The sequence below is a fragment of the Gloeothece verrucosa PCC 7822 genome, assembly GCF_000147335.1.
Lineage (GTDB): Bacteria > Cyanobacteriota > Cyanobacteriia > Cyanobacteriales > Microcystaceae > Gloeothece > Gloeothece verrucosa.
The window spans coordinates 4493869-4549471 of record NC_014501.1 but is presented as its reverse complement, the minus strand read 5'-3'; the positions used below and the strand labels follow the sequence as shown (position 1 = coordinate 4549471).

The 55603-nt window shown below is 39.7% G+C and carries 60 protein-coding genes and 1 tRNA gene (1 of these 61 cut by a window edge); 25 read left to right on the top strand and 36 right to left on the bottom strand.

Annotated features, from left to right (window positions below):
• The first annotated feature begins 276 nt into the window (after positions 1-276).
• Both CYAN7822_RS20250 and CYAN7822_RS20245 read left to right on the top strand, forming a co-directional pair.
• Entirely contained in the window at positions 277-465 is a 189-nt protein-coding gene (locus CYAN7822_RS20250) for a hypothetical protein (RefSeq protein ID WP_013324119.1), read from the top strand.
• Between the two features lie 274 nt (positions 466-739).
• Positions 740-1087, top strand: a complete 348-nt coding sequence (locus CYAN7822_RS20245) for a hypothetical protein (protein WP_013324118.1) — start codon at positions 740-742, stop codon at positions 1085-1087.
• 131 nt (positions 1088-1218) lie between these two features.
• Here CYAN7822_RS20245 and CYAN7822_RS20240 read toward each other — a convergent pair whose 3' ends face one another.
• The 4 genes from CYAN7822_RS20240 to CYAN7822_RS20225 all read right to left on the bottom strand — a co-directional run bounded on the left by CYAN7822_RS20240 (position 1219) and on the right by CYAN7822_RS20225 (position 9073).
• Positions 1219-1638, bottom strand: a complete 420-nt coding sequence (locus tag CYAN7822_RS20240; RefSeq protein WP_013324117.1) for a hypothetical protein — start codon at positions 1636-1638, stop codon at positions 1219-1221.
• A 787-nt stretch (positions 1639-2425) separates the two neighbouring features.
• Positions 2426-6010, bottom strand: coding sequence for an AAA-like domain-containing protein (locus tag CYAN7822_RS20235; protein ID WP_013324116.1), 3585 nt, complete (start codon positions 6008-6010; stop codon positions 2426-2428).
• A gap of 40 nt (positions 6011-6050) precedes the next feature.
• Positions 6051-7469, bottom strand: a complete 1419-nt coding sequence (locus CYAN7822_RS20230; protein ID WP_013324115.1) for an AAA-like domain-containing protein — start codon at positions 7467-7469, stop codon at positions 6051-6053.
• A gap of 629 nt (positions 7470-8098) precedes the next feature.
• A complete protein-coding gene (locus tag CYAN7822_RS20225) occupies positions 8099-9073 on the bottom strand; it encodes a bestrophin family protein (RefSeq protein ID WP_013324114.1) in 975 nt (324 codons plus the stop codon).
• Positions 9074-9618: 545 nt separating this feature from the next.
• On the opposite strand from CYAN7822_RS20225, the gene CYAN7822_RS39555 reads away from it, so the two are divergent.
• The 3 genes from CYAN7822_RS39555 to CYAN7822_RS34725 all read left to right on the top strand — a co-directional run bounded on the left by CYAN7822_RS39555 (position 9619) and on the right by CYAN7822_RS34725 (position 12052).
• The gene (locus CYAN7822_RS39555; RefSeq protein ID WP_049802601.1) at positions 9619-10701 is read left to right on the top strand and encodes a pentapeptide repeat-containing protein; all 1083 of its coding nucleotides are present in this window, start codon (positions 9619-9621) and stop codon (positions 10699-10701) included.
• Positions 10685-11299 (top strand): pentapeptide repeat-containing protein, encoded by a 615-nt coding sequence (locus tag CYAN7822_RS39545; protein ID WP_083786937.1) that lies wholly within the window; start codon positions 10685-10687, stop codon positions 11297-11299. Before CYAN7822_RS39555 ends, CYAN7822_RS39545 begins: the two co-directional genes overlap by 17 nt.
• A gap of 387 nt (positions 11300-11686) precedes the next feature.
• On the top strand, positions 11687-12052 hold the full coding sequence (locus CYAN7822_RS34725; RefSeq protein WP_013324113.1) for a hypothetical protein: 366 nt from the start codon (positions 11687-11689) through the stop codon (positions 12050-12052).
• A 69-nt stretch (positions 12053-12121) separates the two neighbouring features.
• Here CYAN7822_RS34725 and CYAN7822_RS20210 read toward each other — a convergent pair whose 3' ends face one another.
• Together CYAN7822_RS20210 and petJ are read right to left on the bottom strand one after the other, a co-directional pair.
• A complete protein-coding gene (locus tag CYAN7822_RS20210; protein WP_013324112.1) occupies positions 12122-13045 on the bottom strand; it encodes a tetratricopeptide repeat protein in 924 nt (307 codons plus the stop codon).
• A 134-nt stretch (positions 13046-13179) separates the two neighbouring features.
• Positions 13180-13518, bottom strand: coding sequence for a cytochrome c6 PetJ (petJ, locus tag CYAN7822_RS20205; RefSeq protein WP_013324111.1), 339 nt, complete (start codon positions 13516-13518; stop codon positions 13180-13182).
• A 255-nt stretch (positions 13519-13773) separates the two neighbouring features.
• Between petJ and CYAN7822_RS20200 the strand changes: the two genes are divergently transcribed.
• From CYAN7822_RS20200 to CYAN7822_RS20190, 3 genes are all read left to right on the top strand, one after another.
• Positions 13774-15009 (top strand): molybdopterin molybdotransferase MoeA, encoded by a 1236-nt coding sequence (locus tag CYAN7822_RS20200; RefSeq protein WP_013324110.1) that lies wholly within the window; start codon positions 13774-13776, stop codon positions 15007-15009.
• Between the two features lie 431 nt (positions 15010-15440).
• Complete coding sequence (locus CYAN7822_RS20195) at positions 15441-15851, top strand: DUF29 domain-containing protein (RefSeq protein ID WP_013324109.1); 411 nt, start codon at positions 15441-15443, stop codon at positions 15849-15851.
• A gap of 145 nt (positions 15852-15996) precedes the next feature.
• Positions 15997-17274: a tyrosine-type recombinase/integrase gene (locus tag CYAN7822_RS20190; protein ID WP_013324108.1), complete on the top strand. Its 1278-nt coding sequence runs from the start codon at positions 15997-15999 to the stop codon at positions 17272-17274.
• A gap of 52 nt (positions 17275-17326) precedes the next feature.
• Here the strand turns inward: CYAN7822_RS20190 and CYAN7822_RS20185 are convergent, their stop codons facing one another.
• The 8 genes from CYAN7822_RS20185 to CYAN7822_RS20150 form a co-directional block, all read right to left on the bottom strand.
• On the bottom strand, positions 17327-17578 hold the full coding sequence (locus CYAN7822_RS20185; RefSeq protein ID WP_013324107.1) for a hypothetical protein: 252 nt from the start codon (positions 17576-17578) through the stop codon (positions 17327-17329).
• Between the two features lie 23 nt (positions 17579-17601).
• Positions 17602-17820 (bottom strand): hypothetical protein, encoded by a 219-nt coding sequence (locus CYAN7822_RS20180; RefSeq protein ID WP_013324106.1) that lies wholly within the window; start codon positions 17818-17820, stop codon positions 17602-17604.
• A gap of 73 nt (positions 17821-17893) precedes the next feature.
• A complete protein-coding gene (locus tag CYAN7822_RS39540; protein ID WP_013324105.1) occupies positions 17894-20161 on the bottom strand; it encodes a hypothetical protein in 2268 nt (755 codons plus the stop codon).
• 4 nt (positions 20162-20165) lie between these two features.
• On the bottom strand, positions 20166-20507 hold the full coding sequence (locus CYAN7822_RS20170; protein WP_013324104.1) for a hypothetical protein: 342 nt from the start codon (positions 20505-20507) through the stop codon (positions 20166-20168).
• A gap of 298 nt (positions 20508-20805) precedes the next feature.
• Positions 20806-21105, bottom strand: coding sequence for a hypothetical protein (locus CYAN7822_RS20165; protein ID WP_013324103.1), 300 nt, complete (start codon positions 21103-21105; stop codon positions 20806-20808).
• A 333-nt stretch (positions 21106-21438) separates the two neighbouring features.
• Positions 21439-21762, bottom strand: a complete 324-nt coding sequence (locus tag CYAN7822_RS20160; protein ID WP_013324102.1) for a hypothetical protein — start codon at positions 21760-21762, stop codon at positions 21439-21441.
• Between the two features lie 4 nt (positions 21763-21766).
• A complete protein-coding gene (locus CYAN7822_RS20155) occupies positions 21767-21997 on the bottom strand; it encodes a hypothetical protein (protein ID WP_013324101.1) in 231 nt (76 codons plus the stop codon).
• A gap of 13 nt (positions 21998-22010) precedes the next feature.
• Positions 22011-22295, bottom strand: coding sequence for a helix-turn-helix domain-containing protein (locus tag CYAN7822_RS20150; protein ID WP_013324100.1), 285 nt, complete (start codon positions 22293-22295; stop codon positions 22011-22013).
• Between the two features lie 699 nt (positions 22296-22994).
• Between CYAN7822_RS20150 and CYAN7822_RS20145 the strand changes: the two genes are divergently transcribed.
• The gene (locus CYAN7822_RS20145) at positions 22995-23567 is read left to right on the top strand and encodes a TetR/AcrR family transcriptional regulator (RefSeq protein WP_013324099.1); all 573 of its coding nucleotides are present in this window, start codon (positions 22995-22997) and stop codon (positions 23565-23567) included.
• 15 nt (positions 23568-23582) lie between these two features.
• Here the strand turns inward: CYAN7822_RS20145 and CYAN7822_RS20140 are convergent, their stop codons facing one another.
• Complete coding sequence (locus tag CYAN7822_RS20140; RefSeq protein WP_013324098.1) at positions 23583-24281, bottom strand: iron-containing redox enzyme family protein; 699 nt, start codon at positions 24279-24281, stop codon at positions 23583-23585.
• 341 nt (positions 24282-24622) lie between these two features.
• On the opposite strand from CYAN7822_RS20140, the gene CYAN7822_RS37810 reads away from it, so the two are divergent.
• The 7 genes from CYAN7822_RS37810 (at position 24623) to CYAN7822_RS20110 (ending at position 29906) form a co-directional block, all read left to right on the top strand.
• On the top strand, positions 24623-24775 hold the full coding sequence (locus CYAN7822_RS37810) for a hypothetical protein (protein WP_013324096.1): 153 nt from the start codon (positions 24623-24625) through the stop codon (positions 24773-24775).
• 100 nt (positions 24776-24875) lie between these two features.
• Entirely contained in the window at positions 24876-25364 is a 489-nt protein-coding gene (locus CYAN7822_RS20135; protein ID WP_013324095.1) for a helix-turn-helix domain-containing protein, read from the top strand.
• On the top strand, positions 25361-26008 hold the full coding sequence (locus CYAN7822_RS20130; protein ID WP_013324094.1) for a hypothetical protein: 648 nt from the start codon (positions 25361-25363) through the stop codon (positions 26006-26008). The genes CYAN7822_RS20135 and CYAN7822_RS20130 overlap by 4 nt, the downstream gene beginning before the upstream one ends.
• Before the next feature lie 40 nt (positions 26009-26048).
• Entirely contained in the window at positions 26049-28421 is a 2373-nt protein-coding gene (locus CYAN7822_RS20125) for a VapE domain-containing protein (RefSeq protein ID WP_013324093.1), read from the top strand.
• The gene (locus CYAN7822_RS34715; protein WP_013324092.1) at positions 28418-29353 is read left to right on the top strand and encodes a deazapurine DNA modification protein DpdA family protein; all 936 of its coding nucleotides are present in this window, start codon (positions 28418-28420) and stop codon (positions 29351-29353) included. Before CYAN7822_RS20125 ends, CYAN7822_RS34715 begins: the two co-directional genes overlap by 4 nt.
• A complete protein-coding gene (locus tag CYAN7822_RS20115) occupies positions 29326-29676 on the top strand; it encodes a hypothetical protein (protein WP_013324091.1) in 351 nt (116 codons plus the stop codon). Before CYAN7822_RS34715 ends, CYAN7822_RS20115 begins: the two co-directional genes overlap by 28 nt.
• Positions 29677-29687: 11 nt before the next feature.
• Positions 29688-29906, top strand: a complete 219-nt coding sequence (locus CYAN7822_RS20110) for a hypothetical protein (protein ID WP_013324090.1) — start codon at positions 29688-29690, stop codon at positions 29904-29906.
• A gap of 90 nt (positions 29907-29996) precedes the next feature.
• On the opposite strand, the gene CYAN7822_RS34710 is transcribed toward CYAN7822_RS20110, so the two are convergent.
• From CYAN7822_RS34710 to CYAN7822_RS20065, 10 genes are all read right to left on the bottom strand, one after another.
• On the bottom strand, positions 29997-31148 hold the full coding sequence (locus CYAN7822_RS34710; protein ID WP_013324089.1) for a C39 family peptidase: 1152 nt from the start codon (positions 31146-31148) through the stop codon (positions 29997-29999).
• Between the two features lie 68 nt (positions 31149-31216).
• Positions 31217-31387, bottom strand: a complete 171-nt coding sequence (locus CYAN7822_RS37805; RefSeq protein ID WP_013324088.1) for a hypothetical protein — start codon at positions 31385-31387, stop codon at positions 31217-31219.
• Between the two features lie 8 nt (positions 31388-31395).
• A complete protein-coding gene (locus CYAN7822_RS20100; protein WP_013324087.1) occupies positions 31396-31722 on the bottom strand; it encodes a hypothetical protein in 327 nt (108 codons plus the stop codon).
• Positions 31722-32096, bottom strand: coding sequence for a hypothetical protein (locus tag CYAN7822_RS20095; protein WP_013324086.1), 375 nt, complete (start codon positions 32094-32096; stop codon positions 31722-31724). The genes CYAN7822_RS20100 and CYAN7822_RS20095 overlap by 1 nt, the downstream gene beginning before the upstream one ends.
• Positions 32097-32101: 5 nt before the next feature.
• Entirely contained in the window at positions 32102-32479 is a 378-nt protein-coding gene (locus CYAN7822_RS20090) for a hypothetical protein (RefSeq protein ID WP_013324085.1), read from the bottom strand.
• A 46-nt stretch (positions 32480-32525) separates the two neighbouring features.
• A complete protein-coding gene (locus CYAN7822_RS20085; protein WP_013324084.1) occupies positions 32526-32894 on the bottom strand; it encodes a hypothetical protein in 369 nt (122 codons plus the stop codon).
• A gap of 119 nt (positions 32895-33013) precedes the next feature.
• A complete protein-coding gene (locus tag CYAN7822_RS20080) occupies positions 33014-33847 on the bottom strand; it encodes a hypothetical protein (RefSeq protein ID WP_013324083.1) in 834 nt (277 codons plus the stop codon).
• A 1-nt stretch (position 33848) separates the two neighbouring features.
• Entirely contained in the window at positions 33849-36569 is a 2721-nt protein-coding gene (locus tag CYAN7822_RS20075) for a hypothetical protein (protein ID WP_013324082.1), read from the bottom strand.
• A complete protein-coding gene (locus CYAN7822_RS20070) occupies positions 36569-37381 on the bottom strand; it encodes a hypothetical protein (protein ID WP_013324081.1) in 813 nt (270 codons plus the stop codon). Before CYAN7822_RS20070 ends, CYAN7822_RS20075 begins: the two co-directional genes overlap by 1 nt.
• A gap of 1 nt (position 37382) precedes the next feature.
• Positions 37383-37712, bottom strand: coding sequence for a hypothetical protein (locus CYAN7822_RS20065; protein ID WP_013324080.1), 330 nt, complete (start codon positions 37710-37712; stop codon positions 37383-37385).
• 213 nt (positions 37713-37925) lie between these two features.
• Here CYAN7822_RS20065 and CYAN7822_RS37800 point away from each other — a divergent pair, with 213 nt between their 5' ends.
• Complete coding sequence (locus CYAN7822_RS37800; RefSeq protein ID WP_013324079.1) at positions 37926-38075, top strand: hypothetical protein; 150 nt, start codon at positions 37926-37928, stop codon at positions 38073-38075.
• Position 38076: 1 nt separating this feature from the next.
• Here the strand turns inward: CYAN7822_RS37800 and CYAN7822_RS20060 are convergent, their stop codons facing one another.
• The 4 genes from CYAN7822_RS20060 to CYAN7822_RS20045 all read right to left on the bottom strand — a co-directional run bounded on the left by CYAN7822_RS20060 (position 38077) and on the right by CYAN7822_RS20045 (position 39613).
• Positions 38077-38268: a hypothetical protein gene (locus CYAN7822_RS20060; protein WP_013324078.1), complete on the bottom strand. Its 192-nt coding sequence runs from the start codon at positions 38266-38268 to the stop codon at positions 38077-38079.
• Positions 38269-38447: 179 nt separating this feature from the next.
• A tRNA-Arg gene (locus tag CYAN7822_RS20055) sits at positions 38448-38520 on the bottom strand.
• A 140-nt stretch (positions 38521-38660) separates the two neighbouring features.
• Positions 38661-39050 (bottom strand): alr0857 family protein, encoded by a 390-nt coding sequence (locus CYAN7822_RS20050; protein ID WP_013324077.1) that lies wholly within the window; start codon positions 39048-39050, stop codon positions 38661-38663.
• Positions 39051-39103: 53 nt separating this feature from the next.
• A complete protein-coding gene (locus CYAN7822_RS20045) occupies positions 39104-39613 on the bottom strand; it encodes an HNH endonuclease (RefSeq protein ID WP_013324076.1) in 510 nt (169 codons plus the stop codon).
• A gap of 443 nt (positions 39614-40056) precedes the next feature.
• On the opposite strand from CYAN7822_RS20045, the gene CYAN7822_RS20035 reads away from it, so the two are divergent.
• On the top strand, positions 40057-40392 hold the full coding sequence (locus CYAN7822_RS20035) for a hypothetical protein (protein ID WP_013324074.1): 336 nt from the start codon (positions 40057-40059) through the stop codon (positions 40390-40392).
• A gap of 43 nt (positions 40393-40435) precedes the next feature.
• Here the strand turns inward: CYAN7822_RS20035 and CYAN7822_RS20030 are convergent, their stop codons facing one another.
• Entirely contained in the window at positions 40436-42154 is a 1719-nt protein-coding gene (locus CYAN7822_RS20030) for a hypothetical protein (RefSeq protein ID WP_013324073.1), read from the bottom strand.
• A gap of 165 nt (positions 42155-42319) precedes the next feature.
• Between CYAN7822_RS20030 and csaB the strand changes: the two genes are divergently transcribed.
• Together csaB and CYAN7822_RS20020 are read left to right on the top strand one after the other, a co-directional pair.
• Positions 42320-43369 (top strand): polysaccharide pyruvyl transferase CsaB, encoded by a 1050-nt coding sequence (csaB, locus tag CYAN7822_RS20025; RefSeq protein WP_013324072.1) that lies wholly within the window; start codon positions 42320-42322, stop codon positions 43367-43369.
• A 49-nt stretch (positions 43370-43418) separates the two neighbouring features.
• On the top strand, positions 43419-44360 hold the full coding sequence (locus tag CYAN7822_RS20020) for a phosphoribulokinase (protein ID WP_013324071.1): 942 nt from the start codon (positions 43419-43421) through the stop codon (positions 44358-44360).
• Between the two features lie 38 nt (positions 44361-44398).
• Here CYAN7822_RS20020 and CYAN7822_RS20015 read toward each other — a convergent pair whose 3' ends face one another.
• Positions 44399-47125 (bottom strand): CBS domain-containing protein, encoded by a 2727-nt coding sequence (locus CYAN7822_RS20015; protein WP_013324070.1) that lies wholly within the window; start codon positions 47123-47125, stop codon positions 44399-44401.
• A gap of 241 nt (positions 47126-47366) precedes the next feature.
• On the opposite strand from CYAN7822_RS20015, the gene CYAN7822_RS20010 reads away from it, so the two are divergent.
• Positions 47367-48317, top strand: coding sequence for a DNA integrity scanning protein DisA nucleotide-binding domain protein (locus tag CYAN7822_RS20010; protein ID WP_013324069.1), 951 nt, complete (start codon positions 47367-47369; stop codon positions 48315-48317).
• Between the two features lie 36 nt (positions 48318-48353).
• Here the strand turns inward: CYAN7822_RS20010 and CYAN7822_RS20005 are convergent, their stop codons facing one another.
• The 3 genes from CYAN7822_RS20005 to tnpA are packed head-to-tail and all read right to left on the bottom strand — an operon-like array spanning position 48354 to position 49861.
• A complete protein-coding gene (locus CYAN7822_RS20005) occupies positions 48354-48827 on the bottom strand; it encodes a DoxX family protein (RefSeq protein ID WP_013324068.1) in 474 nt (157 codons plus the stop codon).
• Between the two features lie 30 nt (positions 48828-48857).
• The gene (locus tag CYAN7822_RS20000) at positions 48858-49397 is read right to left on the bottom strand and encodes a DUF4385 domain-containing protein (RefSeq protein WP_245602610.1); all 540 of its coding nucleotides are present in this window, start codon (positions 49395-49397) and stop codon (positions 48858-48860) included.
• Between the two features lie 53 nt (positions 49398-49450).
• Positions 49451-49861: an IS200/IS605 family transposase gene (gene tnpA, locus CYAN7822_RS19995; protein ID WP_013322995.1), complete on the bottom strand. Its 411-nt coding sequence runs from the start codon at positions 49859-49861 to the stop codon at positions 49451-49453.
• Between the two features lie 46 nt (positions 49862-49907).
• On the opposite strand from tnpA, the gene CYAN7822_RS19990 reads away from it, so the two are divergent.
• Together CYAN7822_RS19990 and CYAN7822_RS19985 are read left to right on the top strand one after the other, a co-directional pair.
• Positions 49908-51200 (top strand): RNA-guided endonuclease InsQ/TnpB family protein, encoded by a 1293-nt coding sequence (locus CYAN7822_RS19990; protein ID WP_013322994.1) that lies wholly within the window; start codon positions 49908-49910, stop codon positions 51198-51200.
• Positions 51201-51464: 264 nt separating this feature from the next.
• Positions 51465-52655 (top strand): DUF4336 domain-containing protein, encoded by a 1191-nt coding sequence (locus tag CYAN7822_RS19985; protein ID WP_013324066.1) that lies wholly within the window; start codon positions 51465-51467, stop codon positions 52653-52655.
• Between the two features lie 163 nt (positions 52656-52818).
• Here CYAN7822_RS19985 and CYAN7822_RS19980 read toward each other — a convergent pair whose 3' ends face one another.
• Positions 52819-53133 carry a hypothetical protein gene (locus CYAN7822_RS19980; RefSeq protein WP_013324065.1) on the bottom strand — a complete coding sequence of 105 codons (315 nt, stop codon included), beginning with the start codon at positions 53131-53133 and terminating at the stop codon, positions 52819-52821.
• 310 nt (positions 53134-53443) lie between these two features.
• Between CYAN7822_RS19980 and dacB the strand changes: the two genes are divergently transcribed.
• Both dacB and CYAN7822_RS19970 read left to right on the top strand, forming a co-directional pair.
• Positions 53444-54361 (top strand): D-alanyl-D-alanine carboxypeptidase/D-alanyl-D-alanine endopeptidase, encoded by a 918-nt coding sequence (gene dacB / locus CYAN7822_RS19975; protein ID WP_013324064.1) that lies wholly within the window; start codon positions 53444-53446, stop codon positions 54359-54361.
• 99 nt (positions 54362-54460) lie between these two features.
• Positions 54461-55285, top strand: coding sequence for a hypothetical protein (locus CYAN7822_RS19970; RefSeq protein ID WP_013324063.1), 825 nt, complete (start codon positions 54461-54463; stop codon positions 55283-55285).
• 5 nt (positions 55286-55290) lie between these two features.
• Here CYAN7822_RS19970 and CYAN7822_RS19965 read toward each other — a convergent pair whose 3' ends face one another.
• Positions 55291-55603, bottom strand: the end of a protein-coding gene (locus tag CYAN7822_RS19965) for a hypothetical protein (RefSeq protein ID WP_013324062.1). 1130 nt of this gene lie beyond the right edge of the window; 313 of the gene's 1443 nt are visible here — the last part of the coding sequence; the start codon falls outside the window, past its right edge; it ends in the stop codon at positions 55291-55293.

Below are 55603 nucleotides of genomic sequence, written 5' to 3'. Positions count from 1 at the left end.
ATCGAAGTCTTTCCTTGTTTCGACCTCAGAGGCTTCTGTAATTTTCTCCCCACACACAAATTATTTAAATTTGTCTTTTTAATATAACTATATGTCACGCTCCCACCTGGGTTCCTCAAGGTGGACAGTTTTTCAACTGTCCTAGTGATGAGCGGCTCCCAAACCTCTCCAAAAGGAAACAGTTGTTTCATCTGATTGGGTGAAACATAAGGAGGAAGTAAAAGCTTTTATTTTATTTTAATGTGATAATTAGCAGCTAATTAGAGGTTGATGAAAATGCCAATTGTTAATGAGTACGAAGAGGAAATGATAGCTATTTTACTTCAAGAGGAGAATTTTTATCCCTGGAATCCTGCCGATCCCGAAGCGGAGGATTACTTCGAGCAACAGCAAAAAAGTTGGCCTCCTTTTGAAAGTTTAGAGTTAGAGCAACTGCCTAAAATTGAACTTTGGCAAAGTATTTAAACATCTATAAAATTCAGGCTTCCGGGTAAATTCCTTTCCCCATCCCCAGCAAGAGTGCAGATTGCCTTTTGCTTTTTGCCGTAATTGACTCAGGATGACCTATAATAACGAATTGTTGCAATTTTCGATTAAAGCAGAAAAATTTTGCTATACCTAGTAAGTATCTGTATACCAATTCTTAAATAGGTGAGGTACGACTCTGTTATTGGCTGTTCTCTAAAACATTAGATCTGTATTTCATCGAATTGAGCAACGCGATATCTGGATAAACTAAATGGTTCTCGATGGACTTAAAACCCTATGGGGAGGAATGACTGAAATGATCAACACCACTGAAGACTTAAGAAAACATCTGCGTTATACATTAGAACAGGGAGGAGTAACTCAAATAGATTTACTCGATGCTAATGAAAATACTACTTGTTCTTTATTTGCTTTGATTATTAATAGCTCAATTGGCGGCAATGAATTATTAATAAACAGTAATTCTTCTCCTTTTCCTGGTCAAAAAATTAACGTCACATTTCCTCAATTAGGAATTTTACAGGCTCAAATTATTTGGACTAAACATTTAGAAAAAAATATTTATCGCTTAGGAATTGAATATCTTAAGGACAAATAATACTATAATTAGTCGGACATAAATACATATCTCTATAGGTAATCAATAGGGAAAGCGAGAGATTAACTTACTTATGATTAAACTCTCGCACTAACATACTCAGCTAAAAAATATAACCCAGTGATGTGAGTTTAATTAAACTCACGATACTCGTCGACTTTAATGACGGAAATAGTTACATTTCCCGCGTTATCTTTAACTTCGGTATCAAAGAAAAACGCCGTAACTTTTGCCGGTTCTGATACAGCTAAGGTAATGGTATCGTCATAACCATTTAAACTTGACCAAGAGGCCTTAACTTGCTTATTAGTTTTTAAGTTCTTGAACTTACCGCCATAAATCCAAAGTAGAACTAGAGGTTCATTCTCTACATCGTTAGTATCTTTCACATAATCAAAATAACCGTCTTTAATGCGAATAACGTAAATTCCTTTTTCTAAATCGGCTGTTGCACCCTTACGCTCGATTTCTTGAATTTGGTTTTGGTTAAGCTGATAGGCATTTTTAACACTATCGACAACTAAATCTGTATTAGCTGCTAAAGTAACCATTATTTGATTCTCCTCTTATATATTCTCGTGAATTGTGTGATGGTTCTAACGAAAATTGTGACTTGTGATCCTAGAATTAACAAAAAAAATTTAATTCTAGAATTGATCGATTAATTTAGACAGTCACAAAATAGTTCAATGCAGTTACTCCTGTCATCAACAACTATTTGTAGAAGGTTTTTCCAGGCTCAAGAATCTTCAATTCTTGCAGGGTGTCGTTGATAGCATCTACCAGGCCGATATCTGGCGGCGTGCTTAATACTCGACGTAGGGATAGATAAAAGCTAATCTATCCAAAGGCAAGTTCATCAGATTTTTAGCCGCCTGTGACAATTTTTTGGGCGTATTTGTTGAACTTACTTTCAATAAAAGTTGTTAGGTCCATACAATTTTCTAGCTGATGTAAAGGTTAGAGTTTTTGACATGGGTAAATAAGAATGCAGTAGGGTAAGTTTGACAGAATGATTAGCCTGAACTGCCTAAAATATGCCAAGACAAATCACTAAAAGCGATTGCTCGGCTTACTGTACCCTACGCATACTTAATCTGCAAGAAAGTAGAGCCTGTTAATCATTATTTGACTGTCTGAAAAGCGCGATAGCAAAGCATAAATTGATTGCTTAATCGCTCCTCTCAAGATGCTGTATCTATCATCTCTCCCTCATCGGAAAAAAGCAAGGAAAGATAAGACATTTAAGAAATTTTTTCAGAGGACAGTTAAGACAGTTAAGCTCAAAATCATTGTTATATCTTAACTAGGCAAGAAGTTAACTATAGTTTTGTCGACCTACTGATGGCATATAGCCCGCTCACTGGGTTCGAGTGTTAAATTAGTTTTTAAATAATCCTGTACTAAGTGGCAAGCCGCTCTAAGCGGCTCTAAATGGAGAATTCGCGGCAAATTCCAGAGAATGAGGCTGTTATCATCTCCCACTGAGGCGAGAAAAGCCCCATCTGGACTGATAGCGATGGCTCTAACGGCAGCAGTATGGCCGCTGAGGGTGGTTAATTCTGTACCATCCGGTTTCCAAAGTTTTATTGTCGTGTCAACGCTTCCAGAAGCAATAATTTTTCCGTCGGGACTAAAATCCACCCCCCAAACCGCCGCCTGATGACCGATGAATGTTTTCAAGAGTTTGCCCTCTAGATTCCAGAGTTTAACTCGATTGTCCCCACTGCCGGTGGCGATCATTTGACCATCACGACTAAAGGCCACTCCCCAAACCGCAGAGGTATGACCGGCCAGGGTTCTGAATAATTTTCCCTCCCGAGTCCATAGTTTAGCGGTACCATCGCTACTCGCTGAGGCCAATAGGCGGCTATCTGGACTAAATTTCAGTTGCCAAATTTCTGCTTGATGTCCTCTGAGAATTTTCGGTTTTGAGCGAGAAAAATTGCCCTGCCTGAGTTGAATGGTTCTATTCAAATAGGCTGTAGCTAAGGTTTTTTGGTCCGGACTCAAAGCCACTGTCAACAGATTTTTATTAGGGTCTTGATAAGTAGCCGCACTCGTTCCGTCCGGCTGCCAAAAGTATACGGTATTATCTTCGTCAGCAAAAGCGATCACTCTGGACTCCTCAGTAAAGGAAATCCCAGAAATGGTGGCTCGCAAACTGGGAAAAGTTTTCAGTAATTGACCGGAGCGGCTCCACAGTTTAGTGGTATTTTCGTGACTGAGGGTAACTATCATAGAACTGTCGGGACTGATGGCCACTGACCAAGTTCCGGCTTGATGAGCGACCATCGTTTTTTGGAATGGGTTCTCACTTTGCCACAATTTAACGAGATTTTCTGTTCCCGCCGAGGCGATAAAACTCCCATCAGGACTCCAGGTCACGCCCCAAACAGATGTACTGTGTCCTCGGAGGGTTCTAAGTTCTGTGCCATCGATGCTCCAAAGTTTAATGGTTTTATCGAGACTCGCAGAAGCCAAGGTGCGCCGATCTGGACTAAAGGCCACGCCCCAAATACCGGCCGTGTGGCCGCTGAGGGTTTTCAAGAGGTGATAAGTTTTGTCTGTGTCGTCTCGCTGCCAAAGCTTGACGGTTTTATCTTCGCTCGAGGAAGCAAGCATCTTGCTGTCAGGGCTAAAAGCCACACCGGCCACCCAACCGTTATGACCAGAAAGCGTTTGCAAGGGTTTGGCTTGCCAACCGGTGCTGTCTCGTTTCCAGAGTTTTACGGTTCTATCTAGACTAGCGGCAGCCACGATCTGATTATCTGGACTAAAGGCCACTCCCCAAAACGGTGATCTGTAACCGGCAAAGGTGATGACTAAGCTACAGTCTCGCTTCCAGAGTTTGACGGTTTTGTCGAAACTCGCAGAAGCGATAGTTTTACCATCTCCACTCCAGGCAATTCCCCAAATCCCTCCTTGATGAGCTTGAATGGTCTTAAAAAGATGGTATGTCCGGTCTGGGTTTCGTTTCCAGAGGAGCATTTTGCCGTTGTCGTCTCCAGAAACCAGCAGTTGACCGTCAGGGCTAAAATTGACGGCTCTAACAATGGCGTGATGACCGCTTAAGCTGGCGTATAATGTTCCATCCCTTCCCCAAAGCTTGACGGTTTGGTCCACACTGGCTGAGGCAATGATAGAACTGTCAGGACTGACGGCCACGGCTAAAACCGCCGCTTTATGTCCCCAAAAACGATTATATTCATCGGCTCCATATATCGCATCGCGCAATACATGGGTTACCTGACTATCAAGCTTTGGGCTGACGCTGCCGAGTTTTTGTAATCTTTCTTTGGCTTTGATGGCTTCGATCAGAGCATCTAAGCGGCGATTCGAGGCAAATAGCCCCTCTGAAGAGGAAACTAGCGCTTTAATTTCGCTAACTCTAGCTTGTTGTTCACTTTTTAAGGTTTGACTATAGAGTTGAAAAATTACTAGGCTTAAGGCGCTAGAAACGATTAAGCCGATTCCTACAGCAATTAGGATAAGTCTTTGGAATTTAGCCGTTTTTTTTTCCTGCGCGAGCCGATATTCAGCTTCTTGAGCGCGAGCGGCTTCTAAGGCCATTTGGATTTGTCGTTGTTGCCATTGCTGACTAGCGGCTAAAAACTGATAATCTAAATCGCTGAGACTTTTACCCTGTGACCAGTTTTGAGCATCGATTAATGCCTGCCCTCGCAGCAGACGGGATTCATCTTGGAAGTTTGAGGCGACCCAAGCATTAAAGGTTTGGGAGTAAGGGCGGAGGTTGTCGAGTTGTTTGGTCACCCATTCGCTATTAAAAACCAGTCGGTAGATGGGATTTTTGATACGTAGATAACCTTTATGCTTCTCGACTAAGCCGGATAATAGGAGGTCGCTTTGTTCTTTACTATCATCGGCGACGACGGAAAGATAAGCCGATGAAAGCTCATGGAGATTATTTTTAAGGTCGAGACTTACCCCGACCTCAGCTTGTAATATGCGCTGATAAAGTCCTAATAATCGTCCGGCTTTGGCTTCATTAAACAGGATACGGTCGCGGATGGTGCGTAGGTGTTCAGGTTCGTCTTGTGATTCCCAGTGTTGAATAATACGCTCTTGTACCAGTTGCTCTACCCAAAAATCTTCTGTTCCTCGAGGTAGAATAATACTTCCGTCTTTGGCTTCTAAAGCGGCTTGAACCACTAAGCTACAAATTTTTTGCGTGAGAAAGGGCTGTCCGCCACTCCAGTGTATAATCTTTTGCAGCACGACTTGCGGCTGGCTAACCACTCCTTGTAACCCTTGTAATAAAGAATAGGTTTCATGGGGTTGAAAACCATATAGTTCGATGGCTTTACCAATGTTAAAGGGGGTTCGGCGTTTGTCGGCGATCAGGTCCGAAGGACTCGCGACTCCAAATAAGGCAAAGCTCAAGCGCTTAAAGTTGGGGTTTTGTGCCCGTAAGTTATAACAATGACGAATCCAAGCAAAAAAGTCATTGACAGAAAATTTTAAACTGAGTAAACTATCAATCTCATCGATGAAGATGAAAATGCGCTCGCTGTTCACCCCAGGTAGTAGAAGATGTTCAACGAATTGATGGAGGCGTTGTACAGGAGAAAGTTCGGTTTGTTGTGCCCACCAGTCTTTAAAATTGATTTGTTCTGCTAGATTTAAGCTATAAAATAAACTGATAATAATTCCTTTATACCATTGTATCGGGGTTGTTTCCTCGCTTCCCAAGCGCGTGATATCAAGATAAGCACACCGATAACCTTCTTTTTCTAAACGATCACTGGTTCGTTGTAATAAAGATGACTTACCCATCTGGCGGGAGTTTAAAACATAACAAAAATCTCCTGCTTTCAGGGCAGTATAAAGTTGCTCGTCTGAGGAACGAACAACATAAGTCGGATCATCACATCGGAGACTGCCACCAACCTGATATCTCATTGTTCATTGTGATTAAAAAAAAGTAAGAGATAACGATAAACTAATTTTTCGATAATTGCCTTAGAAAATAATTACGGTAAAGTTCACAACTTGGTATGACATTATTACCTTTATATGTGATTAATCCTAAACTTTCAAGTTTGTAAGTTTCAAGCGGATTTAGAGAAATACTGGTTTGTGCCCTGACAACTTTGGCATAAGCTTCAAGGAGAGAAGGATTTTCTTGCAGTTTCACCCAATGTCGCCATAAATGATAACGGTAAATCCCTCCGTTGACAAGCGCCTCCTGGAGTATATTATTTAAAGGGATTTGTTGAGAACAGATGTAATATAAGGTAATTTGAATCAATAATGGATGTCCTCCTACTACTGACATGAGTTGAGAAGCCTCTTGAGTGGAATACCAGTCTAGTCCATATCGTTTCGCTAATTCTTGTATCTGTTGCCGCGTAAATTCTGGCAAACGCAAGGGTAAACCGACGTTAAAGGGAGAGCGGTTGAGGTCTATCGATATATAAGCTTCTGTAGAATAAACGACAATTAATCTTAGTTTTTGCCAGTCTGTATCTCGTCGGGCTTCTTCATACCATGAGCGTAACAAAGGAAAAAATTCTTGAGCCAGTTGAGGATATTCAAAAAGGCAATCTACTTCTTCTAGTACCAAAATTAGGGGATGATTGATCTGCTTGAGCAAGTAGTTTTTGAAATAAAAAGTGCAACTTAACTTACTGCCAATTTCTTCATCCCAATTGTCATCTAATTTAGGTTCAATCCCTAATTCCTTGGCAACTCCGTTACAAAAACACCGTAAAAATTTATTTAAATCGGTGAGATGATTATAATCAATTTGATTACAATTAAGTTTTACTGTGTAATAGTGTTGCTGTTTTGCCAAAGCTAATAGTCTTACTACTAAAGAACTTTTTCCCATTTCTTTTGGGGCCCGAATTCGCAGCACACAGCCTCTTTGATTGATTTCTTGATAAGCTAATTTTTCAATAGGTGGGCGTTCGATATATAGAGGAGAATCGAAAGCAATGGGCCCATCGGGGAATGATACAGTATAAGTTAAATTATCAGATTCTTTTACACTAAAAGAGTGTTCACGCCTAGATTCAAAAAAGTCTATGTCTTGTTCGTCAAGAGAGTTGCCCCAAATCAGATCATCTGTACTGATTTTATCGAGATCGCTGCTAATATTGTAATCTGCACTCTCCAATTCCAAATTAAAGGCGCTAAAACATAATTTCAGCGTTCTGTGATCCACACTGGCTTTTAATGACCATAATCGACTTAAGGTTTTGGGAGAAATATTAATCCGTGCGCTTAGTTCTTCGAGTGTGAAGCGCTGACCATGATTTTCTGCTATCTCTACAGCTAGAATTGCCGCTTGCAAACGCTTTAAACCCGCAGAGGTCAGAATAACTCCCCGTTTTCGTTTGGTTTTTGCTCGTTCCATCTCCTCATTATACTGCTTAGTCTTTTGTGTCTTAATTGTCTTCTATTTACTAAATTTTCACAATGAATTATTTTAATGTCTCCTTAAGTGTCTTATAATTACCTTGAGTTTTCTCTCTAAAAACGAGATGATATTTAAGGTTATACTTGAAAGCCGATCATTATATCACAATGTCAACCCAACTGATATAAAGAATTTCAGGTAATCATATCTATATATCCTTTAAACTTCCAGGCCTGTTATTAAACAAGATGGCTTTGGCAAGACTAAAGGAAGATATATACATGGCTAGAAACGCTTAATAAGTATGTTCTTAGGAGGAAAGCCACCGTTAATCCCTACGGAAAATCTTATTCTCCCTAATTTTTTAGCATTTGTCAATTATCTCATCATTCAAGGCCAAGAAACTCAAATAAAAAAATAAATTATTTTTATCTACTAATCACTATCTTGAAAATCGAGCCAGAAATTCTGCGAATTTTTTTAAAAATCTATTTTATTAGTTATTAAATCATCAAGCCTGTCTATCAGAATTTCAAAAAATCAAAGCTTTATATCTCATAAATAAAACATTAAGTTCCCCTCTGCTAACATACCCAACAAAATGTACCTCATTAATGTGAGAAAGGCTATAGACTTTTATCTATCATTTCAACCGAGAGATTTTCAGAAAGGTGAGGGAGACAAAAATCTTGGTTTTTGTACTGGTTTTCTCCAAAAGCGATCACACTGTTAATATTATTGAGAATAGTTTGACAAATCTCATCAAGCGGTAAATCTGGGTCATCATTGCCAAAAGGATTTTCTATTTGAGTAGCGATTTCTTCTACACTGAGTAAGATTAAACTAATAAAGATGACAGTGAAACCGGTCCACCAATGAATTTTATCGACTAAACTAAATGGTAAAAATCCGCAATAAATCAGCAGTAATTTTTTGATAAAGCTACGGTAGAAAAAAGGAATAGGTGTTGTTCTGATGCGGTCACAACTGGTTAAGCCAGCCACCAATTCATTGAGTAAGCTAATCATCATTACCTGTTGATTGCTATCGATTTTTTGTTGTTGATAGGCTTGCTGAAGATAAGTGCTAATCCAGAAGCAAATTTCTAAAGGTGGATTGTTCGCTTTTTCTAAGGCGATAATCTGATGTTTCTCCATCAAATCATCTAGTTCATGATTGATACTTTGTCGTCGTAAATAGAGTTTAGTCGTTATAACAAAAGCTCCTAATAGCTTCAAAATAGCTTTTTTATCGGGTTTTTGGGGTTCAATTTCTTCACTAATCTGAATTTGAATTTCTCGAGCCAGGTTACGAACATTAACGGTAATTTTTCCCCAATGGTTGCGCCCTTGCCAAAAACGCTCATAGGCAGTATTTGTGCGAAAAACTAACAATAAACCTAAGACTAAATTACAGGCTACATTAGTGGTTATATCGCCAATTCCTTGCCAGGGCTTCCAGAGTTCCCAAAAATCTAAGATAGTGACACTTACTCCGATAAATCCAAACACTAAAACTGACGGTAATATATTTAGCCAAAACTTGCTATCTTTTAGTTCGATTGCATCCTTAAACCAACTGAACCAGCCCCAAGAAAACATATAAATCGACAACCCTATCGCTATTTGTGTTAATTATCTCAACAAAGGGACTTTTTAGCATCGGTGAAACCGGCATAAAACCTGTCTATTTTAGCTTTTTTGGCATATTTACCCTTTTTTAGGCTAATGGATTTCACTTTTGCCGCTCTTTTGGCTTCTGGGAGATAACAGCCTAGCGGGGAGGGCGGAGTTGATAATTAACATAAAAGTTGTGTACAAAATTTTTCTGGATTTCTTCACATTTTCAACACCTAATTGTGGGCCTTCAATTTGTTAGAGGATCACATCTCGGCTGTAACATCACTACATATTTACCATTACAATCATCCGTAAGTTTCTCAAGTTCCTTATTAGCCGGAAATAGTGCGATCACCCACTCACCTGCTCAAAAACCTATAGAGCAACCTGAAAAGCCTTAAAAACTAATTCATCCTTAATTTATGTTAAATTACACCAAATAAGATTGCCGCTAGTGAAATTGTAGATTATCTTGGAGTCAGCTATAGAGTAAGTATTACCCACTAATACTTTTAACAATAAAGGCGATGAAAGTCAGTGAGGTTTTAAAACGTTATGCAGCAGGAGATAGGGATTTCCGAAGGGTAAACCTAAGAGGACAATCCTTTAAAGGTGCTGATCTAAGCGGTGCAGATTTTAGTCACGCAGATATTGAAGGAACGAATTTTCAAGGTGCTATCTTACGGGGAACTAAGTTCTGTGGGGCAAAGGCAGGACTACAAAAGCACTGGACTCTTATACTACGATTAGTTTCATGGATAATATCAGGAATAGCAGGATTTATATTGGCTTTTACTGGAGTTTTAGTTTCATCCATCTTTGACAATTCTAGTTTACAAAATCAGGTTATAGGTTGGGTGTTTTTGGGGGTATTAATTGTTATTTTTGCTGTCTTTATACGCCAAGGTATAGGACGAGTAGGACCAGTAGGAGGAGTCGGAGGAGTCGGACGAGTCGGACGAGTCGGAGGAGTAGGACGAGTCGCAGAAGTCTTCGCCGGAACCTTACTCTACGGTTTCCTCTTCGCCGTCAGCGTCGCCGTCATTTTGGGCGAAGACTTCACCTCCTATTTACCCTTCTTCTTAGTCTTCTTTTTCGTCTTCTTTTCGGCCTTCCCTTTCAGTACCGCCGTTACCATCGCCGTCACCTTCGCCGTCCCCTTCGCCGTCCCCTTCAGTGCCGCCTTCAGCCCCGCCTTCGCCTTCACCTTCGCCTTCGCCGTCGATGGAGCCTTCGCTTTCGCCTTCGCTTTCGCCGTCTTTGTCCTCGCCTTTGCCACCGGTGGGGCGGTCGCCTTTGCCTTTGCCTTTGCCGGGCTGCTAGTCAGCACTTATCTTGGCTGGCGTGCGATGAAAGGAGATCCTAGAGATGTTTGGGTTCGTACTATTGCGGTAGCCTTCGCCGCCACTGGAGGGACAACCTTTAAAGATGCTGATTTAACCGATGCTGACTTTAGCGGAGCTACTCTTGATAGCACTGACTTAAGAGCAAAAAGCCTCATCCGTACCTGTTTTAAAGATACTATCAAACTCATTCAAGCTCGAGCCGGTAAAACCCTCCTCGCTGATTCTAATGTAAGAGAATTATTAGTGACTGGGTCGGGGTTATAAAAAATCCTATATTAAAGCCAACCTTAGAGGTGCTTATTTAGCCGGAGCCAACCTCACTCATGCAAACCTCAAACTTGCAGATCTCGCAGAAGCTAACTTACACCAAGCAAACTTAGAAGGGGCAAACCTCACCCAAGTTAACGCCATTGGGACAGATTTTACCAGAGCCAGCATGACAGGCGCTTGTCTAGAAGCGTGGAATATTGAAAGTAGCTCTCTTCTCGATGAGGTTGACTGCCGCTTTGTCTATCTCAAAGAACACCCCAAACCCGGAACCGACGATCAGGAGCGCCGTCCTAGTAGTGGAGGCTTTCAAGCGGGAGAATTTAGCAAACTTTTCGAGGAAGTTATCGATACTGTTGATTTAATTTTTCGCAACGGGATAGACTCGAAAGCGTTTGTTAATGCTTTAAGAGATGTAGAGGTAAAAAATGAAAACACTCCCTTAACCGTCCAAAGTATAGAGAATAAAGGGGATGGGGTGTTAATACTTAAAGTTACTGTACCCCCGAATAAGGATAAAGAGAAGATCCATCAAGAATTTATTGAATTTTACGAGCATCAACTTCTAGAGCAAAAACAGAAATACGAAGCCTAGGAAGTTGAAAATCAAGGGATAATTTTTAAGTTAAAAATTTATTTTATGTAGGCGCGGCGCAGCGATAATCTAACTTAAGTTAGATTTTTGGGTTTCACTCAAAATCATCAACATTAATTCTGTTGCTCAATCTACCAATGTAGACAGACGGAGAAATCATAAATTTCTTCTTTAAGGCAGAAGTTTATCCATGCCTACCACCGTAATTTTAAATAAGATAAGATAAGTGAACTAGCAAAAAAACTAAAAATAGTCCATCAATTTTATACCGAGTTTCTTGCTCAGAAGGTTATTTTTTCGAGTTCGCTGTTGACGAACTATAAACTTTTCGGTTTTTTTCAGCAAAATTATTACAAATATCTTTCTAAAAAAAAGGAGATTTTTTAGATGAATTTACAGCAAATGATGTCTTTAAATAAACAAAAATCATTCGATTATTTGTTAGTAGAAACTCAAAAAGAACCCGTGCGGGATGACTTTTATAACTCCTCTTGGGACAATCCAATGAGTCTTAATTTAAATTATTGGATTTTATTAATTATTCCTACTTTATTAATTATGGCTTTTTTCATAGAGGCAAAAAAAAAATTTTTTAGTCCTCAAAACCAAGATTTAGAAAATTTTGCCGATTGTTCTTGTCAGCGTTGTAAATATTTTAGTCCAAATCCTTATTTAAAGTGTGCAGTAAATCCCAAATTAGCTTTGACAAAAGAGTCTTGTGATTGTCCATCTTTTAACCCAGATAAAAATTGATAAAAAAAGTGGGGAGCGGGATAAAACTAGCCTTCTAATTTTCCGTCAAAAAATTGAAACAAGTTCATCTTAGGACACCACAGTGCGATGAGACTGAGCAATAATTTGATGTAAATTCTCGATTAAAGCGAGAGTTTTTTGGTAACCTTCTCTGTTATTCTGCTGCTGAAACTGCTGTAAAGCTTGATTAAGGTCTTCGATAGCGGCCTGTTCGAGTCCAACTCCGTGACGTAGTAAACCTCGATTTAAATAAGCTTCTGCATATTGAGAATTTAATTGCAGTGCTTTGGTAAAATCGTTAAGGGCTTCGGTGTAGTTTTGATTGTGAAAATAGACACAGGCACGATTGTAATACAGCTTCTCGTTGCTATTATTTAACTGAATTGCCGCATCAAAATCGGCGAGTGACTGAGAAGTATTTCCCAAAAAGAAATGAGTTAAACCTTTATCAGCATAAATTAAAGCCTGTATCGTCGATGAGTCGGAAGACTGTAAAGCTTGCTCATAGTTTAAAAGAGCTTTTGGGTAGTCTTCTAAAGCAAAATAGGCTAATCCTTGATTATAATAAGCTCTATAATCATCCTTATTCCGTTCAATCACGGCTTGATACTGCTCTATAGCTTCTTGATAATTGCCTAATCTATAGGCGGCTAGTCCTCCATTTAAATAGGTTTCTAAATTATTGGGATTCAGTTGAAGAGCGGCTGTACAATCTGAGAGAGCGGCTGCATTATTTCCCAGTTGAAGATGCACTAAACACCGATTACTGTAAGCCGCCGATACCAAGTCGGATTTTAGGTTAATGACTTGTGTAAAATTGGCTAAGGCTTGCTGATAATTTTGAGTTTTAGTATTTTCTATACCTTGATAAAATAATTGCGAAGTTTGAGAAGCAAGGGAATTGGGAATGGAAAAAGCGGCTTGCTCTTGTAAAGAGAATAGAATTACTAAGGCGACAATAAAATTGAGGATAATCTTCCAACCTCGTTTCATATTCTTTCCCTCATTTAGTTTAAATACATTACAGTTAACAGTAGTCATTAGTTATGGGTTACTGTTCACTTTCTCCAGCCTATACCCTAATCTCAACTGTTAACTGTTCACGATTAACGATTAATAGTTATTTATTATTTCTTCCAACCCTTCTCTGCTGAGTCTAAAACATAGGTGGCTACATCTTCAATTTGTTCGGGCTTTAAGAGTGCTTTAAAAGATGGCATAGCGCCTTTTCCGTTGGTTACCTGAGTTTTGATTTTTTCTAAATCAAACATATCGTATTTTTCTAAATCTACTTTGCTTAAAGTTTTTTGGGCGTTGACGATATTTTTGCCGCCGGCATGGCAAGAGGCACATCTAGCACTAAAAATTTTAGCTCCACTAGCGGCATCTCCGGCGAAAGCGGGGGCAGCCCAACAAATTTGCATGAAGAGAAATGCAACTATAGCCCAACTGATTAATTTTTTCATGGTGTTCTCCCATTGTATTTATTTATCAATTACTATGATGGATAAGTTGATTTGATTTTGTCAAAAGACAAGCTGTCAAACTTGAAAGAAATATAAATTTTTTGAGTTTTTTTTTAATAAGTTATCAATGTTACTGCTTTTAAGAAAACAGACAAAAGCTTGCCCTGAGTCAAAGTCCCGAGGCATCTCGAAAGAGCAAAAGTAAAATGTTATGCTGTTTTGAAAAAGTATACTTGTTGCCTGCCCCAAAACGCCATGCTACCTGTTAACGAAGCTGAAACCCTTATTTTAGATTTAATTCAACCGCTACAAGAAACAGAGATTATTGCTCTAGAAGCCGCAGCAGGACGTATTTTAGCCCAACCGGTTACCAGTAAGCTTGATTTTCCTTATTGGGATAATTCTGCAATGGATGGGTACGCCGTTAAATATAAAGATGTGGAAGGTTGTCAGGCAGAGCAACCGGTCATTTTAGAGATCATAGAAGAAATTCCTGCCGGCAAAAAACCCGAAAAAAGCCTAAAATCCGGACAAACTGCTCGCATCTTTACCGGAGCCATGTTACCCGAAGGAGCAGATACCATTATTATGCAGGAGAATACCGAGCGTTTAGGAAACCAAGTCAAAATTTTAGCGGCTCCTTCTTTGTATAAAGCTTATGTGCGTCAAAAAGGGGAATATTATCAAGCGGGTAAGCCGCTTTTGGGGCCAGGAATTGCCATAAATGCTCCAGAAATAGCGGTTTTAGCAACGGCCCAAGCCACTCAATTAACAGTATATCGTCGTTTGAAGGTAGCAATTTTTTCGTCAGGGGATGAGTTAGTGACACCTCATCAACCTTTACAACCTGGGCAAATTGTAGATTCTAATCAATATGCTTTGGCGGCTTTTGTGGCGAGTCAGGGAGCAACAGCCATTCCTTTAGGCATTGTACCAGATGATCCAGAAAACCTCAGAGAAACCATTTCTAGGGCAATTAAGGATGCCGATGTGGTGCTATCTACTGGGGGGGTTTCTGTGGGGGAGTATGATTATATAGAGGAGATTTTAGCCACATTAGGAGCCGACATAAAAATCCGTGCAGTGGGAATTACACCCGGAAAACCTTTAACGGTTGCTCGTTTTTCTAATGGCTGTATATATTTTGGCATTCCAGGAAATCCGGTGTCAGCTTTAGTCAGTTGTTGGCGGTTTGTGCAACCGGCGATGAAAAAATTATCGGGACTTAAGGACAGTTGGAAACCTGTATTTATTAAGGCGCGGTCCCGTCATGATTTACGTTCTAAAGGCAGATTGGAAACTTATGTATGGGGAAAATTATTATTAGTTGATGGGGTTTATGAATTCGAATTAGCGGCGGGAACTCATAGTTCTGGTAATTTAATTAATTTAGCACAAACTAACGGGTTAGCTGTGATGCCTGTTGGTCAAAGTTTTGTGGGTGCCGGTGAAGAAGTTACCGTCTTGCAGGTGGGAAGTCCTTATCAATAAAAATTTTTGCTCTAGTGTCCGGTAACCCAAAAAATTTTTGCTCTAGTGTCCGGCAACTAAAAAAATTTTTGCTCTAGTGTTCGGTAAGCGAAAAAATTTTTGCTCTAGTGTCCGGTAAGCGAAAAAATTTTTGCTCTAGTGTCTGGTAACCCCCGAAAAAAATTTCTCCTGTAATGTCCGAAAAGTCTACTAACTGGTCACTTTAGGGTCTATAAGAAAAAAGAAAATTTTTGCTCTAGTGTTCAGTAACCGAAAAAATTTTTGCTCTAGTGTTCAGTAACCGAAAAAATTTTTGCTCTAGTGTTCGGTAACTGAAAAAATTTTTGCTCTAGTGTTCGGTAGCCAAAAAAATTTTTGCTCTAGTGGACTGACACAGCTAAAATGAGGCAATAGCTCCTGATGTCGGGAAAAAACAATCAGACCTAAAAAAAATGCAGACTTATGACGGAGACTTTTACCAGTGGACGGTAGAGCAAGCACAAGCTTTGCGGCAACGCGACTTGGATAGCTTAGATTGGGATAATTTAATAGAGGAGATAGAATCATTGGGAAAGAGCGATTATGCTCGAGTTAGCTCTAAGGTAATGCGAATAATCCAGCACAAACTTAAAATAGATTACGTAGCGATTCCGGAGTGTATCAAACACTGGCAGCACGAAATTAAAGTGTGGCAAAAAGATATTAAGCGGCAAATTAGCCCAAGCATGATACGTAAGTTGCTTGTAGATTTGGATGAACTTTTTTTAGACGCTAAAGACTTGGTGCTTGATGAGTATGATGTCGAGTTACCCCAAGAATGCCCTTACAGCCTTGATGAGTTGGTCAGTTCAGAAAAGCGATAATAAATAGAGAATTTATTGGGAAAATCTTAAGTATTAGCGGGGCTGGCGAGGTTCGTGGGTGATGAACTCAAAAGCTTTTAAGGCAATACTTTCAAGCTATGTAATGACTAAAATACTAGAAAATTACTAGCTATTACTAGAAGATATGCCTCGCAAAAATGAACGAAAAGCCCAAGACATCCGTATTCAGAAAGATAAGGGTAGTTTGCGTCTTCAGTTTTCCTCTCGTCTTAGTAAGCAGTTTTATGGGAAGCGGCAATTCTACAAGTCCGTTGGGCGATCCGACTCCCCAGAAAACAGGCAATGGCTCCTTGGTGTCTGTCAACGTATTCAAGCCGATTTAGACCACCCAGAGGCACAAAAATTATTTGACCCCTCCCTAGAGAAGTATTTGGGGCTGAAGGTTAATCATGAATTTGCTGTAGCGACTACCGCGATCACAAATCCGACTTTAGGGGAATTGTGGGATGAGTTTTGTCAGTGGAGGGTTGCTACTAAGCAGATTTGCGAAACGACCTATAAGACCTGCTATCGACGAACTTATTTACACTGGCTGTCACCTTGGCTAGAAGTTAAAGTCAGCTTGGATATGGTTAATAATTTGATTGCTGATTTAATGGCAGCCGACAATTATAAGCCCAATCTAAAAAAGCTTTTTAATGCTTTGGTGAAAATGGGGGATAGGGCTGTTAGACTTGGAAAGCTAGATAAGAATTATTTCAACGAAACTAAGGAAGTTATCGTTAAGCCGCCAAAAAAATCACTCCAATTAATTGATACTGAAGATTACAGATCATACACTAAGGAAGAGAGGGATATTATCATTAATGCCTTTAGACATTCCCAAAAAGCAAGAGAAAGAGATATAGCTGACTTAGTGGAGTTTTTATTTTTGACAGGATGCAGACTAGGTGAGGTTTTCGCCTTGAAATGGAACGACATTAAAAAAGATTGGATTATTTTTGATGAGAGTTTTAGTACAGAGACGAAAATCACTAAAACAACTAAGACCGATACTGTACGGATTTTTAAAATTAAAGGGTATGATAAGCTTCTTGATTTAATTAAAAGAGTAAGGCTTGAGAGAAAAACTACTCCCGAAGGCTATGTTTTTGTAACTCAAAAAGGAAAAAATTATAATAGGTTAATATTAAATGAGTTATGGAACGGGAAAAACAAAGAACGTATAAAAGAAGATAATCAAAAAGCGGAAAAATATTTAGGTGTTGTTAATCGATTAGTTAGAGAAAAGAAAATATCACAATACTTGAAACCCTCAGCCACTAGACATACATTTATTACCTTACAAGCTCAGTCGGGAGTAGATTTAAAATTACTTGCTGATAGTTGTGGAAATAGCGTGGACGTAATTTATAACCACTACTTGGGAGTAAATAAAGATGCTTGTTTATCTAATATTTAAATATTTAATTACTACCCCTCCAGTGTTAGAAGGGGTTTCTCTGTAGATTTTTTTAGTCTGAGTCTGGGAGGTTGTTCATCCCAAAAAACCTAGGTGAGATATCAACGAGTTTAAGGGTGTCGTCGATAGGCACCCATTCCCTTCGAAGGTCTGTATTAAATTCGATTCGTATTTTTTTCGTGCCGACCTTCAAAACTTTACCGATTCGCCTACCCCAATAGACCAAATCACCAACCTTAAATCCGTCAACAGGATCTAAAGTATAAATTTTAGCGAGAGTATCCTCTAGTTTTTTATCAGTCATAATTTCAAACCTCCCTGTAAACCTTAGTTAAAACCTTTAATAAAATCTTTCATTTCCTCCACACAATTTAAAAACCCAGCATACTTTAACTGCCGCCCCAATTGTAAGCCGTTATGTTTTCTAAGCTCCTCGTGCTTATTTAAATCACTATAAAAGCTTAACCATGCGTTTTCTAGCTGATTGAGTTCTAGATATTCTAAAGCTCTCTCTTTAGCCCAATTTAAATGCTCTGTCCTGTTCATGATTATCTCCTAATTAATACTGAACACTAAAAGTATTTTTTGATTTACAACTCACTGGTTGAAGGTTATTTATTCAAAGGGCAATGTGATGTTCTTTGATAATTTTGTTTAGAGTCCTTAAGTCCCACTTCATTCCGTCGGGTAAAGGATATCTAGACATCCTAGTTATAATTGATTTCTTTGAATAGTAAGGGTCACGTTTTGAGTTGGAATTCTTTTTAGAAAGGGATATTTCACCTAATTGATATAAGGTGTCTTCAAAGGTTAATGGCTTGTCCAATGCTCCTGCTGCTAGAGAGCCATCTAGAGTGGTATCTAGAGAACCATCTAGAGTGGTATCTAGAGAACCATCTAGAGTGGTTTCTAGAGAGCCATCTAGAGTGATTTCTAGAGAGCCATCTTGAGCAGTCGGTAAAGGTTCTGATGTTGGCACAGGTTCCAGAGAAAAATCAAACTCAGGATTTGCTTCTGTTAATCCCCTCATCAAGCGTTCGGCTTCCGCTTCGGAGTAATGCAACGCATATTCTTTTTGATCTGTCCAATCGCCACCAGCCCACCAGCCAAAAGTCTTACCGTCTTTTTGATAATTAATCAAATAAAAAGTATCTGCCGCTAGAGAGCCATCTAGAGTGGTTTCTAGAGAACCATCTAGAGTGGTTTCTAGAGAACCATCTAGAGTGGTTTCTAGAGATTCTTTTTCCCATAAAGCCACATGAGTATGATCAGCCGCGTCTTGATTCTCTACAGCTACCTCGATGCAGACGGCTAGGGCTAGTTTTTGGTCAATTTCCTTTATCTTGTCTCGACATTGCTTGATATTGGCATTAATTTTTTTCTTAGTAGCTGCCGAGGGGTAGGGGGGCAGCTTGCCTTTGATTTGCTGGTTGTAGTTGAGGATTCTTTTCTCTAGGGTTTGTTTTTCCCCCTGGAGTCTTTGTCGTTTGATCTCGTCCGGTGCGCTGTTGGGGGACTCCCTCTCGCTGATTGTCCATCCATTAGGCAGGTGGCCATCGGGGACAGCTTCCTCTTTAACAAGCGACAATTCAAGCTGAATGCTTTTGTCTGTTATATCGTCTAAATCGACATTAAATTCCTCAAAATCTCGTGTAGAGACCCGAGCGCGTTTTTTCCAGACTTTAACAATAAATATCTCGCGTCCATCGGTCTTGAGATAGTATTTGTGCCCAATCTTTAGGGTTAAGCCATGCTCATCGTTTTCTGTAGGGAATGAATCAGCCGGTTGCTCGTTCCCTACAGGATTTTGTGTAGGGAATCGGTCAGCCGCGCTTTGATTCCCTACAAAGTTTTTTTGGATAAGTTCAACCTCTCCAATGGGAGCGGTGATCGTTTTTGCCTCAGTTAATGACAACAGCTTCAGCGAATTTCTTAAAACCCTAAAAACAGTTGCCTCTTGACCTTTATACGCGACGCGGTCACCTTCTTCGATGAGCTTGAGCCAGTCATTTTCTATGACCGTAGGGGAAGGCTCGTCAGCTTCTTGTTGCCCTACAGAATTCTGTGTAGTTTCAGCAATTGGCTCTAGAGACTCATCTAGCGGCTTATCTAGAGAACTATCTAGAGAATCATCTAGAGAATCATCTAGAGAATCATCTAGAGAATCATCTAGAGAATCATCTAGAGACTCATCTAGAGAATCATCTAGAGAATCATCTAGAGAATCATCTAGAGACTCATCTAGAGACTCATCTAGAGAATCATCTAGCGGCTTATCTAGAGACTCATCTAGCGGCTTATCTAGAGACTCATCTAGATGTGTTTCTAATGCCTGTAATTCTCTCTGGGCAATAGTTATAAGATTGTTGAGCTTTTCTCTTGTTTTCTTTTTAGTGGCCGTCTCAAGTTGCTTTTTGTAGTTGCTGATTCTACCCAAAAGCGTCTTTTGTCGGCCACCACTACCAAGAGGGGCAGTTCTCACAGCTTCCTTAATCATTTGCTGTATGTACTTTAGATTTTTCCCTAGAGCCTTCTCTAGATGAAAATCTACCCTCTGTAAAAGATGCTGATCTAACCCTCCGTTGATGTATTGAGCATCTAAATATTGTCTCAAGCCTAGCCGCACCTCCTTTTGTAATCGCTCATCTACAGCTTTTTGGATTAGCTCGTTAAATTCTTCAGGGTCAGTAAGTTTAGCTTGCGTCGTCGGTAACTCTGGGGCTATTGGTGGTTCTGGGGCTGTGACCGACACTAAGTATTGTCGAACAAAATTCACCAGGACAGACGAGGCGGTAAGCCCCTGGTCTGTACATTTTTCTTTAAAGGTTTCCCATATAGTTTCATCTAGTTCAAAGGTTGCCAGTTTTTTACCTTTAGGTCGTGCCATAACTCTATTCTCCTGTTGATTCTTGTGTAGTTAAGTTCAGGCTTAGTTGCTTGTTGTCCTCAAGCTTGACGCATTGAATTTGTAATAAATAAACGTTGCACCATAAGCCAATAGGTGAGCCAAGGTAAATTTTTCCCACTGGCTGAACACCACGCTTGAGCCTATAACCCCTCTTTGAAATTTGATTGATGGTTAATAGGTCAAGCCCTAACTCACGGGCTACGGGAACCCATGCCCACTGCTGCCCCTGCCCCCAGGAGAAAGGACTGCCTTTTAAGCCGCCTAATATTTGATCGAGGATAAAGGCCATACGTTCTATATCAGCTTTCTTTTTGACTACTACCATGCTTACTCCTGTTGTTGATTTGCGATCGCACGCCGTTTGGAAAAATAAAAAAAGTTTTTTAGTGATTTTTCGAAAAAGGTTGATCCGCTACTCCCGAAGCCTTTATACAGTGAGCGATTCCAGGCGGATCAACCTCTGGAGGTTCGGTTGATCCAGGTTGATCCGCTAAATCTTAAGGAAATTTTTCTAGGTTTCCCATAATTCTTGCTCTGTAAGGATTTAAGAGGATATGAACCAGAACGTTATCTACAGGTAATTCCATATCTAATTTACCTATTTTTACCTATTTTTACCTACATTACATAGGTAATTCACAAGAGTCTATGTAGCCGTGAAGCTCGTTTACCGAAACTTCTAGTTGATCAAGTCTTTCCAATTTTTGATCTATGTAAGTTTGTAACTCTTCTCGCAAGGACTCTAAGCGTTTTTCTAGCATTTCTGATTGAACAGTATCTATCGGCTTTGATTGCTCAATAACCTTTAATAACAATCGTTTAGCACAAAGTCCGATTGATTCGTTTGGATTAGCCAGGTTTGCTAGTATTGATAGTTGCTCTTCGTTAAGCGAAAACTGTACAACGTTTTTATGCTTCGGCATAGGTAATAACTCGATAAGTTTACCTATTTTACCTTTAATATAACCTACAAATTTACCTATTTTACCTTTAGTATAACCTATAGGTTTACCTACTTTAAATCGTTGTCTATTTTGTTCTGTAACCCTTACAGAACAACAATTATAGGAAACCTAGGAAATTTTCCTTAAGATTTTAGCGGATCAACCTGGATCAACCTGGATCAACCGAACCTCCAGAGGTTGATCCGCCTGGAATTGCCCTCTGTGTAAGGGCTTCGGGAGTAGCGGATCAACCTTTTTCGAAAAAACGCCAAAAAACTTTTTTTATTTTTCCCAACGGGGTAGCGATCGCACTTAACGAGCTTGATCTGAGTAAGAATTTGTCTGGTCGGTAGTATTTTCATCGTGTTGTTCCTTCTGATTCGGATCTAAGTACCAGTCAAGGGGTAGGTCAGAATATCGTTTATCAACCTTTTTTAAAAGCTTGTCCAACTCCGCAATCTGTTCCATATTTAACCTGAACTCTCTCAGCCCCTGGCGATAACGCCATAAGTTTTTGTAATCAATCTTAAGGATTTCACAGAAGCCTTTATAATCAAGCTCCCAAAGAATTAGGAGTTGGTCAAGCATAGATTTTTGTTTTTGTCCCCTTGACAAAACTTTGTTGTCATCTGTCATATGTTCATAGATGTTCTCTCTGGTTTGGGTCTAAGTACCAGTCAAGGGGTAGGTCTTCAATATCTTTGCCAATTTGCTTAAGGAGTTTGTTTAATTTCAAGACTTGCTGCCAATTTAGGCGGAATTCTCTTTCTCCTACGCGATATCGCCAAAAGGTTTGTCTATGGACTCCTAAAAAGTCAGCAAAATCGTTATAAGTCTCAAAGCCCCATTTTTCCAACAACTCGTCAAGCATTGATTTTTCTTTGTTACCTTTTTGAGCGGGCTTGCCCCGAGTAAGAAGCGTTTGTATAGTCAGTAGTGTTTTCGTCATGTTCTCTCTGGTTTGGGTCTAAGTACCAGTCAGGGGGTAAGTCAGAAATTTTCATTTCAACTTTTTCTAAAAGCTTGTCCAATTTCAAGACTTGCTCCCAATTTAAGCGAAACTCTCTTTTGCCTTTGCGGTATTGCCATAGGTGAGTCCTATGAATCCCTAAATAAGCAGCAAAATCGTTATAGCTCAATTCCAACTTTTGGAGCAATTGGTCAAGCATTGATTTTTCTTTGTTACCCCTTGACAAATTCTTAGTTTTGTTATTCATAATTGTAATGTAGGCAATTGCCTACGTCAATCGATTTAGAAGTAGCAAGGCGAAGGCGCTTGTAAACACATCGTCTTGCTATCTTCTATTCAACAACAACAACAGGAGGTATTCAGAGGGCAAACTAAAACTGTTGAGATGGCCGTTTTGGATGGATGTGCGGCTGTACCCACCCAAAACAAGAAGGCCGGGAGACGACCCCAACCTTCTTGTAAAACGAATGAATAATCTAACGCCTTTACCTATAACGAAGCGCGTTATGTTTGCACTTGTTGCATTGGTACGTGGTATGAAGCGTTAAACCAATTATAGTGCTTTCAAGGCTTTGCTACAACCTGTTAGCCGCAAAGATTATTCATAGTTTAGATAAAACCCGTTATATAGCAATATATATCATAATATATATTGACTATTATCTATAGTTGTTATTAGCGATTTAACTGGACATTCTGGAGGAACTTGCAAAAATTAGAGAATTCTTAGATACTATCTATCAAAAGCACCCAATTTAATATCAACCAATAAAAAAAATAGAGAAAATCAAATTTCATAGGTTTTTCAATAGGTTTTGTTGGTGAAGTTAAATAGGGTCACTAAAACTGACAGGCCGGCCTGTCAGTCGCGCAAATTCAATAAACCAGTAACAAGACAATGTCAGAAAACTCAACCAGAGAAAAAATTCTCTCGATTTGTAAAGGCCTACTGCAATCTAAGGGGTATAGTTCATTCTCGTTAGAGCAAGTGGCCGAATTAGCCGAAACCAGTCGAACTAATGTATATCATCACTTTCAAAGCAAGGAGGATTTAGTTAAGGAAACAGTAATCAAGTACAAAAACGATTTTTCTGACATCCTTGATGAAATAGAAGCGCAGAACCTCTCCCTAAGAGAGAGTTTACAAAGCCTAATTGATACCTATGCCAAGGTATTAGAACCCGACAACCGTAAAATCTGTTTGTGTATTTGTTTGCTTCCAGAATTTAACAACTTGTCTGAATCAATACAACAGGAGCTAAGGAACTTCTTTGATTTACAAGTAAACTGGGTTCTTAAAATTTCCCAAAATGTATCACCAGAAATTACCCTGTCAAATGATGAGGCAGCTATGATAATAGGTTCCTTTGAAGGAATTGTTACTGTAGCCAGAATAAAAGGAGGAAGTGAATACTTTAAAAGTGTCACATCCTCCCTTGTTGAAAATTTATTACTAGCCCATCAAAATTAATGAGCAAGTAGTAAATTAAGCTCTAGACAAAGCTTCTACAGCTTTCTCTTCTGGCAAATTAATCCAGTCGCACCAAGTTTGTCGCCAAGCTTCCTTGGCTTTGTTATATCCCTTAAGAACCAAATCAGGATTAATTTGCCGAGACTCAATTAAATCATCTACCGCTTTTCTGATTTTTTCTTTATGGTGTATATCTTCTCCGCGAACGTGAATATCAAAAAACAGCCAATCAACTTTGTCATAATGTTGAAGGATATAAGGGTGCTTCTTGAGAAATTTCTCAAAGATGCTCAAATAGACAGAGCAAATACACTCTACCCCCAAGCCCTCAAGGCCCACAACAAAGTCAATGCTGCTGTTCTCAATAAACGGTTTCATTTTATCTGGAATATCAATATTCCTTTTAATATCATTAACCCCGATAGACTTCAGGAAATTATCCCAGAGGAACAGATGAGATTTGTGATAATAACCATTTCCTTGCTCGTCATTCAAAATCTCAGCTATTAAACTTTTAAACTGAGTTTCAGGTAATCGAGAAATCATTAAAGCTAAGTGGTTTGAATGATTTTTAACTAGGTCACGGTAATAGACAGAAACTCTCCTGAGTTTTTCTAAACTCCAATTTGGTATTGTAGAGAAGCTGGAGAAAATCTCAATCTCTTCTTTAAGTTTTGTTTCGTCGAAATACATCCAAAAGGTTGAAATAGTCATGGTTATACTGGTAGAGTTAAATAGGTTTAGAAAAATGGGATTAAGAAATTATTCTTCCCCAGAATCTAAATACAAAGAATACATAATGTACAGTCAAAAAGCAAACTTTCCGATTGTAACCATCAAAAAGACGTATCTAGAACTCAATAGGTTGTTACGTTCTTTTACATTTCCTACTTTGTTAAAAACTCATGACCAAAATTCATCAAGTTCATCAAGACAAATGCTTCTATCGTTTTCCAGTCTCTCAAGTCGTCCTGACATTTACCCTGTCTTAGCCCTTATCAAGTCCAATAAAAAAGCGGAAAGAAATTTCCGCAAAACTCAAAACTATAAAACTTATGAATAATCTAACATCTTTCAAGGGAAAGGTTTTCAAAAAATCATTAACTGCTGTCGGATCAACCGAACCTCCAGAGGTAGATCCGCCTGGAATTTCAGACTGTGCAAGGGTTCTAGCCGTAGTGGATCAACCTTTTTCTCTAAAACGCTAAAAAACTTTTTTTCTTTCAACCACTGTGCGATCGCACTCGTTGAAGTTACTCCCACAAAAACGGAGGGCTAAACACCCTCCATTACTTCCAAAAAAAAAGAATGAATTACAACATACCTCAAAACGAGATATCTAGGCGAGATTATTTTGCGGCTGCTGCCCTACGGGGCTTATTAGCCGGCACTAAAGACTACGTTAATTTTTCGAGACAAGTCCAGACGTGCATAAACAAAAAGCTGTATCTATCAGCGATCGAACTAGCAGACGAGTTTATGCGGGAGCTAAACAACACTAGACCGGTAAAGACTCCTTTAGTTCATCCTCAGCAAACAATCGGTAAAGTCTTCAAGCAATTTCGAGAAGCCCAGGGCTTAACAATTGCTCAGGCCAGCGAACTATCGGGCTTATTCCCTGTGATGATCATCGGGCTAGAAGCTTTAGAACATGACCCTGAAGAAATATCGTCGAGCGTTCTAGATCTCAAACAGACCATCCAAGCCGTTGGGAAGCTGTGTCACTTCTACGACATCCCCATTCCCGACAAATACCTTGAACTCACTGAAGAAATAGAGGAGATAGAAAAAAAATGAATATTAAAGAAATAACTCTAGAACTAATAGCTAACTTATTACATCTTCGAACAACAGACATTAACGAATCTGATAACGTTCAAATAACCATATCATCGGCACAATTAGCAAATAGGATGGCAGCATCTCTATTTAAAGCAGGAGAGGGAGTTTATTTGTATTCAGGGGATGAAATTATTTTTCTAGACAGGTTAAACAAGTGGGATTTGTTATTACATGATCACGAGCTTTTACGTAAAAAAATGTCTGTAGAAAAATATGACTCCAATAGAACTCCTATAGACTATTTGCGGTGGACTATCAATAAAATTAACAGTCGATATACAAAAGAAGGAAAACAGCTTTTTGACCTTTGTGACAAAGTAATTAGCTATTTTCGAGCTATTGTCATTGTTCTAGAATCAGTCAAAGATGAGACTCACAGAGTAAGGAATTTACTTAATGAAAAATCGATAATTCCTGCTGCTGAAAGAGCCATCGAGACGTTGAGGACGGTTCAACAAGAAGGGCTTAAAGATTTTGATTCTTTTGGCGCGTATGACGAATGGTCTGACCTCTGGAAATCTCCTTACCCCATACAAAGATACCAGCAGAGAATCAGAGAGTTAGAAGAACAAATTAAACAATTAACAGAACAGGAATAAAAAAAAGTCCCCTCTAAACAGAGGGGAAAGGAAGGGAATCATGATGTTAGAACGCCACAGAAAAGAGCTAAACGACTCCAAAATCTCTGAAACAATTATAGCACTGAATTTTGTTTCTTTGCAAGGAAATAGCTGTTATTCACATTTATTATATAGTTTGGGTGTAGAAGAAAGGAGAAATGATGGAAGATTAAGGGATAAGTGGATTAAAAATTATTCCCATCTTGACGACGGTGGATGGTGGTGTGGGGCAGGAATAGACCTCACTACACTTAACTCTAATTCCCTGGCTAATCAATGCTATGGAGTGGAATCAGAGTGGGGATGTTTTAAACCAAATACCCCTAGAATGATTCACGGGAAGCCAATTAAATATGAACATCCTCCCCATGCACAGACCGAACTTTTCTCTTTAAAAATAGCTGAAGAAGACTGGATAAAAATCGCTAACAAGCTAGATAAACATGAAGAAGTTTGCGAAGTTTTAAAACAAGACTGTCCGACAGGTGGATATATTCCAGAAGTTCAATTTTGGCAGTGGGTCATTGATAATCCTTTACCAGTAATTATCACTGAAGGAGCGAAAAAAGCCGCTAGTGTTTTATCCACCGGCTATATTTGTATTGCCCTACCTGGAATTACTACAGGATGGAGAAGTGAAACAGGACAATTAATCGACCCATTAAAAGCGTTATGTAGAGCCGGTAGAGAGTTCTGCATCGCCTTTGATCAGGATGCCAAGTTCATCACAAAGATTGACGTTTTTCGAGCGGCTAAACGATTAGGAGAGCTATTAGAAACCGAGGGGGTTAATGTTTCCGTTCTTCTGTGGGAGCCAGAAGAAGGAAAAGGAATAGATGATCTAATAGCTAAAGCAGGAGAGGGTAGATTAGATGAGGTTTTTGAAGAAAGAATATTACTCGGTGAGTATTGCGACCGGCAACAAATCCATAGAATTTCCGCCGCAAAATTACTTGAATTCATTCAACGTAATTTTGGAAAAAAATTAGCTTTTAATGAGCTTACTCAACGAGTAGAGTTAAACGGTAAACCTCTGGAATTAGGGAACGAGTTGAGGTACTGGCTAATCGAAGAGTATTTAATTGACGCTGCTCCCAACCATTTAATTGATGCTCTATTGTATGTAGCCAAGAAAAACAGCTATCACCCAGTAGAAAAATATCTTAAAGCCTGTTATGCCGCCAACCAGTTTTTGCCCATTGACAACCTCTCACAGCGTTATTTAGGCACGTCTAACCCTATCTATGATGTATTTGTCAAGAAATGGCTTATCGGGGCCGTAGCGCGAGTTTTAGAGCCAGGCTGTCAAATGGATCATGCGCTTATCCTTAAATCGGACAAGCAAGGTACTGGTAAAACGAACTTTTTCCGCAAGCTAGCCGGGGAATGGTTTGACGGGTCTTTTGGCTCTAATTTAGAGAGTCGTCAGTCCCTCATGGTCTTACACCGGTGTTGGATTCAAGAATGGGGAGAGTTTGAAAGAATCGTCACCAAGAGAGAAGCCGGCGAAATTAAAGATTTTATGACCAAATTGTCAGACTGTTTTGTCAAGCCCTATGGACGCGATGCGTTAGACTATCCCCGTCGCTTTGTTTTCTGTGGCAGCACGAACGAGGACGACTTTTTAAGGGATAAAACGGGTAGCCGCAGGTTTTTAGTTATCCCTATTCAAAGCAATTGGATGATTCCGTTTAAAACCCTCGAGGCAGAGAGATCGCTACTCTGGGCATCAGCAGTTAAAGAGTATTTAGAGGGCAAAAAGCAAGGGGTAGATGCTTGGGTTCTAACTCCTGAAGAATACGAACAATTAGAGAAATCGAACCAAGCGTTCAGAGACTATGACGAATGGGAAGGATTGATCGCCAATTGGGCCGAAACAAACCATAAAGAAAAAATAACCATTACTGAAGTCTTAAGAGAATGCTTTGACGTTGAAAATAACGCTTCAGACCATAAACGCCAACAAATGCGAGTATCCAAAGCACTTAAGCAGTTGGGCTGGAAAAAACTTAAACCTGTCAATGGTGCAAATGGGGATAAACAGCACTATTGGCTTAAACCTGAAACTCCAACCGTTACAGAAGCCGAAATAACTACACCCAAACAAGAACCCTCCCCAGAAAAAGCAACCGAGCCTCAGAACACCAACACAGAAAACGAGATCGCTTCTAATGAAAAGGAATGGACTTACGACGTTTGGATATTACGTCCAAATGATTATATTGAGCTAAAAAGCGATAGGGGGAAATATTGGCGGGTAGAATTTAGAGGACCGTTTTATGCGCGAATCGTCTTTTCAAATACAGTCAAAAACATTGATTTCAAAACAGAGTTTCGGGTGGTTAGTAAGCCTCCACAAACCCACCCACAGAGGAACGGTAAGAAGCCATGAGCGATAACGTACAAAATCATTTACAGCCGTCAGATAATACCTCACCATTATTTTTTATCGGCTGTAGTCCCTCTCAGGCTAAAAGCATAATTAACCCAGCTTTTCCGGCTGCCGGGGCTATGATTAGTGTCAATACTTTGCGATCGCGGCAGTCAGATTTTCAAGTTGGAGACTGGATTCTTGACTCAGGGGCGTTTACTGAGATTAGCCGCTATGGCCATTATCGATTTTCTGTCGAAGAATATTGTCATCAAATAGGACGCTGGTCTAGGTGCGGAAATTTACTACAGGCTGTAAGCCAGGATTTCATGTGTGAACCTTTTATCCTCGAAAAAACAGGCTTATCCGTTGAACTTCATCAACAATTGACGATCGAGCGCTTCGATCAACTACGGGCTTATTCTTGTGTGACTCAAATCATGCCGGTTATTCAGGGGTACCAAGTTGCGGATTACATTACTCACGTTCAAATGTATGGTGATCGCTTATCTTTGGGTGCATGGTGTGGCGTTGGGTCTGTATGTCGTCGCAATGGAAACCCCAAGATTATTAAAGACATTCTTAAATCAATAAAGGTAGTTCGGCCAGATTTACGCTTACATGGCTTTGGGCTGAAGCACCTTGCTTTAGAAGACTCAGGAGTGAGGCAATTATTATATAGCTCAGATAGCATGGCTTGGTCTATACCCCGACGATTTGGGGATAAAACCCCAATGCTTAAATTAGCTTATGATTACCAACAAGCTCTTCATGAATCGTTGACCGATTCTGTACAAAAACGGATACCGATCACGGCCGGAGCGGGAAACGGGCAGGGCAGAAAACCTACTTGGAAAGCCGGTAAAACCAAAGCTATTCGTGTACCAGAAAGATTTGCGGACGAGCTTCTCAAATTAGCCCGTGAATGGGACAACGAATTAGACAACCGGTGAGCGATTTTGTACAAAAACGCTCACCGGTAAAAATATACGGAGAAAATCTAATCATGACGCAACATCCTAATATTCACTTGATTGAGCTTTGTAAACGTTACCTCGATAATTTAAAAGGGGAAGGGAATATTTTAGGAGTTGATTACAGCGAGGATAACTGGAATGTAGAGTACAAGAAAATCCAGGATGATTACCTTTATTTTGTTTCTAAAATAGTCACTTTTACTTGCCAGGATGAAGACGATGATAAAAGCTGGCAAGGAACGGAAACTTACCGTTTTACTATCTGTGAAGACAAATTTTTGTCAATTGATAGCTGGTAGGGAAGATAACCATGAACAAGACAGAGCATTTAAATTGGGCTAAAGAGAGAGCTTTAGAATATCTAGATCTCAATCAACTAGAAAACGCATGGTTAAGCTTTTATAGTGATTTAAACAAGCACGAGGAGCTTAGGAACCATGTCGGCTTACAATTTGGGCGACAGTTAAAGTATGCTGGGTTTTTAAATTCTGTGGAGGAGATGAAGGATTTTATTAAAGGTTTTAACTAAAATTTACAGAGAAACCCCTCAACTATGCTTGAGGGGTTAACTTGGTGTAGAAAACGCTTGAGTCGCTTAATCGATTCCGTCCAAGCCTGCTTAAGAAATCCTGTTTAAAAATCGGGCTTGAACCTTTGTGATCGCTTCCCCGACAGAAATAATTCCGTCTCGGTTAACGTCTAATCCTGAATTTTGGCTGTAAGCTATGCCGGGTCTAGTGAACAGCCCATAATTCAAGCTTTTACCTATAGCAGCCGGCCAAAGCACTGCCATATAGAGATCGCTTAAGGACTTTCTACTGGTGTTAGCCCCTAATTGGGCTACAAAGTATTTTTCTACCCAATCAAGCTGATCTAGTCCGGTCATCCTGCCTAAAGCCTCAGTTGAGGTTCCGAGCGAGGCGGCTGTTTGGGGCATAAATTGGATTAGCCCAACAGCACCGGAGCCGGCTTGATTCTTGATGGCGCTCGAAAATGAGCCGCCACTCTCAAAGCTCATGATCGCCATTAAATCCGATGGGTCACAGTTGATGTTATTGGCTATTAGCCTCACTCGGTTTTTAAATTGCTTTGAGCAATTCTCATCCCCAATCACCCGTTTAAGTGGCGCATAAGGTTTGATTAAGTGTGCCCAAGTCGAAAGATTACCGTTATCAGCTTGGGTGTAAATCAATTGCTCTGAGTATTTAACAAATTTACCCGCCGTTGGGCTGTTGTCGTAACCAGGGTTTTTAAAGCGGCCATAGGGGTCGTGGCAAATAAATAAACGAGTTAGCTCATCGAAAAATAATAAAACAATGACATGACCCGAAGCCGCGAAACTATTCTCACTACTAAAAATAACTGGAAAGCCTTTTTTTAAATGCTCAAAAACATCAGCCCATTTATGCTCGGTTGACCAATTGTCCTCAATCTCATACTCATGTAAGAGTTTTTTAATATCTAGATGGGAAAATCTATCAAGCCCCCTTTTTTGACATTCCAGATATAAGCTATCTGGGGAAACAGTTTTACCAAAATGTCCTAAAGATATTGCCACAGAAGTCAATGCACAACTTCCGTAGGGATCAATTTCATTGTCTAGCTGATAGAAATAAGGATAGTTTTTGTAGTTAAATTCTGTTGTCTGGTTAACTACGACTGGCTTTTTACTTTCAGGCTTAATTTTGGGTTTAAGGCTATTAAAAGCCAAGCTTAGGGAGCTTCCCAGGATAAAAAAACCGGCATCCCGTCGTCGAATTTTTTTAAGCATCTTTCCTCGTTAAAAATTAAGCCCGTTATTAGCGGGCTTATGATAGTTGTCAATTATTGATTAGCAAGTTATTGTTGTTGTTCTAAGTCTTTCTTAAAAACAACACCAGAAACCCCGTTAACGGTTACAACAAACATATTTCCGTCCGCATCTTGAGTGCGGGGAATTAATTCTACTCCGTTAACTTTGATTTTTTGACATTCGCCATTACCAGCGCATTTTTTGCAGTTACAAGGCATTTTTCCTCCTAGTTTAAAAATCTAACTTTTACTTCATATTGGTAATTTTTGATGTAATCCATGCTTTGGAAAACTAGGATACATTCATCAACTTGAACCAATTCAATCAATCTTGATTCTTGGTGAAGTTGACGTTTTGTTAAAACGTCAAAATCAATGCCCCAGGTGATTTGACGAAACCAGCCCATCCTAATCCAATGAGGAAAAGCGGGTAATTTAATCCTGATTTTCGCATAATCACAAGGTTCTAGAATAGGAATAGTAAACTCCCATCCCTTGACATTATTAGGCGAACTACCTTGAGCTATAGTTTGCCAATTCCCCTCATTGATCATCAGGATTTATATCCTCGTTTTAAGGGTTTGTAAATACCTAATATGGTTGCTGATTGTCCATCAGCAGTAGTATAGTTACCGCTTTTGACAGCCTCAACAGATGGTAATTTCCAAACGGGAATTAAAAATTTTAAAGAGCGTCGTTTTGCTGTCGCTCCAGTGCCAATACGAATAGAAAGATTAACTCGATTAGCAACCGGACTTTTTAGCAAATTAGCAACAGGAATTATTGGGTATTTGGCTTTCTCTTCCTCTGTGGCCAGAGTAACTCCCGTGATTCCAGGAGATAAAGATCCGTTGTAATGGTTTTCGGGAGCTTGGAAATAATAATCCCTGTTATCTTGGGTCAATTTCCAAATAACAAATTTAGCCATTGTTACTAGGAGACGTAACGCCGTCTTAGCGGTTCGTTGGCTCCTAAAATAGTGGCAGATTCATTGCTGGCGGTTGTATAAGCACCCGATTTAATTGCTTCAGTGTCATCAACTTTACTGGCTGCGACAACAAATTTTAAGCTTCGGCGTTTTGCGGTTGCTCCTGCTCCGATTCGGATAGAAAGATTTACACGATTGGCAACGGGACTTTTTAGCAAATTAGCAACAGGAATTATTGGATATTTTACTTTTTCTTCGTCTGATGCCAAAGCAACTCCTGTTTTAGCGGCGGTTAATTCTCCGTTGTAATGATTCTCAGGGGCCAGAAAAAAGTATTCTTTAGAATCTTCGGTCAGTTTCCAGACAACAAAAGGTTTAGTCATTTTTCCTCAATATATGTACAAATTGATTTGATGTGATTTGAATTGATTAGCCTAAAACCACGCGGCGGGGAATTCGGGCACTGATAACCTTACGGGAATTATGGCTTTTCCCTTTTGCTGCTACTAAGCCAGTAGGAACTTTGGCGACGGGCACGGTTAATTTAGAAACTTTAGATCTGCCGGTTGTCCCCTTGTGGCTAATGGCTATCGTCATCAATAATCCACGCGCTTTCCCTTCGGCGACTGTAATAGTATCGTCACTATCTCCCGGTGTGTAATTTTCGGTTAATTTACTAATCCCAAAAGCAGAACCAACGGTATAACCCGCACGGTCATAAACGTCTCTGAGATCAATTAAGTATTTTTGACTTCCTACAGTAAATGTATGCCCTACTATCGGGTCAGTATTAGCCATAGTCTTAGGTTTGTTTCGTGAATTTGTTCAATAATTCCAGTTTACTGATGAGGTTACACCCCGCAACGCCACCCAAACCCTTAAGGGTTTGGCCTTACCGACGACAAGCGGCTATAAAATTAGTCCCGAACCAGGACATTATTAAAACGATGTGTTCGATCGTGAATGATAAGCCGGTTGGTTAAACCATTAACCAAAGCCGAAGTATATTCATAGCGAACGTATCCTACAGGTCTTTTTCTGGCTTCCTTAACCCTTTCCCCGAAAATTATCTCTGTGTCGGGAACGGTTGGATAATTCTGCATCGGTTCTTCATCTTCATGTGTTTTGAAATGTTTCCACGACGGAGTATCATTGTTACAGTGCAAAACATCTCCTATTAAATCCTTTGCATCTGATTTAGCAAACGAGTACAACTGAAAATCATAGCCATTTTCTTCATCCTTATAAGTATATAAATCTTTTCCTTTATGAAATTTATAGCCGTGATTGGCTCCAAATTTATTATCAATCTTTTCCCCTATAGTTATTAATTTTCCTTTAGTAATAGTTTTTGAAGTTTCATTGACAAGCCTAAAGCTAACCCGCATCCTTAACGGTCTGAAGCCTTTTTCTACATCTTTAGCATCCTCTTTAAAGTGTAGGGTTATTTGAGGTTTGAATTTGATATTAGCTTGAACCTCTTCAACCGGGTAGCCGTAAATAGGTTCAATATAGTCGGAAATGAAGCCCAAATCAAGCCAAAAAAGCAATTGTTTGCTTAAGCAAATTAAAGCATTGTCTGAGTCTTTTATGGTACACGCTACACGCAGACCCCCTCTAGCAGTAGTTATATCGGGAACCCAATCTTCTCCACCTAAATCTGAGTAGGCGCGTCTTACTCTACGGTTATGAATTTGCATTAGAGTAGATTGATGGTGTTCCCAGTCGTCAAAGTTAGGAGGTAAATTCATACTAATTAGGGGAGGGTTGAACTATATCATCATCTGTAGTTGTGGGTTGTTTAGAATCAGTCTTAGCTTTATTCTCGTCGGCTTTTCGCTTGTCTTGTAAATCTTTAATATCTTTTTGTACATCCTTGACTTCAGTTGTTATTTGCTTGGCACTTTCAACAACATTTAAGGCTGAAGAAGTGATTTGCTCTACCGATTCAGCCATTACCTGACCCGTTTGCAGAAATCGCATTATTCCGCCCAAACGCCCAATTTTAAAGACAAACTTTTCGCTAAACCAATCTAAGCTTGATTCGATAAACAAGCCAGATTTTTTACAGGCGTTTCCAATTTTACCGCCCATCTGAGCGATAGTTTCTAATCCTTCGGATATTCCATAAAGCATATTAGTAGCGGCATCTAATATATTGATTCCCGCTTGATAAATTCTATTTGCTAAAGCAAATTGTAAAGATAATTCGGCGTAATTTTCAGCCCCAATTACCGATTTAGCCAGCGATTCAAAAGCGTGTCCAATCGCTCCTGTAATCGTTGTAGCCGCTCCTTCTGGCGGCTTAATTCCTATCAATTGCCCTATGTTATCAATTGCACTGCCTAGGGTGAGGGCAATGTTATTTGATAACATTAAAGCATTATGGATAGTACAAGCTAAATTAGCGGCGGCTAACGCTCTATCAACTAATCGGTGTTCCCACAATTTTTCAAATTTTCCAGTAACAAAATTAGAAAAAGTTTGAAGATACGCCCAAACAGTATTAAGTAAATTTAAAATACTTATTGTATTATTTAATATCGTCGCATTCTGTAATGCTAATCCGCCTATCCCTGCTGTGTTGTATACGCTCGTATCAATCCCGTTTTTCATCTGCTTTAATGGAGCTCCTAAGCAGCCTTCTGGCTTGGAGGCGTTGCAAACTCCCGTTTCAGCCGCTTCGGCTAATTTAGGTAAGGAAGTTTGATTTTTAATAAGTCCAGTAGATATAGCAATTCCTCCTATTACTGGGACTAATCCATCAAGAGTTATTCCTATTTTTTTAACTTCTTCAGTTACTTTCACATCTACTTCATTAACCTGTGTTTGTATATTAGTAACGCTGGCTTCTAATGTGGCTACTTTGTTATTAGTTTGAGTTTGGGTATTACTCAAATTAGTAATAGTCGTGTCTAGTGTGGCTACTTTATTATTAGTTTGAGTTTGGGTATTACTCAAATTAGTAATAGTCGTGTCTAGTGTGGCTACTTTATTATTAGTTTGAGTTTGGGTATTACTCAAATTAGTAATAGTAGCGTCTAATGTGGCTACCTTGTTATTAGTTTGAGTTTGGGTATTACTCAAATTAGTAATAGTCGTGTCTAGTGCGGCTACTTTGTTATTAGTTTGATTTTGGGTATTACTTAAGTTAGTAACAGTAGTTTCTAGTGTGGCTACTTTGTTATTAATTTGAGATTGAACAGCCGTTTGATTATAGGCGAAGGTTGAGAGGTCATTCTTATAATCACTAAGCTTTCTATCAAAAGTTGACTGATTATAAGCGAAGGTTGAGAGGTCATTCTTATAATCACTAAGCTTTCTATCAAAAGTTGACTGATTATAAGCGAAGGTTGAGAGGTCATTCTTATAATCACTAAGCTTTCTATCAAAAGTTGACTGATTATAAGCGAAGGTTGAGAGGTCATTCTTATAATCACTAAGCTTTCTATCAAAAGTTGACTGATTATAAGCAAAGGTTGACAGGTCATTCCTAAAGATTGACAGGTCATTTTTAATCGAATCAATACCCGCTCCGCCGCCACCAGAAATGACCGTCACGTTATTTTGTACAGAATTAATAACGGAACTCTGTTGACCGAGGATAGTTCGATAATTACTGACCTGATTTTCTAAATTACCAATTGTTTGAGCCGTTCTCAGCCGCTCAATATCGGCTCGATGGGAATTTTGGATGGCTCTTTCAATATTTATCAGGTTTTGAGCTTGTAATGCTTCGACAGAAGATTTTAGTTTTTGCAGCCCACTAACATCTAAGCCACTAAGATTTTTTAACCCTTGAAGGGCTTTAGAGGCATCCGCTTCAGCTTGAAGGGCGCGAGAATAAGCCTGATTAGCCGATCTCGCTACCTCTTGAGCATACAGGTAAGCCCCATTCGCTCTAGCGACTCCTTGCACGCCCCAAACCTCAGCATTTTTATATGCCTCAATAGCCTGGAGATAAGCTAAATTGGCTTGCTTCATCGCCTGGTTAGCTTGGTATAAGGCTTTATTAGCTTGTTTGATGCTGAGGTTGGCTTTCTCAATAGCTTCATTCGCCTTCTCGGTAGCACGATTAGCAACTTTTAAGCATTCTTGAGCCAGCAATTCCGCCGCTATAGCTCTTTTTTCGGCATTTTTAGCTTTATCAAGAGCTTCTAAAGCCTTTGATAAGGCTTGTCCAGCTTTATCAAAGGCCTGTCCAGCTAAATCAAATGCCGCTCGTGCCGTCCCTAAAGCCTGAAGCGCAATCCCCCTCACATCAGCAATTTGGCCGGTTGCTTGAGCGAGCGCTGCCCATAGAGCTCCGATTGCTGAAAAGATTCGACTGAAATCTACCCCTTCCATCGGTTGGGTGTAGTTGTTAACAATGTTGACAACCTCTTGATTACTGGGCTTACTCGCAAGCCCACCCATTAATTCAGCGCGTAGGGCCGCTAATTCGGCTTTAGTAGCGAGCGATTCACAACTCATTAAACCTCTGCACCTCCACAGTAAGATTTAACCGAGTATCCGTACTCGTTGTAGCAACACAGACAATCGCCACATTTTAAAGGGCAAGTGCCGGGTGGGCATAGTGGCTCTTGACTGGCTTTAATTTTGGGAGCGGCGCAACTCCCAGAAACACTGGCAACTTGAGAGCAACTAGAGGAAATTTGATTATTTTGTACAGCCCCAAGGCATCTTTTTAAAATGATGGTTTTTCCATTAATTTCCGAGGTTAAAAAAGCATTAGGGTCAAGATTAACCTCTGAATAAACAGGGGTGTACAACCCATTAAATTGACAGGAAGCAGCGACTTTTTCAACAGAAGGGCTATTGCTTCTAGTTTTGCTGTAAACAACGGAATCGTTATTAAAGATTTTAAGATTATATTGAGTTGCTCCCCCTGCTCCAGTAGGGGTTATTGAGAGGATTGAATAATTGATAATGCTGGCCTGAGTAGGGTCTACCCCAATCAAAAAATTGTCGCCAAAATAATCTACAATATACAAGTTATTCCATCCATCTTCGTAACGAATCACTATTGTTACTGGATAATGAAAGTATTCTGATTTGGTTGTAATGATAGTCCTTCTACTATTTTTTAAGCTATAGGTGTAAGAAACGAGAACCTCATCCCCGTCCCCCACGCCACTTACTTGAGAGATTAAATAATCCGTCCCATTAATTTCTTGCCATCCCGCCCCATCATTCCAGTTAAAGTTAATTTTTGGCGGGGAATATACCGGGAGGTCAACGCTGACCTCCCATATCCCCGCGCCGCTACAAAGTGTTATAGCCATATCAACTTCCTACTGTGTCGTCCGGATCGAAATCGTCACTCGGGGCGGCGAAGTAAATGTTAAAGGTAACGGGAACACTGATCTGAGTTTCAGTTCCCCGCGTCACGAAAGTTCTGCCATTTTCAAAGGAAGCCGCGCTTACACCGGCGGTAGGGTCGTTAATTATATCTCCTCCTAAAGTAGATTTATTTCGCTTTAGAAGCGATGCAAAGATAGATGAAGGTTTGGTTCCGCTTAATCCCGCGCTGGTCAAATCTGATAGCTTAATGGTCAATTCTCCATTGGCTATCGTCGCGTTTGTCCCAAAAATCTGTTGAAGTGTTAGTCCCATAATTTTTAATAAATAGTTGAAAATCTCACACAGGAAGTTGTTCAAAATGTGTGAGATAGTCTAGAGGTAATGTACCCTTTATAAATCAAAAGCTTTTATAAAGACAATGTAAAAATCACTTGTCCCCTTAGACACTGTGGACAAGTAATAACCACGATGCTTATATTTTGTCCATAGTGTCAAAATAAATTAAGGCTTTTAGAGGTAACACTTATGGAACGCGAAAGACTTAGACCCTGGATTAGATTAGATAAAGATTTATATAAAATTCTCAAGGTCAAGGCCATGGAAGCCGATACAGATTTAGAAAGTTTTTTAGGAGAGCTTCTTGACTTGGGGTATGGTGCTAGATATGGAGTATAAGTTAATTTGGTTTGGTGGTTTTTTCGCTGGCTTGGCTGTCGGGTTGTTCTTGTATTCTTTGATCTAGCTGGCTACGAGCCGCAAGCCCTTTTAAGCTTTTATTCGCCCGAGCTTGCCAAGGAAGAATAGCGTTTTCTAGCTGGAATCGTGATATATAATCTCTTTTGTCTAAATCAAAGCACGGACGAGGCATTAAAATTCATGACCCACAAATTGAACCATCCCTTTTTACTAGAAAATTAACAGACATTTTCTCAGGGCATTTTTACTATTTGCAGCGAAAAATATAATTGATTACTAGAAATATACTAGAGTCAACAAAACAGAGAAGCCGTTAATCTTTACCGTAAAAGAGATGTAGCATTTTTCAAGCGGGGCTGGCGAGATTCGAACTCACAACCAACGACTTAGAAGGTCGCTGCTCTATCCATTGAGCTACAGCCCCAGAAGACAACATCAGTCTAGTATAACTATTTTTGCATACTATGTAGATCACATTATAGATCTTCGCCAAAATTGTCAGGGTAGAAGCTCGAAAGCCTACCCGACAAGCTAAACCCCGTAACCGAACAAGCCGCCAACAGGTTATTCATTCACCACGAAAACCCCAAAATGGGCTTCTTGCCAGACTTTATCGAGGAAGAATTCAGCGCGATCGCTCAATAGACAAACAAAAACGCCTTCTTCATTTTCTGGATCATTAGTGATCCAAGTTCCCTGTAAGCTGACTTCAACCGTTTCTTCATCACAGACGGATAACTCTAGAATGTCGCCTTGTTCTCTTTGAACTAGCTTTTCTAAATCAGCTAAATAAGGCACATCTATCGGCAGTAAAAAAGAAGCCGCGCTAGGTTCTACATAGATAGGAGTTCCTGAACGTAAGGCAAGCATTACCCGAGTATTCACCCACTCTTCTAGGGATTGTGATAAGCGTTCTAAATGAAAGCCGCTTTCTGTATAAGTTAATTTTAACATGATAGATAATCTCTCCTTGAATCGGATTATCGAATTGAAAAATCGGTTGAAAATCACAATTGCTGTTGTTGCCAAAACTGTTCAGCAAAAGCAATAGTAGGGTGAATGGGAGCTTTAGGGTTACTTTTTAAGATCATCCCGGCTTCTTGGGGTGTGCGATCACCTTTACGAGAGTTACAACTTTCACAAGCAATAACTACATTATCCCAAGTGTGTTTTCCGCCTTTACTTCGGGGAATCACATGATCGAGAGTGAGCTTATGTTTGCTCCCACAGTATTGACACTGCTGTTTATCGCGCCGCAGTACCTCCCGTCGGTTAACTGGGGGAATTTTCCAGAGGCGATCACCACTATTGAGAGTCAGACGAATCTGATGAGGAACTTGTACAACTAAATTTGGAGAACGGACTTCCCAAATAGCCTCCGATAAAAGATCCATTGGTTCAGCTTTGCCGGTTACCAGGAGAATAACAGCGCGTCGAATATTCACGCGGCTGATGGGGAGGTAATTTTTTGAGAAAACCACAACGGAATGATTTAAGGGTTCAGTTACATAGCTCACGACTTACACCATTTAATGAGTATTTTTTAAAGGTGGACTGATAAAAAAACCCGCTTCTGTTTTAGTCAGAGGCGGGAGTGCAGTCAGGTTTGAGATTGTTTTTGTTTTATTTTGGTACAGCTATTTTAAATCTGCACCTCCCGCTTATAGTTATTGATTTTACTGCGATACCTGTAGGGTTATCGTTGCTATTAATTCGATAATCTCGTTCTGAATCGCGTTTAAATAGGTTAATTTTGCCTTCATTGCCCCTTTCTCTCTCTATAGATAAATTTTCCCCCATCTGTGCCTCAACCTGCCATCCACTAGGGAGGCGGTGGGCAAAAATCGGGGATAACAGAGAAGAGTGAAGCATAATTGAATTTTTTGATCTTTGTTAAAGGGGTCTTTTTAATACTACACTTGTAATACTGATATTGTCTACTATTTTTTGGAGAAAAATAATGCGAACCTTAACTCGTACCTCTACTACTGAAATGGAAGTCACTAGCATCCGTCTAGAAAGAATCCTCAAAGATAAGCTGAAAGAGCTTTCTGGCAATCAGGGCTATCAGGCATTGATTCGAGATATCCTTTGGAATTATGTCCATCAAAAATCAGGAGACTATCGACCTAAATTTTGCAGAGCAGATATTCGCGCTACGATTGAGGCAGTAGCCAGGAAAGATGAGAGTTGTGCCCTAACAGGACAGTTAATTCAACAAAATGAGCCAATGTTATTAGGCTTAACGATACATGGAGATTTTGTGCCTTTGAGTGTAGGCAGTCTCGAGGGTTAAGTTTTTTAGTTTGGGAATTGGGAATCACCCGAAGTGTGATAGTTTAGATTCCTGATTCCCGGTTTTTTCGGCGATATAATTTCATCAATCCTCTTTGGGGTGAACTCGAGATCAGTTCATATCCTTGTTGGAGTTGTTGAAAGATAGATTGAGCGGCAGCAAGGTTTTTAAACTTTTCTTTATAGTTCCAAACCAGTACATAATCGATTTGTCCCCCCGTTCGTTGAGGATAAGTCAAAAAATCGACTCGAGGCGGCGTTTGATCAAGATCGGTTTTTTGTTTAAGACTAATATGTTTATAAGGATTGAGTTGGGAACGATACATCAAGGGGAAATAGTCTGTGCTGGCCGGAAAATTGTTCAGAGTAACGAGTGGTTTTTCTATGGCAAGATATCCTGACGCATGCAACAAAGGTTGTATTCTAGCCGAAACTTTTTTGCCTTGATTATCTTCTAGATAGTTGTCGAAAGATAGAGAAAGAACAGTAGAATTAGGTTCAATTAACTGGCTGTTAGATATATATTCTTCTAAATACTTGTTAATCTGGAAATATTTGAGACTATGACTGAGTAAAAACAGCAAAGTAATCAAAATACTTGCCGCTTTTAGGTGGCTTTTCATCGGCTGATTATAATTTTTTGTGCCGAGCCAAAGTATGAGAATAAAAAACGGATAAAAAACCAATCTTTCCTTGATTGATATGCTAGTAAATGTCTCACTCGGGGCGACAAAGTAAATAATTAAATAAACCCCAAAAATCGCTAAAAGTTGTTGGGAAACGTTGATAGGTCTTTTTTCTGCATCAAAATCATCTTTTTTGTTGAGAATAAAATTCAAGCTAATGACTATTAATAAAATTACCCAAGCAGTGGAAAATAAAAATTCTAATTTGTCATAAGAAGTAAGGGAGCCAAAAGTTAATAAATTTGCCACCTGCCAAAGACCTTTCCCCCAAATAATTGAAGCGTGAGCGGCTGTGGATTTTTTCACAAACATCAAACTCAAAACGAGTACCGGAAAAAAGAGGTAAAACAAGATACTTAATCGCTTCAATAAAACTCGGCTCCATAAGGATAAATCAAATAATTTCTCAGACGAGGGTTGATAAAGATCACTAAATATCAGCCAAATTGTAGCAATGAATAGGGCGATAAAAGCCATCACTAGGGAAAACAAGTGAGCAAAATAGAGTAAAACGATTCCTAAAGTAAGTATCAGTATTTTAGGCGGGGTAAATCGGTTTTGATATTTCAACCAATAGCCGAGAACAAAAAAGAAGATAGGTAAACTATAAGAAAAATTATAAAATCCTTTATGCAATGCCCAATTGTAGATTAAAGGAAAGGCTAAAAAAGAGAGAAAAACAGACTTTTTGCTGATGCCAGAGAGGGCATAACGTAGGGAAATCGGGAAAAGAATAACATAACCACTTAAGAGAATTTTTTCAGCTAGTAGGGGCGGAAAAAAATTCATGAGTCCTAACAATATTAAATAAATAAACCAGTTAGGAGATAAGGTTGAGTTAATTAAATAATACTCACGAAATTTACTATTACTTGCTAGATGATATTCGCGGATAATTTTAGCAATTTCAAGATGACGAGGCCCATCCTGTGAGGGAAAATAAGTAAACAGCCAGAGCGGCAGTAAAGAAATAATAATGAGGGCAAGAAACAAAATATTTTCGGGTTTAATACACCATTGTCGGGCTTTTTGACCGAGATGAGAAAAGAATAAGCGGATTTTGTTTAGATGGCTCATTTTAAGTAAAAGGACTTTCAATCAAGTTAACTGTAAAGTTAGGATTATTTACTCAACAAATGAGTTTAGAAGTCTCTCTGTTATTAAGGGGGGAGGGAAGATCAACAGAGCGCTAAACGGTTTTATGATAGATCTTGCTCACTCAACAGCAACAGGGAAAAAACTATGCAGGCGCTTATCTGCGGCTATTACGGCAAAGGAAACGGAGGAGATGAAGCCCTATTAGTCTCCCTCTTGCAAATGTTACCCAAAAAAATCAAGCCCATCGTCCTTTCCAATAACCCTAGCCAAACTCGTCAACGCTACGGAATAGAAACTTGTCCGGCTCGTTCGGCTTTTGCCATCTTGCAAGCTTTCCAACAATCCGATATTTTTATCTGGGGAGGAGGCAGTTTAATGCAGGATGTCACCAGTTTTGCCAGTCCCTTCTATTATGCCGCTTTAATGGGTTTAGCACAGCAACAGGGCTTAAAAACCGTCGCTTGGGCGCAAGGAATTGGCCCCTTAAAACGTCCTACCACTCGCTGGTTAACCGAACAAGTTTTGCGGGGATGTACCGCCGTCAGTGTCAGAGACTCGCAGTCAGCGACATTAGTCTCTCAGTGGGATATTTCGCCGCTTATTGCTCCGGACCCGGTTTGGGCGCTAGAATCAAAACCGGTGCAAGGATTATGGGATTTACCCGCGCCGAGAGTAGCGCTAAATTTACGCAGCCATCCCCAGTTAACCCCGCAACGCTTAGAGGTTCTTACCCAAGCGTTAATTGATTTTCAAAAAGCCACTAATGCCTTTATTTTATTAGTCCCGTTTCAAGCTTCTCAAGATTTAGCCATTGCGCGTTCTATTTCTGCCCGTCTTCCCCAGTCTCATAAGATTATGACTTTAGATGATCCCAGAGAGTTAAAGGGTTTATTTAAAGGGGTGGAGATGACCATAGGAATGCGCTATCACAGTTTAATTATGGCAGGTGCAGAAGAATGTCGTTGTTTTGCCCTTAGTTATGACCCCAAGGTAAGCCGCTTGATGCAAGAGTTAAATATTCCCGGCTGGGAGTTGGCAGAACTGCCTGAAGACCCCAATGTTATTAGTACGGCTTGGTTAGAGTGTTATGCTAATGGGGATGCTTTAAGTTCTGCTCAAATTCATTCGTTAGTTGATCGCGCTTTGATGCACCAAGAGTTATTAAAGTTTGTGAGCGATTTTGAGACGGATTAATATTATAATTCTGGGTAATAGAAGCAACGATTTTTTTATCAAGAAAACAATGACTCATCGACCTATTATACTAGGTATTGTTGGTGATAGTGCTGCTGGCAAAAGCACCTTAACCCAAGGAATTGCTCAAATTCTAGGAAAAGAAAAAGTTACCATCATTTGTACTGATGATTATCACCGTTATGATCGTCAACAAAGGTCAAAACTTGGTATTTCTGCCCTACATCCCGACTGCAATTACCTCGACATTATCGATCAACATTTAAGTTTACTAGGAGCCGGACAAGCCATTCTCAAACCAATCTATAATCACGATACAGGACAGTTTGACCCACCTGAATACATTAAACCCCAACAGTTTATTATTGTGGAAGGGTTGCTCGGTTACTCAACTCAGAAAATGCGGGACAAATACGATGTTAAAGTGTTTTTAGCGCCGCCGGAAGAGTTGCGAACCAGTTGGAAAATTAAGCGCGATACTCGCAAGCGAGGTTATACTGAAGACGAGGTTCTCGAACAACTACGAAAAAGAGAGCCAGACTCAGAAGCTTATATCCGTCCTCAGCGCCAATGGGCCGATGTAGTGGTCACTTTTTATCCGCCTAGTAATGAAACTCAACAAAGTGATGTGGCCTTAAATGTTCGCTTAGTCTTGCGGCCGACTATTCCCCATCCTGATTTTAGTTTGATTTTAAATCCTAGCGGCAATCATCTTGGCCAAGCTATTCGTTTAGAACTCGATCGAGATATGGGTAAACCTGTGGATGTGCTGCAAGTAGATGCTCATACTACTGTAGAACAAGTCAGAGAATTAGAGCGTATTTTCTGCAACGAAGTGCCCTATCTTAAGTCTTATTGTAGTCTAGAAGGCAATGAAGACATCGGTAAACTGGTGGGAACCACAGGCGAAATTCTTCAAAGTTATCCTCTTGCTTTAACTCAACTTCTCACTACTTACCATATGCTTAAAGCCGCCAACGTACAACCTTAAATCTCTCAAAAAAGATTTGATTGATACCGGCTAATTTCCTACAACTTTTGGGCAGTTTTTTCAGTAATATTTGTGACAAATTCCACCGATTCTTCTCGATTCATAATTTCCCCATCTAAGGTAGCGATTAATAGCTGATCCAAAATCTGTTTAAACTGTGGTCCGGGTTTATATCCCATCGCTTTTAAATCATTGCCATCTAAGAAAGTTTGTATTTTAGACCATTTCGTTAAATACTGCCAGATCCGATGACGTTCAAGTCGATCACTTCTTGCCGCTACAATGATTAAGCTTGGCACTTTATACTGACGTAATAATAAAAAAATCTCGCTTATTTTATCACATTTTTTGAGATTTTGTTGCACTGAGTTTTCAATTTTTTCTAAATCTCTTAAACGTTCTATACTATCTTTGGGTAACTGAAGATTAGCCGCTATTTGCTCCCGTTCATCAGGCTTTAAAGCAGCAATTAAAACCTCTAATCTAATTAACCAATGACTAAAATGATTTTCTGAATCGAGACACTTTAACCAGCGAGACACAAAACGAATTTGCCACCATAAATTAGCGTCTAAAACCAAATTACTATGTAAACACCGCAAGGCTCCTAAATTAGATAATAATTGTAAAGCCGGTTTCCAATAAGCCGCTTCTAAAATATAAGTTAATTCCGCTCTTAATCGGGTGGTTAAAGCCGGGGCGGGATGATTTTCTAAACGCAATCGATCATACACGCCGCTACAAATAGCATAACGGATATAATCTTCGGTATGAGGGTCTATTTTAAACCCTAATCTTACCGCAAAGCGCACCGCTCGATAAATGCGCGTCGGGTCTTCAATAAAACTATTGGCATGAAGCACCCGAATTTGCTGCGATCGTAAATCTTCCACCCCACCAAAAAAGTCTAATAATTCTCCTTCCCTCGGAGAAGTTAAACGCACCGCTAAGGCATTAATGGTAAAATCCCGACGATAAAGGTCCTGACGAATAGAACTCGCTTCAACTTGGGGATTAGCCGCCGGATAGGGATAAAATTCGGTTCTAGCGGTGGCAATATCGATCATTAAAGACCCTAATTGAGCATCTTTGTGCCAGATTAACGCCGCCGTTTGAAATTCTCCATGCACCGATAAGCGCACCTGGGGATAGATTTCTTGTAACTGATTAGCTAATTCTACCCCTGCACCCACATCCGCCGCACGATGAAACCCATCCACCACTAAATCAATATCTTGTAAGGTCAGGGTTTCTTCTCCAGGCGCTAAAAGTAAATCTCGCACGGCTCCCCCAACTAAGTATAAATGCCATCCTCTTTGATGGGCTTGTTGGGCGGCAGTTTGTAACAATTTCCAGATAGGAGGATGAAGACGATGGCGGAAGGAGGGTAATAAACAAGATATCAGGGGCGTTTTTTGAGTTAAGCGTTCTTTTTTCTCTAAACGATCTTGATGAATTTGCCGCAAAACATCAGTACGGGTAACAATCCCCATTAATTGCCCATTTTCAACGACCGGCAAGCGTCCTAAATCATAAGTGACCATTAAATCTTCAATTTCTGGTAAAGAGGTATCCGGGGTGATGGTTTTGGGATTGCGGGTCATGTATCCTTTAACTGGGGCATGACTAAAGCCATGATGCAAGGCTAAATCGATATCTCGTCTTGATATAATTCCCACTAACTGATCATTTTCATCCACTACCGATAAACCCGAATGACCATAACGAAATAAAACCCGTTGTGCTTGTTCTATAGTGGTATCAGGGCGAATGGTTCGCACAGGAGAGGACATTAAATCTCTGGCGCTGAGGGGTTGAGGAATAGTCTCTATCAGTTTTTCCACTAATTGGTCTAACATTTGTGCCGGTTCCACACTTCGAAAAGTGACTGAAGCGGCTTGAGAATGTCCACCCCCCCCAAAAGGTGCAAATAAATCATTTAAATTAACTTCATCTATATGACACCTGCCAATCAGGGTTAATCTTTTTTCGCTATGATCATCTTTTTGTCCTTTACTATAAGCATGACCAAACAATAAGGCATCACTTTCACTTAATTCGAGCAAACGTTCTGCCAGATTCGAGAGTCCTGGGATAAAGTTTTCTGTAGTGAGTAAGATCCAGGCGACTTTATACCCTCGCACGTTGGTTGTATTTAAACGATCTAAAGCATCTGAAAAGAGTTGTTGCAGTTGAGGGGTAAAACCCGGTTCAGCATATTCAGCAATAATTTTGACATTGGCACCTTGAGTCATTAACCACGCTAAAGCATAAGCATCACGAGGGGTAGTTTGATCGAAGGTTAAAGAACCGGTGTCGACATGAATCCCCAAGGCCATGACGGTTGCTTCGATGGGGGTCAGTTGTAGTTGCTGTTGTTGTAGTCGTTCTACAATTAGGGTAGTGGTTGCGCCTATCGCTTCTATATATTTTTCAGTTGCCGGAATATCCGACTCGCCATCGAGATGATGGTCATAGATTTCAATGGCATTGAGTTGAGGTAAATCAAACCAATTAGCGGCTTTTCCGAAGCGATCACGCCATTGATTATCGACGACGAAAAGAGAGCGAATTTGTTCGGGGTTGACACTTCGTTGTTCAATTAAGGCTAATTCATCCCGATGTAAGGCTAAAAAATCCTTGACGGTGGGATGCGCTCCCCCAGTTAAAACTATTCTACTGCCAATTTTAAGACGTGATAATCCTACTGCTGCCCCGAGTGCGTCAAAGTCTGCGGTCTGATGACATAAAATTAAGTCGAGCATGATTTAACCGTTTATTGCTGGCCCCTTTCTTTAATATTGTCTCAAAATAGCCGATTAAACACACTCGCCTACAAGACAGATGGGTAAGGAAATCCGCTATTATAAATCCCTAAGAGTATCACTCTCACTCACCCTTATTAGAGGGGTTGGGGGATTAATCTTCTTACTGGGGGGGGTTGTAGGGCGATTAAATGCCGCATTATAGAAATTAACTATAAATATTTTAAGCTAGGGGGTGTCTGTGGTATTTCTCAAAGAAGAACTTGAGTTAAGTGGGATTTCTGCTTGTGTTCCTGAATTTATCACCTGTGATTTATTGAGTCAAGAATTAGATTATGCACTACGTCCTAATGTTCACGAAAGAAAAATTCAACCTTATGGATTTATTTTTTGTAACTCTTATGACTCGCCTATTTATCAACAGCTTACTTCATTGCTCTTTTTTGATTTAGATGAAGCGAGAAAACTGGCTGATGGCTGTCATAGTTTTTTAGTCTTTGCTAGAGGACAATTTAAAGGGTTGTTAATTTTAGAGCAAGCGGCTGATACTGAATTAAAACTCTATCAACTTCACGAAGATTTTCAAGCGGTGATCTGTACCACAGATAGATATGGCGTGACGAAAGTTATCTGTCGAGCCGGAGTTTTTATTCATGAGTATCGTCGCTGGAGAAGAAAACCCTCAGTTAAACTGATCATGAAACAAATTCAGTTGGAAATTCCTGAAGGCGATCCGGAAATTTTACAAAGTATATTAGAATTTTGTTTTCATGATTTAAGTCCTCGCAATATCGGAACGACAATTGTCTGGTGTCTCGCTGACAACATTCCCTCAGAGGTCAAAAATTTATTGCCTAATACCAGTTTAGGTAATGTCAAAAAAGAGGTAGAAGTTAAGATTAATTCTACTCCTGATTTGCCCATTTTACGACACATTTTGACCTTTACAGATGGGGCAATGTTAGTTGACAAACAGGGAACGATTGTTGCTGTTGGCATTCATCTTAAGTATTCAGAAAATAGCCGCCAAATGATCGGAACCTATAAAGGAACACGTCATACTTCAGCGAAACGGTTTTCTTATGATTTTCGCAAAAGTCTAATTTTTGTCGTTTCCGATGATGGTCCGGTGACCATTTTTTACCAGGGAATAAATATAGGAAATTTAGAAGAATGTTCTTGTGAGCGCTAAGGGTCATAATTCTTGAAAATATCATCTCATCTTCTTCTAAATTCTTCTTCGGCGGCTTTGTTGCAACAACCAATCTAAAGAAAAAAGATTAAATCCATTGCCAGCGACCAAGATAAAAAAGACTAAACAGTAAACAAGTTGACTGGTAGCTGTTTCCCAGTTCTGCACTAAAGTAATCCCATACATTAAAATTGCCATCAATCCAAAGCCAGTTAATAAAGCCGCTTGGGTGTAGAGTCCAAACATCACTAACAAACCGACGATTAATTCTACAATAGGCACTAAAAAAGAAGTCCCTTTGACTAAAAAACTCGGTAAAAAAGTATTTTCAAACATTTTCGCCATTCCTTCGGCAAAACCCGGAATATTGCCTAGGCGAGTAAATCCGTGATTAAAAAAATTAATGCCTAAAATTATGCGTAAAAAAGCGTATGCTGTAACTAGATCTCTCCGGCGTAATCCAATGCTGGAGTCAGAAAACAATAAGGATCTATATCGAGATGTTAACATAATTTAATCGAATAAAATGGACTGGATTTATTATATAAGATTTTTATTATTAGAATTCTGTTCATACATTTGCTGATGTTTTTTCTTTAATTCTAGATATTTTGGCTGTAGTTTCGCCTGGCACCATTTCTCTTTAAAAATAGCGGCTGATTGGGCTTTAATCGGATCAACGTCATAGGGTAAAATTTCGCGCTTTTCTGGCTTTTGAGGGGGATTACTGTCAGTTTTTTGAGTTTTATCTTTATATTTGCGCCCACTCTTATGATTAGCGTATCGACGCGCCCGAGTATATCCCATTTGAAGAAATTTCCGAGCCATGTCAGCGCCGACAAAATCATCTTGATTTAAGTAATCTAAAAACATATTATAGATGATTTCACTGGATTGTTTGGCGATTTCGGGCGTTTTAAAGCGCCAATGGGGAAGAATTTCAGATTTATAGGGTTCAACTAATAAGACTCCTTGTTCTCCTCGGCCAATTCGATATAATTCAGGGGATTGACGAAAATCAATTTTATCGAAGTCAAGAGAGTAATCAAACATAAAAAATAGTGAGCGAGGGTTAGCCATCCGTTTTAACGGGTGGCTGTCGAGCGAACGGAGGGGTTTTAACAAGAGCGTATCTATTTACCCCTCTGGGTTTCAATATATCTCTTGACGGTTTCAGTCGATACATTGCCGGCGGTGCTTACAAAATAGCTCGGAGTCCACAGAGTAGGAATTTTTAATAGCTCAGGAAATTCTTTTCTTAAGATATGAGATGAACGTCCTTTGACCTTCTTCATGATAGCACTCGGAGCATGAGTCGGATCTGTGTTAAGGAAAAGATGAACATGATCTGGCATTATTTCTAGTGCTATCAACCTCCAATCATTTTCTTGACATAACCCAAAAATAACATCCTGCAATCTTCTAGCAACATCTCCCACTAGCACCGGCTTCCGCCTCTTGGGACAGAAGACGAAATGATAATTGATAAGGCTTACCGAATGAGGGTTTCGCCTATACTCTTCTTTTTTGTCATAGGTTGCCATTTGTTTCTAAATAATGTATAATAGACTAATTTTAATACACTTTACTATGTACGGATGCCAACAAGTTTTAATTAACTCACCTCCCGATGTGATGGCAGTTTTAGAATATGTTTGCTCGGAAGCCAATAAACTCTATAACTGTGGACTTTATTACGCGAGGCAAATATATTTCAAAACCCATCAATATATCGGCAAATACACGCTAGATAAACAACTCAAATCAAATCTACACTTTAAAGCCTTGCGTTCTTGTGTGGCTCAACAGACGCTTAGAAGCGTCTATGAAGCATTTGTGTCTTATTGGAAACTTCTGTCAATGTGGAAAAGAGGCGAGTTACCCGATAAACCCAGAATTCCTAAATACAGAAAAAAGGGATTTTATCAATTTGTTTACCCGAAGCAATGGCTTAAGTTAATCGGTAACGAGATTAAATTCTCGCTAGGAAAGCAGGTAAAAACATGGTTTAAATTAGATAGTTTTTCTCTCCCAATGCCATCTAATTTACGCTTTGAAAATATCAAAGAAGTTAGAATCATCCCTAGAAATCGATGTTTTTATGCTGAATTTGTTTATCAATTAGAAATCCAAGATCAAGGTTTAAATCAAGACAATGCACTCGGTATAGATCCAGGATTGAATAATTGGTTAACTTGCGTTTCTAATGTAGGCACATCTTTTATTCTTGATGGTAAGCATTTAAAATCAGTTAACCGTTGGTATAACAAGCAGGTATCAACAATTAAAGAAGGAAAGCCTCAAGGATTATGGTCTAATAGATTAGCTAAAATAACCGAGAAGCGCAATAGACAGATGAGGGATGCTGTCAACAAAGCAGCGAGAATAGTGGTTAATCATTGTTTAGATAACCACATTGGTACTATTGTTTTTGGTTGGAATGATGAGGTTAAAAAGGAGATAAATCTAGGTAAGAAAAATAATCAGTCTTTTGTCTCAATTCCCACTGCTAGACTCAAGAATAGAATCGCTCAACTGTGTGAACTATACGGTATTAGGTTTATTGAGACAGAAGAAAGCTATACCAGTAAAGCAAGTTTTTTAGATGGTGACATTATTCCCGTTCACGGTGCAAAACCCGAAGGTTGGAAGTCATCAGGTAAAAGAACAAAAAGAGGATTATTTCGCACTGGTAATAATTGGTATATCAATGCTGACTGTAACGGTGCGGCGAACATTATCCGAAAAGTAGCCACAACGCTCAATTTAGATTTGAGTCCAGTGAATAGGGGCGTTTTGACTCGTCCCCAGAAACTAAAATTCTGGTCAGCTAAGAAGACGCTTCGCAACGGTGTTTTAACCCGTTGCGAAGCATCCGCTTAGAATCCGCGTTGTTTTAACACGCGGAGAAGTCAAATATAACATCTACTATCAATGTCCAACGGGGCAATTTTTGGCCAAACCGCTTTCTAGAGAAACCATAGAGTTACTGTATAATGTAATGAACAAAATCCTATTGCGAACAGCGCTTAAAGCCAAAAATAAGAGCCTAAAAAGATTCTAACTCTTAAGAGTCTGACAGATTTAGGCCAGTAGGAGTAAATTGTCCTTAACGGAGTGACAAAAAGTCTGAGAACAGCACCACTAATGCAGGGGAAACAGATTAATCAGTATAACCATCCTAGAGATTTGTCTTGGCCGTTTTGGCCGGTAGTACCACTTTACCCTTATGGGAAACGACGAACCATCCGTACTGAAGTTGTCAAAGATCAAGTCTGGACTTTTGAGCAAATACAGGGCATTTTATACGTCATTGTGCCGATTCGGATGAGTGTCATTAAACTCTCAGTAGGGGGACTTTTAGTTTATGCACCAGTGGCCCCAACACCAGAATGTATCAGACTGGTGAGAGAGTTAGAAGTTCAACATGGTGAAGTGAAATATATCATTTTGCCGACCATATCAGGGATAGAACATAAGGTTTTTGTCGGCCCGTTTGCGCGATATTTTAAATCCGCACAGGTTTTTGTCTCTCCAAACCAATGGAGTTTTCCGCTTAATTTACCGTTGAGTTGGCTTGGTTTCCCCGGAAAACGCACCCATTTTCTACCGTTTGATAGTAGCCAAACGCCCTTTGCTGATCAGATCGATTATGCTATCTTAAAGACAATTGAGTTGGGGCCTGGACAATTTCAAGAAGTGGCGTTATTTGATAAGCATTCGCAGACTTTATTGGTCACTGATTCGGTGCTTTCTATACCCGAAAATCCCCCGGCAATTGTGCAACTTGATCCTTATGCTTTGCTGTTTCACGCTAGAGATGATGTATTTGATGTGGTAGCTGATACTGAAGCAAATAGACGTAAAGGATGGCACAAAATTTGTTTGTTTGCTCTTTATATTCGCCCAAGCACTCTAGAACCTGTCGGATTAGTAGAATCTTTACGAGAAGCTTTAAGAGCGCCTGATCGCTCAAAACAAGCTTATTTTGGTTTATTTCCTTTTAAATGGAATTATGATTGGCAAGAGTCTTTTGATGCTTTGCGAAGGAACAAAACGCTGTTAGTGGCACCTATTCTACAAACTCTTATTTTTAATCGCGCTCCTCAAGAAACTCTCCAGTGGGCCGAACAGGTGGCCAAATGGAATTTTCAGCGCATTATTCCTTGTCATTTAGACTCTCCGCTTGAAGTTGAAGCGGCTGAGTTTCGAAGGGCTTTTTCGTTTTTAGAAAATCCCTCTAATTCCTCTTTACTCGAGTCAGATTTAACCTTTTTGAAAACGGTTGACAAAAATTTGAGCCAATGGGGTATTGTACCTACTTCAAAAACCTGGTAGAGGTCGCGGTGCGTTACGCTACCCTGTTTCAGCTAAAAATGTGCTTTAAATGTCCGCAGAGATCGCGGTGCGTTACGCTACCCTGTTTCAGCTAAAAATGTGCTTTAAATGTAATGTCGGCAGAGATCGCGGTGCGTTACGCTACGCTAACACACCCTACTTGTTAAATATGACCTTCTCTTTCTTTTTGGAGAGCGATGGCAATTTTTGCTGGTAATTCAGCTAGATGGGTGCTAATCTTCTCATCAGAAAAAGGCGAAACAAAGGTATAACAAGGGTCACACTCTCCATCATCAAATACTTGAATTACCCATTTATCGGGCAAGTTTTTGATTCCTATTTCTACAATTGACCACCAGCTATTGGGAATTTTCCGGGAATTTACTACCCTAAACCAGTCTTGATCCTGGGTGGGTAATTCCCACTCTTCCATTAAAAAGTTTAGCGCCGCTTTTTCAGCATCTAATAAGGAAAACATTTGACAACTTCCGAAAAAACTAGGGTTTCGTATTTTGAGGACTTGGGGCTAATTAACAATTTAAAAGACAAATTTTAAATTTTCTAGTTATTTTTATCATGACCGAATAATCGAATTTAATTCTGTCTATTTAGCTACCTTTTCTCTTGCTCTATATAACCTCTAGCCGCATTTCAAGGTAGATTGCCTATTGACATTTTGTACTGATTCCTTTTTGTCACGAATAAATAATAATTTTCTCATAATGATCATTTACATCCATCTAAAGTGATAAAATATAGCGATTTGTGAGGAAATCCAGAGCCTAAGTATGTTTAAAAAAAAGACTTATTGGTTAAATTCTTTAACAATTTTAACTTTAGCTACCACTAACTGCGTTAATCCCGCTATTGCTAATGAAATCAGTCCGACGACCACCACTGATTATTTTAATGGGGACTCATCCATAGAGATTTTTGTCCCACCCCCAGAAAATCCGACAATTCCCCCGAGAACCCCCATACCGCAACAAAGAGGCGGCGGGGTTTGTTCAGCCCTTTTAGAGCCATCGATCAATGCTATTATCGGCAAATATCCCAACAATTGGGGAATTGAGGTGGAGTCTTTGACTGATGGGACGGTGCTTTATAGCCACAATGCCGATAAGTTTTTTATCCCTGCTTCTAATACTAAAATCTTTACGAGTGCCGCCGCGCTACAGAGGTTGGGCCCTAGTGCGGCTATTGGCAGTAAATCCCTCAAAGATTGGATTACTTTTATGAATCTGGTCAGTAATAATTATTATGCAGAAACTTTAATGCGTCGTGTGGGGGGTCCGGCTGAGGCGAAGGCGGCTTTAAGTGAATTAGGGATCGATCCAAATGGCTATCGTCTGGCGGATGGTTCGGGTTTGTCTCGTAGAAATGTGGCCACTCCCAGGACGATTACTTCTATTCTACGGGCGATGTATTATTCTCCCCAAAAAGATGTTTTTTATGGCTCTTTACCCGTGGCCGGGGTGAGTGGAACTTTGAGAAACCGTATGCGCCAAACGGCGGCTCAAGGGGCTGTTTTTGCTAAGACGGGTACCTTAAGCGGCGTGAGGGCACTATCGGGTTATATGAATCATCCTCAATATGGAATGCTGGTGTTTAGTATTGTGGCGAATTATCCTTTTGAATCAAGAGCTTTAGTTAGTTCGATTGATAAAATTGTTCTGCAATTGAGTATGTTGACTCCTTGTGAATAAATCTAGTTTAAACTGTAAATTTTTTTGAATTATCCCCTTGAGAAATGGGATTAACTTTAAACTAGAAAACAATATCCTGATTCACTGAGCAGACTGATCATGAAACTATCTCAAATCTTGCTTGAACCTCTGTATCATTATTTGAAACGAGTTCGGGCAGTAACAATAGGAACTATTCGACAAAAAGAGGAGTATAGTCTATTAGTACGTCCTCAATATGCCTATGGACTTCTCAAAGCGGCAGATATAGCCAAATATTTTGGAAAACGGAAAACCACTGTTTGTGAATTTGGCGTGGCAACCGGTAACGGTCTTTACAATATGATTGATTTAGCAGAAAAGATCTCGTCTGAGACGGGAGTTGAGTTTCGTATTGTTGGCTTTGACACCGGCGAAGGCCTACCAGAAGTATACGGGTATAAAAATCATCCAGAATTTTGGGCACAAGGTGATTACCCGATGACAAACAAGGAAAAATTAATCGAGAAAATTGAAAATCGTGCTGAATTAATTTTAGGCGACATTAAAAATACAGTAAATTCCTTTATAAATAGTTGCGATCCCACTGCACCAATTGGTTTTATTTCCGTTGATGTTGATATTTATACGTCCGCTAAAGATAGTTTAAATTGTTTATTAGGAAGCCCTGAAATATATAATCCAGCAGTGAGTATATATTTCGACGATATTACTCACTTCTTTGCTAATAAATGGTGTGGAGAATTAGCGGCAATAGAAGAATTTAACAATGAAAATGAGTTCCGAAAAATTGATCAAGATAGAAGCCAGAGACACACAGAAAAAAAATGGTTCGAAAAAATGTACACTTGTCATATTTTGGATCATGATGTCCGCAATAAACCGCAGTCTGACAACCAGATTAGATCAATGTATAGTGGTTTGCCCATAGGCGTATTTAAGTAATCATTTTAATTTATTCGTAACGTAGCCACATAACGAATTTGTTCCGCTTCTTCTAAAATGGCTTCGGGATCGTGTTGTGTTGAACGTTGCACATAATTAAGTTTTATCTCTTCTAATAACTCAGACATCAGGGTTTTGAGTTCAGTTTGATTGAGTTTATCCTGTAATTCTTTTTGTAGAGCCGCTTTAAAATTTTGAGAGAGTTCATCAAACAATTGCCGACCTCTTATGTCAGAATAAGAATTAGTAATCAGTTCGACTGTTCCCCCGGCTAAATAATCTGCTAATTGTTGTATAGCTTCTTTGGGAAAAGCGTCT

What these genes read in the sequence shown, in the direction of transcription:
- tnpA (WP_013322995.1), bottom strand. Translation starts at nt 49,861, where the DNA reads ATGGCAACCTATGACAAAAAAGAAGAGTATAGGCGAAACCCTCATTCG.
- CYAN7822_RS34715 (WP_013324092.1), top strand. Translation starts at nt 28,418, where the DNA reads ATGAGCGATAACGTACAAAATCATTTACAGCCGTCAGATAATACCTCA.
- CYAN7822_RS20180 (WP_013324106.1), bottom strand. Translation starts at nt 17,820, where the DNA reads ATGAACAGGACAGAGCATTTAAATTGGGCTAAAGAGAGAGCTTTAGAA.
- CYAN7822_RS20030 (WP_013324073.1), bottom strand. Translation starts at nt 42,154, where the DNA reads ATGAGCCATCTAAACAAAATCCGCTTATTCTTTTCTCATCTCGGTCAA.
- CYAN7822_RS20235 (WP_013324116.1), bottom strand. Translation starts at nt 6,010, where the DNA reads ATGAGATATCAGGTTGGTGGCAGTCTCCGATGTGATGATCCGACTTAT.
- CYAN7822_RS20210 (WP_013324112.1), bottom strand. Translation starts at nt 13,045, where the DNA reads ATGAAACGAGGTTGGAAGATTATCCTCAATTTTATTGTCGCCTTAGTA.
- petJ (WP_013324111.1), bottom strand. Translation starts at nt 13,518, where the DNA reads ATGAAAAAATTAATCAGTTGGGCTATAGTTGCATTTCTCTTCATGCAA.
- CYAN7822_RS19970 (WP_013324063.1), top strand. Translation starts at nt 54,461, where the DNA reads ATGAAACTATCTCAAATCTTGCTTGAACCTCTGTATCATTATTTGAAA.
- CYAN7822_RS20150 (WP_013324100.1), bottom strand. Translation starts at nt 22,295, where the DNA reads ATGCTTGACCAATTGCTCCAAAAGTTGGAATTGAGCTATAACGATTTT.
- CYAN7822_RS20200 (WP_013324110.1), top strand. Translation starts at nt 13,774, where the DNA reads ATGCTACCTGTTAACGAAGCTGAAACCCTTATTTTAGATTTAATTCAA.
- csaB (WP_013324072.1), top strand. Translation starts at nt 42,320, where the DNA reads ATGCAGGCGCTTATCTGCGGCTATTACGGCAAAGGAAACGGAGGAGAT.
- CYAN7822_RS39540 (WP_013324105.1), bottom strand. Translation starts at nt 20,161, where the DNA reads ATGGCACGACCTAAAGGTAAAAAACTGGCAACCTTTGAACTAGATGAA.
- CYAN7822_RS20100 (WP_013324087.1), bottom strand. Translation starts at nt 31,722, where the DNA reads ATGATCAATGAGGGGAATTGGCAAACTATAGCTCAAGGTAGTTCGCCT.
- CYAN7822_RS20250 (WP_013324119.1), top strand. Translation starts at nt 277, where the DNA reads ATGCCAATTGTTAATGAGTACGAAGAGGAAATGATAGCTATTTTACTT.
- CYAN7822_RS20130 (WP_013324094.1), top strand. Translation starts at nt 25,361, where the DNA reads ATGAATATTAAAGAAATAACTCTAGAACTAATAGCTAACTTATTACAT.
- CYAN7822_RS20095 (WP_013324086.1), bottom strand. Translation starts at nt 32,096, where the DNA reads ATGGCTAAATTTGTTATTTGGAAATTGACCCAAGATAACAGGGATTAT.
- CYAN7822_RS20195 (WP_013324109.1), top strand. Translation starts at nt 15,441, where the DNA reads ATGCAGACTTATGACGGAGACTTTTACCAGTGGACGGTAGAGCAAGCA.
- CYAN7822_RS20190 (WP_013324108.1), top strand. Translation starts at nt 15,997, where the DNA reads ATGCCTCGCAAAAATGAACGAAAAGCCCAAGACATCCGTATTCAGAAA.
- CYAN7822_RS20135 (WP_013324095.1), top strand. Translation starts at nt 24,876, where the DNA reads ATGAATTACAACATACCTCAAAACGAGATATCTAGGCGAGATTATTTT.
- CYAN7822_RS20090 (WP_013324085.1), bottom strand. Translation starts at nt 32,479, where the DNA reads ATGACTAAACCTTTTGTTGTCTGGAAACTGACCGAAGATTCTAAAGAA.
- CYAN7822_RS34725 (WP_013324113.1), top strand. Translation starts at nt 11,687, where the DNA reads ATGAATTTACAGCAAATGATGTCTTTAAATAAACAAAAATCATTCGAT.
- CYAN7822_RS20015 (WP_013324070.1), bottom strand. Translation starts at nt 47,125, where the DNA reads ATGCTCGACTTAATTTTATGTCATCAGACCGCAGACTTTGACGCACTC.
- CYAN7822_RS20035 (WP_013324074.1), top strand. Translation starts at nt 40,057, where the DNA reads ATGCGAACCTTAACTCGTACCTCTACTACTGAAATGGAAGTCACTAGC.
- CYAN7822_RS20065 (WP_013324080.1), bottom strand. Translation starts at nt 37,712, where the DNA reads ATGGGACTAACACTTCAACAGATTTTTGGGACAAACGCGACGATAGCC.
- CYAN7822_RS20240 (WP_013324117.1), bottom strand. Translation starts at nt 1,638, where the DNA reads ATGGTTACTTTAGCAGCTAATACAGATTTAGTTGTCGATAGTGTTAAA.
- CYAN7822_RS34710 (WP_013324089.1), bottom strand. Translation starts at nt 31,148, where the DNA reads ATGCTTAAAAAAATTCGACGACGGGATGCCGGTTTTTTTATCCTGGGA.
- CYAN7822_RS20085 (WP_013324084.1), bottom strand. Translation starts at nt 32,894, where the DNA reads ATGGCTAATACTGACCCGATAGTAGGGCATACATTTACTGTAGGAAGT.
- CYAN7822_RS20070 (WP_013324081.1), bottom strand. Translation starts at nt 37,381, where the DNA reads ATGGCTATAACACTTTGTAGCGGCGCGGGGATATGGGAGGTCAGCGTT.
- CYAN7822_RS37805 (WP_013324088.1), bottom strand. Translation starts at nt 31,387, where the DNA reads ATGCCTTGTAACTGCAAAAAATGCGCTGGTAATGGCGAATGTCAAAAA.
- CYAN7822_RS20160 (WP_013324102.1), bottom strand. Translation starts at nt 21,762, where the DNA reads ATGACAGATGACAACAAAGTTTTGTCAAGGGGACAAAAACAAAAATCT.
- CYAN7822_RS19980 (WP_013324065.1), bottom strand. Translation starts at nt 53,133, where the DNA reads ATGTTTTCCTTATTAGATGCTGAAAAAGCGGCGCTAAACTTTTTAATG.
- CYAN7822_RS20165 (WP_013324103.1), bottom strand. Translation starts at nt 21,105, where the DNA reads ATGCCGAAGCATAAAAACGTTGTACAGTTTTCGCTTAACGAAGAGCAA.
- CYAN7822_RS20140 (WP_013324098.1), bottom strand. Translation starts at nt 24,281, where the DNA reads ATGACTATTTCAACCTTTTGGATGTATTTCGACGAAACAAAACTTAAA.
- CYAN7822_RS20080 (WP_013324083.1), bottom strand. Translation starts at nt 33,847, where the DNA reads ATGAATTTACCTCCTAACTTTGACGACTGGGAACACCATCAATCTACT.
- CYAN7822_RS20225 (WP_013324114.1), bottom strand. Translation starts at nt 9,073, where the DNA reads ATGTTTTCTTGGGGCTGGTTCAGTTGGTTTAAGGATGCAATCGAACTA.
- CYAN7822_RS37810 (WP_013324096.1), top strand. Translation starts at nt 24,623, where the DNA reads ATGAATAATCTAACATCTTTCAAGGGAAAGGTTTTCAAAAAATCATTA.
- CYAN7822_RS19990 (WP_013322994.1), top strand. Translation starts at nt 49,908, where the DNA reads ATGTACGGATGCCAACAAGTTTTAATTAACTCACCTCCCGATGTGATG.
- CYAN7822_RS39555 (WP_049802601.1), top strand. Translation starts at nt 9,619, where the DNA reads ATGAAAGTCAGTGAGGTTTTAAAACGTTATGCAGCAGGAGATAGGGAT.
- CYAN7822_RS20060 (WP_013324078.1), bottom strand. Translation starts at nt 38,268, where the DNA reads ATGCCTCGTCCGTGCTTTGATTTAGACAAAAGAGATTATATATCACGA.
- CYAN7822_RS20110 (WP_013324090.1), top strand. Translation starts at nt 29,688, where the DNA reads ATGAACAAGACAGAGCATTTAAATTGGGCTAAAGAGAGAGCTTTAGAA.
- CYAN7822_RS20020 (WP_013324071.1), top strand. Translation starts at nt 43,419, where the DNA reads ATGACTCATCGACCTATTATACTAGGTATTGTTGGTGATAGTGCTGCT.
- CYAN7822_RS20115 (WP_013324091.1), top strand. Translation starts at nt 29,326, where the DNA reads ATGGGACAACGAATTAGACAACCGGTGAGCGATTTTGTACAAAAACGC.
- CYAN7822_RS20050 (WP_013324077.1), bottom strand. Translation starts at nt 39,050, where the DNA reads ATGTTAAAATTAACTTATACAGAAAGCGGCTTTCATTTAGAACGCTTA.
- CYAN7822_RS20170 (WP_013324104.1), bottom strand. Translation starts at nt 20,507, where the DNA reads ATGGTAGTAGTCAAAAAGAAAGCTGATATAGAACGTATGGCCTTTATC.
- CYAN7822_RS20000 (WP_245602610.1), bottom strand. Translation starts at nt 49,397, where the DNA reads ATGGCTAACCCTCGCTCACTATTTTTTATGTTTGATTACTCTCTTGAC.
- CYAN7822_RS20245 (WP_013324118.1), top strand. Translation starts at nt 740, where the DNA reads ATGGTTCTCGATGGACTTAAAACCCTATGGGGAGGAATGACTGAAATG.
- CYAN7822_RS20125 (WP_013324093.1), top strand. Translation starts at nt 26,049, where the DNA reads ATGATGTTAGAACGCCACAGAAAAGAGCTAAACGACTCCAAAATCTCT.
- CYAN7822_RS19985 (WP_013324066.1), top strand. Translation starts at nt 51,465, where the DNA reads ATGCAGGGGAAACAGATTAATCAGTATAACCATCCTAGAGATTTGTCT.
- dacB (WP_013324064.1), top strand. Translation starts at nt 53,444, where the DNA reads ATGTTTAAAAAAAAGACTTATTGGTTAAATTCTTTAACAATTTTAACT.
- CYAN7822_RS20005 (WP_013324068.1), bottom strand. Translation starts at nt 48,827, where the DNA reads ATGTTAACATCTCGATATAGATCCTTATTGTTTTCTGACTCCAGCATT.
- CYAN7822_RS20230 (WP_013324115.1), bottom strand. Translation starts at nt 7,469, where the DNA reads ATGGAACGAGCAAAAACCAAACGAAAACGGGGAGTTATTCTGACCTCT.
- CYAN7822_RS37800 (WP_013324079.1), top strand. Translation starts at nt 37,926, where the DNA reads ATGGAACGCGAAAGACTTAGACCCTGGATTAGATTAGATAAAGATTTA.
- CYAN7822_RS20075 (WP_013324082.1), bottom strand. Translation starts at nt 36,569, where the DNA reads ATGAGTTGTGAATCGCTCGCTACTAAAGCCGAATTAGCGGCCCTACGC.
- CYAN7822_RS20145 (WP_013324099.1), top strand. Translation starts at nt 22,995, where the DNA reads ATGTCAGAAAACTCAACCAGAGAAAAAATTCTCTCGATTTGTAAAGGC.
- CYAN7822_RS20185 (WP_013324107.1), bottom strand. Translation starts at nt 17,578, where the DNA reads ATGACTGATAAAAAACTAGAGGATACTCTCGCTAAAATTTATACTTTA.
- CYAN7822_RS20155 (WP_013324101.1), bottom strand. Translation starts at nt 21,997, where the DNA reads ATGCTTGACGAGTTGTTGGAAAAATGGGGCTTTGAGACTTATAACGAT.